Source organism: Gardnerella phocaeensis (assembly GCF_048545075.1).
GTDB classification, from domain to species: domain Bacteria; phylum Actinomycetota; class Actinomycetes; order Actinomycetales; family Bifidobacteriaceae; genus Bifidobacterium; species Bifidobacterium vaginale_J.
This window is the reverse complement of sequence record NZ_JBKQXS010000003.1, coordinates 57672-115342: the sequence shown is the minus strand read 5'-3', so window position 1 is coordinate 115342 and position 57671 is coordinate 57672. Positions and strand designations below refer to the sequence as shown.

Genomic DNA, 57671 nt, shown 5'->3' with positions numbered 1-57671 from the left:
CATAATGTAGCTTGTTTTGTACCAGCTTGAAGAACGCAAGTGATTCTCTGCTTTTTGGGTTATAGTCCACGCTTGTGGCATATAAATCCAACACTTGACGATGCATGACTTTTTCTGAAGAACGAATATCGCGAATACGATCTAAGAGTTCATGCCAATAATTGCCACCTCCGAGCTGTTTTAAGCGTTCGTCGTCCATGGTAAAACCCTTGATCATGTACTCTTTCAGACGTTCACTTGCCCAACGGCGAAAATTCGTCGCGATTTTGGATTTAATACGGTATCCAAGGGAGATAATCATGTCGAGATTGTAGTAGGTAGTGAGATATTTTTTCCCGTCTGAGGCAGTTGTTCGGAATTTCCGAACAACTGAATTTTCCTCAAGTTCTTCCTCTTCAAAAATATGTTTAATGTGCTCACTGATGTTGGATTTACTTGTTTGATAAAGATCGCATAGTTGTTGTTGCGTCAGCCAAACAGTCTCATCCACGAAACGCACATCAATTTTTGTTTCACCATCATCGCTTTGATAAATAACAAGATTGCCTTGATTATCGGCACTAGATATTTTTTTGTCTTCAGGCATAATTACACCTCCTCTAGTATTTCATCTTCGCTATGTAACGTGTCATTGTCGTCCGCTTCATAGAGCGATTCTGCAACTTGTTCATAGTCTGGTATCTCAACATCTCGTACATCAATTTGTCCTGTAACCACGTCGGCAATAAGGCTTGATATCGTAGCAGGAGTAGGTGGCATCTTTAATTTTGTCTGCAACAGGAATAAAGATTAGGTCTCTGCTAAAGTCAATCAAAATCATATTTTAGATAATTTAATTAACGAAACGGAGAGCCACCTTCGTGCATAAAGCGTGTCTTTATTTTACATGAATTGCTCTTAAAAGAGAATCTTTCGTTTCGTAAAAAGATGAAATAGAAAGCTAGGTGATGAAAATGTATAAGAACAGTAAGCAGACCTCATTCAACAATTAGGAAGCGTGTATGTGAGATTTAAACGCTGTTCATTAAAGGTGTAAATATGCTTGTTAAAGATAAACAAGAAATCATCGCAACGCATAAAGAGATGGTAAAAACTGTTTTTGATACTTCAAGTCTTGAAAATGAACAACTGAAACTTGAAGAAGAACTCAACATCGTAGCTGACAAGGTTAACAACTGCATCAATGAAAATGCACGGAAATTGCAGGACCAGGATGAGTATGAGAAAAAATATACGAGTTTACTTTCCTTGATGGGAGTGTAATGAAAATAGACGAGTAAGTAACGGATATACAATATATAAAGGCTAGTCAATATTGCAGTGCCTTTATCAATTATTTTTTCGCGTTCTTACTGTAACGCTTCTCTAAGCTCATCTTCTATTTCAACGTGATTATTTGGACGCTTTTGTGCATCAAGTTGGCTTCGATCAATATTCCAGTTTTTCTCAATGATTCCGTCTTTAATCATAAGAATTCTGTCAGAAAGTCTTACTGCTTCAGAAATATCATGCGTGACCATTATCGTGGTCCAGCCATGTTTCTGTCTTAGATTATCAAGCAAATCTTGCATGTCTAAACGAGTTAAAGCGTCTAATGCTCCGAAAGGCTCGTCTAAAAGTAGTAATTCAGGATTATGAACTAAAGCTCTAGCTAATGAGACTCGTTGTGCTTGACCACCTGAAAGTTCTGATGGCCATTTCGAACCGCAATTATTAAGTTGCATATCATTAAGAGCTTTTTCTGCAATAGATTTTAGTTCTGATTTGTTTCCTTGTATGCCGAAAACTACGTTCTTACTTACTGTTAGCCATGGTATTAATCTTGCATCTTGGAAACCTATTGCTTGATGTTGTGTGACGTTTATTGTTCCAGAATCAGGTTTGATTAATCCTGAAATAACTTTAAGAAGAGTAGTTTTTCCGCATCCTGAGCGTCCTATTAAAGATACGAATTCGCCTTTTTTAATATTTAGATTTATATCTCGCAATATTTTAGCGTTATTTTTAAAAGTCACGCCAATATGTTCTAGAGTAACGCAGTAAGAGTTATCTTTAGTCTCATAGTTTTCTTCTATTTGAGTGTCCATATTTACTCCTACTGCGTTGCTCTAAATCATGTTTATATAATCTTGTTATATAACTTTGTTTTAATTTTGATTAATTAGTTATATATTATTTTATTTTGATATTTAATTTTTGTTTTTATGAATATGTGTTTTATAGATATATGGATTAATTTACTTCGTGCAATCCATTACAGAATCTTTCAAATTCTTTGGAGCTTGCTTAATTAAACCATATTTCACGTATTCTTTAGCTTGAGTTTCCATCATTTTCAAACCTTTTTCATCGATTGGACGAATAGTTGGATTGTCAAACTTTTCAATTTGCTTAATAATAGTTTCGCTTGCTCCGAGCTGCTTGTAAGCGTTTCCAATAACATTGTTTTCTTTATGAGACTTTTTTGCTTCGCGAACAAGAGCCTTGTACATCTTCTTAACAAGATCTGGATGCTTTTTGGCAAAGCTCTTAGAAACAATGTGAATAGTAACGTTCATATTGCCGTACTTTTTAGCATTTACAAGCAATTTTGCGCCTGGAGTTGTCATTGCTGCAGCAAGATTCTGATCGAATGAGGAAATTGCGTCAATCTGTCCAGAAGTAAATGCTGCCTGGAAGTTCTTAGGACTCATCTCAACTTTGTTAACTTTAGAAACGTCTAAACCGCTTTTATCAAATGCGCGGTGAAGCATGTAATCGCCAGTGTCACCGTTGTGAATAATAGCAACTTTCTTACCATATAAGTCTTTTAGCGTTTTTACGCCGCTTTTTGCGGATGCAACGATTCCTTGAGAATCACCATTGTAATATTCGAGCGCAAAAGCTACCCATGGTTGTCCTTCAGCAATCAAATCAATGAAGCGTCCAGTTCCAGTAGTTGTAGCATCTGCATTTCCGCTCATAACAGCAGTAAGACCATCAACTGGAGTGTAAGGACCAGTGTAAACTACCTTAGATTTGCCAAATTCGTCTTGAAGGAATTTCTCATTTTTCAAAGTAGTTAAATAATTTGCTGTAGAAAGATAAGCAACTCTCATAGTTCCAGCATCTTCTTTTGAAGAAGCGGTTGATGATTTTTGTGAGCTTGAGCAAGCTGCAAGAGATACAGTTGCACAAGCAGCGCAGATTAATGCAATAATGCTCTTTTTAGAAAATCGCATTTTTAAATTAGCCATGATATATAGTTCCTTTTGTTTGTTGTTTTATTTATCTGTTGTTTGTTTGGTTGTTATTATTTGGTTGTTGATTCTAAATATTGACTAATTCTTAAAAAGCAATTTAATGCATTTTAAAAAGTAGTTAACTTTAGAAAAATGTTGATATTACTAGATTATTGGCGTGATTTTCTATCTAATCTGCGTTCAGGTATAAGAAGATATTCTAATATGTTTGCAGTAAGCTCAGATCCAAGACCTGCAATTGCGTACATAATAACGCATGCCATCATTTGATCAGGCCTAAAGAATTCTTGCGCTCTTGAAAGAATGTATCCAATTCCAATAGAAGAATTGACTGTTTCGCAAGTCACTAATGCAACCCATGCTACAGATATTGCAAATCGCAAACCTGTCATAAAACTTGGAAGTGTACCGCGAAGCAAAATAGATATAAAAATAGTAGATTTTTTAACGTGATAAACCTGCGCTAATTCAAGAAGTTTTGGATCAATATTACGCACTCCGTCGCGAATATTAACGTACATAGGTCCAAAAACGCCAACAGCTATAAGCGCTATTTTCATCGTTTCATCTATTCCGAGGAAAATTATTAATATTGGAGCTAAAGCCGGGAATGGAATTGATCTCAACATGTGGCTTGGTTTATCAACTACAATATTGCCAAGCTTACTGCCTCCTGCAAGTATGCCTGCAGGAACAGCAAAAATAATTCCTAACAAAAGCCCTAAAAGAACTCGTAAAATACTTATTCCTAAGGATTTTAATAATATGCCTTCGCTGTTTAAATCAATAAAAGCTTGTATTACTTCATATGGGGATGGCAAAGAACGGTCTTCGACTGGAGAAAGAGTTGTGAAAAACCACAAAACCAAAATGAGTATAGTTGAAATCCACACTTTACACGAAGATACCGCTTTAAACGCAATCTTCAATATGTTCTTCGCTTTATTAGGCGAACTGTAAGCCATGTGACAATCCCTTCGATAGTTTTAGCTATATCAGGTTCAACGAGTGTATTCTCAGCGCAACACTGTATGTATTGTTGTTTGGCACGATGTAGTTGCGCACCCCGTGTCTGAGGTCATTATCACTTAAGGGTATGGACAACTGTATTTTAAATCGATATTTATAAACGATATTGCTTAAAAATATACAATTGTCTCATATGACTCGAGTTAAATCAAAATATTGTGAACGTTCACGGCATAAATACGCTGATACTCAATATAACGTCCATAAAACGCACTAGTCTTGGAAGAGTCATCACAACCCATAGGTATAAAGGAGTAGTTGTGGCAGCTATTGAAAGCGTATATGCACGCGAAATTTTGGATTCTCGTGGAAATCCTACTGTTCAGGTTTATTTGGAGACCGAAGATGGCGCTCAGGGTATTGGTTTAGTGCCTTCTGGTGCTTCTACTGGTGAAGCTGAAGCTTGGGAACGTCGCGATGGCGACAAATCCCGTTATCAGGGCAAGGGCACGTTGGAAGCTGTTAAGGCTGTCAACGAGGTAATCGCACCTAAGGTTATTGGCATGGATGCCACCGATCAGCGCGCTCTTGATGAGACGATGATTGAGCTTGATGGCACGCCAAACAAGGGCAAGCTTGGTGCTAACGCAATTCTCGGCGTTTCCCTCGCTGCTCTCTACGCTGCTGCCGAGTCTGCTCAGCTTCCGTTGTACCGCTACATTGGCGGCACCAATGGTCACATTCTTCCAGTTCCAAACATGAACATCATGAACGGTGGCGCTCACGCTGATTTCGCAACCGATATTCAGGAGTACATGATTTCTCCTTACGGTTTCGCAACCTACAGCGATGCTTTGCGCGCTGGTGTTGAGGTTTATCACACCTTGAAGAATGTTTTGAAGAAGGAAGGCTTGGCTACTGGTCTTGGTGACGAAGGTGGCTTCGCTCCAAAGATGAAGTCCAATGAGGATTCCTTGAAGTACATCATGGATGCAATCGCAGCCGCTGGCTACGAGCCAGGCAAGCAGATTGGTATTTCTCTTGACGTTGCTTCTTCTGAGTTCTACAACAAGGAAACTGGTAAGTATCGTTTCGATGGAGAAGAGCGCGAATCTGCTTACATGCTCGATTACTACGAGAAGCTCATCAACGAGTATCCAATCGTTTCCATCGAAGATCCATTCCAGGAAGAAGGCTGGGATGATTGGGCAGAAATCACCAAGCGTCTTGGTGATCGCTTGCAGTTCGTTGGCGATGACTTGCTCGTCACCAATCCAAAGCGTTTGGCTAAGGGTATTGAGCTTGGTGCAGCTAACTCCTTGCTCGTGAAGTTGAACCAGATTGGTTCCGTTACCGAAACCCTCGACGCTATTGAGCTTGCAACTAAGAACGGCTTCACTTCTATGGTTTCCCATCGTTCTGGTGAAACCCCAGATACCACCATTTCTGATCTTGCTGTTGCTAAGAACACCGGCCAAATCAAGACTGGTGCTCCTGCTCGTGGCGAGCGTATTGCTAAGTACAACCGCTTGCTTGAGATTGAGGAAGAGCTTGGTTCTACCGCTCAGTATGCTGGTTACAGCGCATTCAAGGCTTGCAAGAAGTATATGAAGTAACTTTTAGTTTTAAAGTAACTTATTGACTTCTTAAGTCTTTGAGTTTTAACGGTCAGTCGTGTTTACGGCTGACCGTTTTTTATTAAATATTTTTGAAAAAATCAAAACGCGCAAAAAATTTTCTTAAATTTACTTTCATTCTCATCATAATAGTGATATTTTTGTGAGAAAATCGAAACAGAAGGAGATGTTTCATTATGCGAAAAGTAGCAGTTATCGGTATGGGAAATGTTGGCGCAGCTGTTGCTCACCAGCTTGTTGTTGGTGGTTACGCCGACGAGTTATACCTGTATGACAAGAATGAAGCTAAGGTTAAGGCTGATGCATTGGATTTTGAGGATTCAATGGATAATTTGCCTTTTAATGTAAACATTACTGTCAATGATTACGATGCTTTGAAAGATGTTGAAGTTATCGTAAGCGCTATGGGCAATATTAAGCTTTTAGACGTCCCAAATCCTGATCGTTTCGCAGAACTTAAACATAATCGTGTTCAAGTTGAAGAAGTTGGTGCAAAGATTAAAGCTTCTGGCTTCCATGGTGTTTTAGTTGATATTACTAATCCTTGCGACGCTATTTGCCAGCTTTATAAAGAAACAACTGGTCTTCCTTATGAAAAAGTTATTGGCACTGGAACTTTGCTTGATTCTGCACGTCTTCATCGCGCTGTTGGCAAATTCTTCGGAGTTCATCCAAAAGCTGTGAAGGGCTATAGCTTGGGTGAACATGGCGATTCACAGTTCGTTGCATGGTCCACAGTTAAGGTTCTTGAACAGCCGATTGTTGATCTTGCAAAAGAAAAGAACATTGATTTAGATGCTGTTGATGAAGAAACTCGTCAAGGCGGCTTCACTGTGTTCTACGGAAAGAAGTATACAAATTATGGTATTGCTGCTGCTGCAGTTCGCCTGGTTCATGCTGTTCTTTCGGATTCAAAGGAGCAAATGCCTGTTTCGAACTATCGCGAGGAATATCATTCTTATCTTTCTTACCCAGCAATCGTTGGTCGCGAAGGTATTGTGAAGCAGTGCCAACTTGACTTGACTGAAGAAGAGTTGCAAAAGTTGCAGCATTCTGCAGATACAATTTTGAGCAAGGCTCAAGCAAAATAGATAAGTCAAAAATAAAATAACTAAAAATAGTACTTTTGAATCTAAAATATTTTTTACAGATTTTAGATAAAAGCGTATTGAAAAATGTCGTTGTAGGTTTAATTGCTCTTCAAGAGTGTTGAATTTACAGCGACATTTTTGTTATAAAAATTTTTGATATTAGATTATTTATTAATTGAATTCATAAAGCTGGTTAGTCCTAATTGTTTATGATATATACTTTTAACTATAAATGACATTATTTTTTGGGGGAAATATGATTTCTAGTGCATACATAAGTGTTGGAAGCAATATAGGTGATAGATTACTTAATTTGCGTCAAGCTGTTTCGCTATTGAAGCAAAATTCACATATAAGCAATATTATCGTTTCTTCAGTGTATGAAACCGAACCAGTTGGTGACGTAGTGCAAGACAGTTTTTATAACATTGCTTTACGCTTGGACACTGATTTAACAGCTTTTGAATTGCTTGATTTTATTCATGATATTGAACAGCGTCTTCACAGAAAGCGCATAGTTCGTTGGGGCCCTCGAACAATCGATTTAGATATTATTGATTTTGGTGGTCAAACTATAAAAAGTGAAAATCTTACGATTCCGCACAAAGAAAGAGATAATCGCAGATTCGTATTAGTTCCTTTGCTTGAAATAAGCGCAGACGATGCTAATTATCATGAGCTCATCCAAGATAAGCTTAATAAAACTAGCGACACTAATTGGATTAATATTATTGAAAGTAGCGAAGTTTTTAATTAGTTTGGAATATAAATTTAGTTTTAAATATGAGGCTTTAGAAAGAAAGAATACAAATGCGAATTATTGAAAGCAATTTGGAGAATGTATCTTCTAAAAATATTGCAGATATAGCGTTACTGCAGGATCTTTGCGTAAATCAAAAAATTTTATGCACGTGGGAAAATATTAGCGAAAACGATTTAAACAAAGTAGCTGATTTTCTCGATCATTTTGATACAGCTATCAAAGTATCCGAGTCTTCTATTGACTTCATTTTGCCGCTTATTGCTCTTAAACCTTTTATGCAAGAGTGCGAAAAAGCATGGTACGAAGATCAAGAATTACTTGCAAGTTTGCGCTCGCTATTAAAGCAAAAAGCAATTGTGTGGAATGCAGGGCGATTCTGCTTTGATACACTTGACAAGCCTATAGTTTACGCGATTTTGAATATTACTCCTGACTCATTCTATGATGGTGGCAAGTACCAAAGTGAAGACGAGGTAAATAGCCATATTAAAGAAATAGTTGAAGCTGGTGCTGATGTTATAGAAGTAGGCGGTCAAACTACAAAACCTGGCGGTTATTTAGAAATTACTCCAGAAGAGGAAATAAGGCGCGTTATACCTGCTATTAAGTATATTCACAAAAATTATCCTCAAATTGCTGTAGCAGTAGATACTTACAAGTTACCTGTAATGGAAGCTGCAATTGAAGCTGGCGTAGATATTATAAATGATGTTCGCGCGTTTGATTCTCCAGAAAAAGTAAAGCTTATGGCAGATTCTAACGTTGGATTAGTGACAATGCATAGCAATAGAGATACAGAATATGACAATTTAACAAAGGTTATGTGTCAATTCTTTAGCGATAATTTAAAAATGCTTGTTGATGGAGGAGTTGACTTAAATAGGATTATTCTTGATCAAGGAATTGGCTATGCAAAGGTTGCTGATGGTGAACAAGATTATGCAATGATGCGAAATATTAATCAATTGCATCGTTTTGGTCGACCAATATTGGTTGCGATTTCTAGAAAAGGCTTTGGTAAGAAGCTTTTTAATTTAGATAAAGAAGATCGTTTGCCTGTCACTTTAGTTGCAGAAACAGCGATGTTTATGGCTGGTGGGCGTGTAATACGTGCTCATGATATTGCAGAAACAAAGCAATTAGTCGAAATGATTGATGTTATTAATAGAAATTACTGGTTTAAGTAGAAAAATTTAAATAATTTTTTTGCAGTTTTGTTCGTCAGTTTTTTTAATTTTAATAACGAATAAATGTAGTGTGACTGTAAATGCAGTGTTACTGTAAATGTGACACAACAGCATTTTGCATCTAAAAGCGCGTAAGATACTAGCGGAATGCATGATGTTTTCACGTCGAATACATCAAGTAATTTAGAAAGTATGGTTATGAAAAAGCGTCGTAAAACAGCATTAGGTGAAGATGTAGCACCATTGCAACAGCGTCGACTACTTTCAGGACCACTTGTGTTTTTATTTATGGTTTTTGTAGTTACTGTTGGTTCAATTGAGTGCATTTCAACAGTTAGAAATTATGCGTTAAGCTTATCTGAGCTTCATGCACTTCAGCGTGAAGAAAGTGATTTACGTGAACAAAAGCGTACGTTGAATAATAATATTGACCGATGGAAAGACAAAGCATACGTTACTGCTCAAGCTAGAGATCGTCTCGGCTTTATTTTTCCCGGTGAACAGGCTGTTCGCGTAGAGCATCCTGAAGCAGTAACTGGAAAAGTTCCGAATGAATTTGCTCAAGAAAATAGCGAAACTAAGACTCATTCAGTCTTGCCTTGGTATAGTGACTTAATGTATGCAATACATAAAGCAGACAAACCAGATACTGTGCCATCCTTATAACATATAAACTGATAAAATATATAAACTGATAAAGTAAAAAATTATTTATTTGTAAAACAGCTTTAACAGGAGTAGAAACGCATGGCTAACAGCCAAGAAAGTTCAGATAAAATGCAGAACAGTAATAAGAATTATATTCCAAAAGAAGCTGTAAAACGTTTATTTACTACACCTGCGAGTGATGCCGAGCGTGCAATTGTTGAAAAGCAACTTGGAAGATTCCCTAGAGGAATGGTAGCTGTTGGTGCTCGTTGCGTTTGTGGTAGACCTCTTGCTGTTATTACTAGACCGTGCTTAGAAGATGGCACTCCATTCCCAACTACATGCTACCTTACCAGTCCTGAAGCTGTAAAAGCGGTGTCTCGCGTCGAAGCAGACGGTATTATGCGAGAATATAACGAGCTATTGCAATCGGACGAAGATCTGAAAAAACAATATGAGCGTGCGCATAAGTATTATTTGGAATTCCGTCATGAATTAGCTGTGTCTTTGGGAGATAGTGAAGAGCATATTAGTCAGATGAGCGCTGGTGGAATGCCAGTTCGTGTCAAATGCTTGCATGCTTTGCTTGCGCAAACATTGGTAATGGGCAAAGGTGTAAATCCGATTGGTGATATGGTGTTAGAGCGCATTAAAGATGAGTTTGATCCTAGCGTGTGCCGCTGTACTACTCCGTGGAGCGATGATGCATATGCTGCTGAAACGGAAGTTGTTGTGGAAGACGAAACGGATGCAAAAGATAAAAATGCAAAGTGTGAAGCTGTGAAAAGTGACACGACTACTTGTGCAGAAAAAACAGTACAGGTTGCCGCAATTGACTGCGGTACGAATTCTATTCGACTAAAAATTGCGCAAGTTTCTGAGCATGGAATGAAAGATATTGTGCCTCGTATGCTTCGCGTCGTTAGACTAGGTCAGGGAATTGACGAAACTCATCGTTTCGCAGATGACGCTTTGGAGCGAGTGAGGGATGCTGCGCACGAATTTGCGCAAGTTTTGAAAGAACATCCAGTTGATGCGATTCGTTTTGTTGCAACTTCAGCTACACGAGATGCTGAAAATCGTGAGATTTTTGAACAAATGATGATTGATGAGCTTGGTGTTCGTCCTGAAGTTATTAGTGGTACTGAAGAGGCAGCTCTTAGCTTCCTTGGGGCAACAAGCGTTGTGTCTCGCGATGAGTTGCAGCCACCGTATCTCGTAGTTGATTTAGGTGGAGGCTCTACTGAGTTAGTGCTTGGAGGGGATGGTGACTGCTTGCCAGCGCACAAGGTTTCTGCAGCATACTCCATGAATGTTGGTTCCGTTAGAATGACTGAAAGGCATTTGCATACTGATCCTCCTACGGAAGAGGAAATTCAAGCTGCTATTGAAGATATTGACAAGCATATTGATGATGCTTTCAAAGTTGTCCCTGCAGGGCGAGCTCGTACTATTATTGGCGTTTCTGGAACTGTGACAACTATGGCTGCTTTGACCATGGGATTGCAGCATTATGATCATACTGCTGTCGATGGTGTGCGTATTGGATTAGAGCAGGCTTATGCTGTTAATAATCGATTTTTGCGTATGCCTAGGGACTGCAGGCGCACGTATGCGACGATTCACCCAGGGCGTGTGGATGTTGTTGGCGGTGGAGCAGTGATTTGGAGCCGCGTGTTGGAGAGATTAGCAAAAGCTGCGTATGAGGATCACGGAGGTGTTTTGGATACCTTTGTCGCAAGTGAGCATGGTTTGCTTGACGGAATTACGCTTGATTTGGGAAGAAAGTTACTCGCCACACGCTGAGCTTGTTCTTTGCTTAGATGTATGGCATAATAAGTGATTGCGCCTCTGTGGCGGAATTGGCATACGCATCAGACTTAAAATCTGACGCCCTTACGGGCTTGTGGGTCCGAGTCCCACCGGAGGCACAAACAAAGCGCTGCACAGTTTTTAGCTGTGTGGCGCTTTTTGCTTTTCTGTTGGTTTTTGATCTATAACCCATAATGCATGCATGTTGACGGCGTGTGATTACATAGTAATAGACAAAGTAATTGATAATAGTGAACACCGGCTTAGGCTGGGGTTCATTGCGTATAAGGCAAAATGCGAATGATATTGAGAAACGATATCGTCCAAATATTTTAATATTTTAGGAGGCTGGAAAGTGCATAATCATAACGATGTAATTCGAACTAACAGCACTGATTCACGCTCAAGCAGTGCGAACGAAAATGCCAACTCTTTCGATACTGATTACAATAACGCCAACGCAGCTTCCCAAGCAGCCGCAATTCACGCAAGTCACGCACATCAGCATCGTTTGCTTCTTACGCTTTCTCTTACCGCAACTGTATTTTTTGCTGAGGTGATTGGTTCTTTTATAACTAATTCTTTGTCGCTGCTTATAGACGCAGGTCATATGCTTACAGACATTTCAGTTCTTGCAGCTTCAACAGTTACTGCAATTCTTATGCGTCGTCGTCCGAATAGTAAGCGTACGTGGGGCTGGGCGCGTCTTGAGGTTATCACAGCTGCTGCGGGAGCTCTTATTTTACTGCTTGTAGGAGTGTATGCTCTTGTTGAAGCTGGAATGCGTCTTTTTGGTAGTGGTCATCAAGGCATTCACGATGTAAATCAGCTGCTATTCTTTGGTATTCTTGGCTTAGCTGCGAATTTAGGCTCTCTTGTAATTCTTATGTCTCAATCTCAAGACAACATGAATATGCGTGCTGCTTTTCTTGAGGTTATGAACGATGCTCTTGGATCTGTTGCAGTCGTAGTTTCAGCTATTGTAATGATGAGTACAGGCTGGGCAGGTTTTGATGCTGTAGCTGGTGGTGTTATTGCGCTTCTTATGATTCCACGTGCGCTAAAGCTTCTTAAGAATGCTGTTAAGGTTCTTCTTGAGCAGACTCCTGAAGGTCTTGATTTAAATAAAGTTCGAGAACATCTAGAGCATGTTCCTCATGTACTTGCAGTTCACGATTTGCACGCTAGTACTGTCTCTACTGGTATGCCGATTTTTATGGCACATGTCGTTGTGGATCCTAATATGACAATGTCTCAATGCTCTCAGGTGCTTTCTCAGCTTCAGGACTGCTTACGCGAGCATTTTCCTGTTTCTGTGTCCCACACTACTTTCCAACTTGAGCCTAAAGGCTATACAACTTCCAGCGCTTCAGAGCATCATGAATAGAGTTTATAAGGTTTTGCTTATAAGTCTTGTTGCAAAGAATGTAACAAGTTTGCATAAATACGTGAACGCTTATTTCCTGTGTCGTAATCGTTTTTGAAGTAAAGTTATATTTATGCCGTTAAAAGAACTAATTGATAATACTCACAGTGAGCGCGTGCGCAGACTCGTTTCTTTAGGTCGCGCAAAGTCGCATGATTTGCAGCGTTTTTTAGTTGAAGGTCCGCAAAGTGTGCGCGAAGCTGTACGTTATGCCACAGATTCGTTATGTGATATTTATGTTACTAAAGATGCTTGTGAAGGTAATGAAAAGGAAAGTTCCCAATTTTCTTCTTTGCGGGAAATAGTTAAAGAAGCTTTATCCCGATCTTGTTATGTTCATCCTGTTGAATCGAGTATTATGCAAAAAATTAGTGCTGATTCACAGGGAATTGTTGCGGTTGCTAATTCGAAATCTTTAGATGATATCTATTTTAGTGAGTTTAAAAATTTGCAACAATCAGCACAAATAAAATCAAAAAACGATTTTAAACCTCTTCGTATTGCAGCTTGCTGGCAGGTAAGAGATCCTGGCAATGCTGGTGCTATTATTCGCGTTGCAGATGTTGCTGGATGCGATGCTGTTGTTTTTGTTGATGATTGCGTAAGTCGTTGGAATTCTAAGCTTGTGCGTTCGACTGCTGGTTCACTATTTCATCTTCCTGTAGTGCAATTAAGCGTTCAAGACTGGTTTGAATGCGCTGCAAAATCAAATATTCGAGTTATTGCAGCTGATATTTACGGAACTGACAAGATTAAACCTGTGCCATTCCCAAAAATTTTAGTCAATTCCGAGGTTATTAGCAGTTCTTTGGCTATTTTATTTGGCAATGAAGCTAGAGGCTTACCTAAAGAAGTATTGCAGCAGGTTGACGATATTTCAATAATTCCAATATATGGAAAAGCGGAATCAATGAACCTTGCAACAAGTGCAGCAGTAATGCTTATGGGCTTGGCTATGTCGAGTCATGAGCGAAAAATATAACTTTGGGCAATATTTTGCAATATCGTATATAAACAATGAATATACGTATAACACAGATAGGAAGGGTGCTGTGACCGATAATAAGCCATTCGATATTAAAGCTGTAACTAAAGCAGTAAAAGAAGGTATTGCTAGCGTTACAGCTGCTCAAACTATGGAAGAGCTGAAGGCTGTTAAAACTAAGTATGCTGGCGCACAGTCAGTGATGACTGTTGCAAGCAAAGCAATTGGTTCTTTGCTTGCAGATCAAAAGAAGGAAGTTGGCAAGGTAATGTCAACTTTGCGAGCTGATTTTGGTCGAGCTTTTGCAGAAGCTACAGAGCGAATTAAAGCCATTGAAGAAGCTCGTATGCTTTCTGCTGAGACTGTAGATATGACTCTTCCGATTAATCGTAAGCCTCTAGGTGCTCGTCATCCTATTGCTCGTATTATTGAAGATTTTGAAGACTTCTTTGTGTCTATGGGTTGGCAGATTTCTGCGGGTCCAGAAGTTGAAACTGAATGGTTTGATTTCGATGCATTGAACTTTGGGCCGGATCATCCTGCGCGTCAAATGCAGGATACTTTCTACGTTCAAGGCAATCAAGCTAAGGATGCCGCAGGCTTTGTTGGTTCAAATATGGTTTTGCGCACGCAAACTTCTTCTGATCAAGTACGTGCGTTAATTGAGCGTGGAGTTCCTCTGTATATTGCTTCTCCTGGTAGAGTGTTCCGCACTGATGAACTGGATGCAACACATACTCCAGTTTTCCATCAATGTGAAGCTTTGGCTGTGGATAAGCATTTAACAATGGCTGATTTAAAGGGTGTTCTAGATCGTTTAGCTGTTGCAATGTTTGGTCCAGATGCAAAGAGCCGCTTGCGACCAAGCTACTTCCCATTTACTGAGCCTAGTGCTGAGCTGGATCTTTGGTTCCCGGATAAAAAGGGCGGTCCAGGCTGGATTGAATGGGGCGGTTGCGGAATGGTTAACCCTAATGTGTTGAAGTCTGCAGGTTTAGATCCACAAGTGTATACCGGTTTTGCTTTTGGTGTCGGCTTGGAGAGGACTCTGCTTCTTCGCCACGATATTAACGATATGCATGATTTGGTTGAAGGCGATAAGCGCTTCAGTGAACAGTTTGTAATGGGGGAGTAAAACTCATGCCAATGGTAGATATTGACTGGCTTAAAGATCATGTTGAAGTGCCAGAAGGTTTAACTTACGAACAGCTTGCTAAAGATTTAGTTCGTGTTGGTTTAGAGGAAGAAGAAATTCATACTTCTCAAGTTACCGGTCCAATTGTTGTCGGTTACGTAGTTGACGCTACTCCTGAACCGCAGAAAAATGGCAAAACTATTAATTGGTGCCATGTTGATGTTGGAGATAAATACAACGATGTTGACGAGAACGGCAAGAAAGTTCCTCGTGGCATTGTTTGCGGTGCTCCTAATATGGCTGCCGGTGAAAAGGTTGTTGTAACTCTTCCTGGTGCTGTTCTGCCTGGAGATTTTAAGATTGAGCCGCGTAAGACTTACGGTCATATTTCTGACGGTATGTGTGCTTCAGAGCGCGAGCTTGGTTTGGGAGATAGCCACAATGGCATTATTTTGTTGCGTGAATATGGCTTCTCTAAAGCTGAATATGATGAGTTGAAGCCTGGCGACGATGTAATGGAGTTGTTGCATCTTAATAAGCCGATTTTGGAGATTAACATAACGCCTGATCGTGGATATGCTTTCTCTTATCGTGGTGTTGCTCGCGAATATCATCATTCAACTGGTGCTGTTTATACGGATCCTGTTTCAAAGTTGAATGAGCAGGTATCGCAAATTGATGATGAAGGTCACAAGACTTCAGATGTTGACGTGAGTATTGAAGACACTAATCCAATTCATGGTGTACCTGGTTGTGATCGATATTATGCGCGTGCTGTACACGGTTTTGACTCCACTTGTGCAAGCCCACGTTGGATGCAGCGTCGTTTAACGCGTGCAGGTATGCGCAGTATCTCTCTTGCTGTTGATATCACTAATTATGTCATGCTTGATTTGGGTCAACCTCTTCATGCTTATGATTTAGACAAAATTGAAGGTCCAATTGTAGTTCGTCGTGCACATGAGGGCGAACATCTTACGACTTTGGATGGCAAAGATCATGAATTGCATGTTGAGGATTTAGTTATTTGCGATTCTCCTCGTGGAAACCATGGTTCACGCGTGCTTGGCTTAGCAGGTGTTATGGGCGGCATGTATGGCGAAGTTACGAGTGAAACGAAAAATATTTTGATTGAGGCAGCTCACTTTGATCCCGTTTCAATTGCTCGTACTGCTCGTCGTCATAAGATTCCTTCTGAGGCTTCTCGTCGTTTTGAGCGTGGCGTTGATACTCAATTGCAGCCAGCAGCTGCACAAATGGCTGCAAATCTTTTGGAACAGTTTGGTGGAGCTAAGCCATCTACGTCGCCGTGTGATGTCAATAATACTCAGTCGCGAAATGTGATTGTGTTCAAAGCTAATGAAGTGCAGCGAGTTGCCGGTTTGGATGTTGATTTGAATCGCATTAGCGATATTCTTACCGATATCGGTTGTTCTGTTGCTGGTGGTGGCAATGGATCCTTCTCCGTTCTTCCTCCAACTTGGCGTCCTGATTTGAATGAGCCTTGCGATCTAGTAGAAGAAATTGCTCGACTTATTGGATACGATGAGATTCCTGTTAAGGTTCCTGCTGTTCCTGTTACTGGTCGAACTGGCTTAACTGCGCAACAGCAAACTAGACGAGCTATTGCTTATGAGTTAGCGGAAACTGGTTTTGTTGAATCTTTAAGCTATCCATTTGTTGGTGAGGAAGATATTAAAGCTTTCCGTCAAAATGTGGACGAAGTTGCTGAAGTAAGTGTTCGTATTGCCAATCCTTTAGCTGGAGACAGGCCTTGGCTTCGTCGTTCTGTTTTGATGACTTTGGCTGGTACTGTTCGACGCAATCTTCATCGTGGTTTAACAGATATTTCCATGTATGAGCTTGGTCATGTGTACTTTAGCGATCCAAATGCTCCTGCAATTCCTGCATTACCTGGTTCTGTTAGACCTTCTAATGCTGAGCTTGCTGCGTTGGATGCTGGATTACCGGAACAACCTTTGCATGTTGCTGCTTTGCTAACTGGTCATGCTGAAGAAACTGGTTGGCTTGGTACTCATAGAGATGTTGATTGGAGCGATGCTGTTGAAGCACTCCAGCGAGTTGGTAAGAGAATTGGTGTTAAGTTCATTCTCGAACAGTTTAAAGCTCAAGATGCTCCATCTTCTTGGCATCCTGGTCGTAGTGCTCAAGTTTGTGTTCTTGCTGAAGATGGTTCAAGCGTCAATCTCGGTGTTGTTGGCGAGTTACATCCGCATGTTTGTGAAGCATTAGATTTACCTAAGCATTCTGCAGCATTCGAGCTTGATTTAACTGAATTGTTTAAGAATATGCTTATGAAGCCTGTTCAAGCTAAACCAATTTCGACTTTCCCTCCTGTAAAGCAAGATTTTGCTTTCACTGCACCAATTGAGTTGAAAGCGAATGAATTGCAGTCTGCTATTGAAAAGTCTGCTGGAGATTTGCTTGAATCTGTTGAGTTGTTCGACGTGTATGAGGGTGAGCAGCTTGGAGAAGGCTTACGTTCTCTTGCTTATTCCGTAACGTTCCGAGCAAATGATAGAACACTTTCTGGCGAAGAGATGGAAGAAGTTCGTAAGAAGATTACGGATGCTGCTGAAGTCTTGCACGCAACTTTGCGAGTGTAAAATATAATATATTTTAGTTAATGCGATTGTGCATACGCTCTAATAATAGTATGCATAATCGCATTTATTGTATTATTGACTCTTTTTCTTTTTTATGTAAAGTAACATCTATTTTTTAAATAAAATATAGCGTTTTCATGCATAATAGATATGTGTGAGGAAGAACACATAAATAATTTTTTTATGCATGTAGATATGTATACACATATTCGTATATATTTAATTGGAAATATGTTTATGAAAGGTTTTGATAAAACTATGATGAATCCAGAAACGGATGCAGAATCAAATAACGAAGTGTCAATAAAACAGCAACGTCCTGCAACAAAAGCAGCTCGTTTAAATGCTATTGAACAAGCGTTACTGGCAGAAGTGATTACTTCTCAATCTCAACTAGCTAAAGTGTTGGCGCGTCATGGTTTTAATGTTACTCAAGCTACTTTGAGCCGAGATTTAGATGAGTTAAATGCAGTTAAAATTCGATTGACGGATGGTAGGATTGCGTATGTGCTTGGCGATGGTACTGGCAATCGTCATGCTATGGATACTGTGCGAATTGATCAGCAAGTTGCTCGCACTTTAGCAGGTCTTGTCACTGAAGTTGGACATGCAAATAATATTGTTGTTATTCACACTCCATCAGGTGCTGCACAATACGTTGCAAGTGTTATAGATCGTCAACCTTTGAAAGGTATTTTAGGATCAGTTGCTGGAGATGATACAGTTATTATGGTTTGCGTTTCAAATGAAGAAGCTGAAAATCGAGCAAATTGGATGCTTTCAGTAGCTTCTCGTTAAATAATCTATTAAGAAGTATTGTGTTTATTTAAATAAGAGTTGTATTAAAAAATAATTTTGCAGTAGAAGAGAAGATTTATACGCGTGCAGTGCATTGTTGAGCTGCACGCGTTTTTATATGCATAACTATAATCGATATATTTTTTGTATTTTGTAATAATTCTCCGAAGATTATAAAAATATAATAATTTTTTGGCGCGTCTGTTGATTTTATTTTATATGTATAATATGCTCTTTATTGTTTATTTATTCAATATATGACCTGGGAGGTCACAATGACTAATAAAAAACGTATTGTCTTGGCGTATTCAGGTGGCCTCGATACTTCGGTAGCAATTCCATACCTTAAAGAGCAAACAGGTCAAGACGTTGTAGCTGTGTCGCTAAATGTTGGTCAAGGCGGTGAAGCGCTTGAAGTAATTAAAAATCGTGCTTTGGCTTGTGGTGCAGTTGAAGCATATGTTGTCGATGCTCGCGAAGAATTCGCAGATAATTATTGCATGCTTGCATTAAAAGCTAACGCAATGTATGAAGACGTGTATCCATTGGTTTCTGCTCTTTCTAGGCCTTTGATTACTCGCCACTTAGTTAATGCAGCTCATCAATTTGATGCAGACACAATTGCTCATGGTTGCACTGGCAAAGGAAACGATCAAGTTCGTTTTGAAGTTGCAATCCAATCTTTGGATCCAGAATTAAAAGCTATTAGCCCAATTCGAGACTTGTCACTTACTCGTGATGTTGAAATAGAGTTCGCTAACGAGCACAAGCTTCCAATTGAACAAAGCAAGAAAAGCCCATATTCGATTGACCAAAACGTGTGGGGTCGTGCAATTGAAACCGGTTTCCTAGAAGATCCATGGAATGCTCCGACTGAAGAGTGCTATTCTTATACGCAAAATCCTCTTGAATCTCAAGAACCGGATGAAGTTACAATTACTTTTGAAAAAGGTGTTCCAGTCGCAATTGACGGTCATAGTGTAACGCCTTTGCAAGCAATTGAAGAAATGAATGCAAGAGCTGGAGCGCAAGGAATTGGACGAATCGATATTATTGAAGATCGTCTTGTAGGAATTAAATCTCGTGAATTGTACGAAGTTCCAGGTGCTCAAGCTTTAATTGTTGCACACCAAGAGCTTGAAAATTGCTGCCTGGAGCGTGAACAGCACAGGTTAAAGCGTGCTCTTGATAAAAAGTGGGCTGAATTTGTCTATGACGGTCAGTGGTTCTCTCCAGTTGTGCGTTCTCTTAACGCATTTATTAATGAAACTCAAGAGCATGTTTCTGGAGAAATTCGAATGACTATGTATGCTGGCAAAGCTGTAGTTACTGGACGCCGTTCTGAGGAATCATTGTATGACTTTAATTTAGCGACGTATGATTCTTCGGATACATTTGATCAGCGTGCTTCCAATGGATTCATTGAAATCTACGGATTGTCTAGCAAGGTTGCAGCAGCAAGAGATATGCGCGTTGCAAACAACAACTAATACGATATATTAAAAAAGATATAAAGGTAATAAACTATGCACGATGCAACAAAAGCAGCAGCCGCAGAACTAGAAAATAATGAAACTAATAATACTAATCACCCTATTGCATTGTGGGGTGGACGATTTAGTTCAGGCCCTTCAGCAGAGCTAGCGAAACTAAGCAAGTCCACACAATTTGATTGGAGATTAGCGGATGATGATATTGCTGGTTCTAGAGCTCATGCGCATGCGTTGCATCGTGCAGGTCTTCTTAACGAAAAAGAGTATGCTGATTTATCTTGTGCATTAGATGAATTGCAAAAGCGTGTAGATGACGGAACTTTCGCACCCATTGAGGAAGATGAAGATGAAGCTACAGCATTAGAGCGCGGTTTACTTGAAATTGCTGGAAATGAGCTTGGTGGAAAGCTTCGTGCAGGTCGATCTAGGAATGATCAAATTGCAGCTTTAATACGTATGTTTTTGCGTAGGCATGCGCGCGTTATTGCATCATTATTGTTGTCAGTTTGCCAAGCGTTGCTGAATCAATCAAAAAATGCAAAAGACGCAGTGATGCCGGGTCGCACTCACATGCAACACGCTCAACCAATTTTGCTTGCACATCAGTTAATGGCACATGTTTGGCCGCTTTTACGAGATGTAAATCGCTTCATAGAATGGGATTTGCGTGCAGATGAAAGCCCTTATGGAGCAGGAGCTTTGGCAGGCAATACTCTTGGTCTTAATCCAGAAGAAGTAGCTAAAGAGCTTGGTTTTTCTAAAGTTTGCGCTAATTCTATAGACGCAACTGCAAGTAGAGACTTAGTTGCAGAATTTTCATTCATCGCAGCAATGGTTGGCGTTGATATATCACGATTAAGTGAAGAAATTATTATTTGGAATACTCAAGAATTTGCATTTGTTCGTTTAGATGATGCTTATTCAACTGGTTCATCGATTATGCCTCAAAAAAAGAATCCAGATATTGCGGAACTTGCTCGCGGTAAAGCTGGTAGATTAATAGGCGATTTAACTGGTTTAATGGCAACTCTTAAAGGTCTTCCTACTGCTTATGCTCGCGATTTGCAAGAAGATAAAGAAGCTGTTTTTGATCAAATTGACACTTTAGAAGTGCTTCTTCCAGCTTTTGCTGGAATGGTAGAAACTATGAAATTTGATTTAAATAGACTTTATGAACAGTCTTCTACTGGTTTCGCTCTTGCTACAGATATTGCAGAATGGCTTGTAAAAAAGGGTGTTCCATTCCGTAATGCTCATACTTTGTCTGGTTTGTGTGTAAAGCGAGCTGAGGGAATTGGGGGAGATCTTGCTGATTTAAGCGATGATGATTTTTCAAATATTCTAAACGGTTTTGTTGATAGCGCAGAAATTGCGAATATTAGAACAATATTGACTAGTGCTGGATCTGTGTCTGCCAGATGCGGTCGTGGCGGTACGGCCTTCGTGCGAGTTAAAGAGCAAATTGTAGAGGCTGAAAACGCAATGGATAATTATTATAAATTTGCAAATTCAAAAAGCGATGGTTCTGCTTATATCTCGCCTATAAAATAATTTTAAAAATTAGATTATTAGCTGTCACGTTATAGTGCCAAGTATCGTACTTTATGATATTTGGCACTTTTATTATGCGTGTCGTCATGTGCTGCAAAAATTAAAAGGCTTGTGGACGCGCAAAGCGCCCGATATTTATCGGTATTCTGTATTAAGGAGATACGAATGGCTCAGGTCAGGAACTACAAGGAAGCAGGTTTTGCTTCTTTGTTTGAAGAGCTTAAGTGGCGTGGATTAATTTCACAATCTACTGATGAGCAGCAACTTGCTCAAGCGCTTGACGGAGAACCATTAACGTATTATTGCGGTTACGATCCTACTGCTGCTTCATTGCATATTGGTAATCTTGTGCAGCTTATTAATATGCGTCACTTGCAGGCTGCAGGTCATCATCCTATTGCTTTAGTGGGTGGTGCCACTGGTTTGATTGGTGATCCTCGTCAAAGCGGAGAACGCACTCTTAATTCTAAGGATATTGTGGCTGGCTGGGCTGAACGCTTGCGTAAGCAGATTGGCAGAATTTTGCCTCTTGATGGTGAAAATCCTGTTCGTTTTGTCAGCAATTACGACTGGGTTTCTAAGATGTCTGCTATAGACTTCTTGCGTGATGTTGGTAAGAATTTCCGTGTTGGCACAATGCTTTCTAAGGATATTGTGGCTCGCCGCTTAAATTCTGATGAAGGTATTTCTTTTGCTGAGTTTAGTTATCAAGTTTTGCAAGGCAATGACTTCTTGTACTTGTTTGATAATTACAACGTAACTTTGCAACTTGGCGGTTCGGATCAGTGGGGTAATCTCACTTCCGGCATGGATTTGATTCGTAAGGTTCGCGGCGCATCAGTAAACGTGTTTACTAGCCCAATTATTACAGATAATCAAGGTCGTAAGTTTGGCAAGTCAGAAGGTAATGCCATGTGGCTTGATCCTTCTATGCTTAGCCCTTATCGCTTCTACCAGTTCTGGTTCAATCAGCCTGATGATGAAGTTGTTAAGTTGCTTAAGGTGTTCACTTTCTTGCCAAAAGATGAAATTGAGCGTTTAGCTCAGCAAATTCAGGATGATCCTGGAAGTCGTGAAGCTCAGCGCGTACTTGCGTGGGAAGTTACAAGTTTCGTTCACGGTGAAGATTTAACGAATCAGGCTATTGAAGCTTCTTCCGCTTTGTTCGGACGTGGTGATCTTTGCAATATTGATGAGCAGACTCTTGAAGCTGCTTTAGATGGCGTTAAGGTTAAGGCTGAAGACGGTAGTTTAGATTTCGCTAAGGCTAAAGTTGCAGATCGTGTTGTTGAGGCTGCAGTTGCCGCTGGTCTGTTCCGCACTGTTTCCGAAGCTCGTCGTGCTATTGAAGCAGGCGGTTTGTATCTAAATAATGAACGTGTAAGTGGTGTCGACGATGTGTTAAGTGAGGGCTCTTTCTTGCACGGTCGTTTCGCTTTGCTTCGCCGCGGCAAGAAAGCTATCGGTGCCGTAGAGCGCGCTTAATAAATGTTTGTGATTTATTAAAAAATACATCTGTTGTAAGCTTGCTGCTTGATGTATGCTATAGCTTGCTTACAGCAGATGTTTAGTTATTTTATGAATATAATTAAAATGTGATTTTGTAATAAAATTGCACATAGATGAGAGGTATGCCAGAATGGGCGAAGAACGCGAACACTCGCGGAGTGGTAAGAAATCTTTTGGTGAACGTGGTGGATTTGGTCATCGCAATGGTGGTAAAAGTAGCGAGCGTCGCGGTGGTTTCCATAAGGATGGTTTCCATAAAGGCGGTTTTAAGAAGGGTGGTTTCCGCCGTAATGATGATGATCGTGAAGAGAGCTTCCACTCTGGCGTAAAGCGTGATGGTGATCGTCGTTTCAACCGTCATGACGATCGTAAAGATGACCGTCGCGGTGGTTTTAAGAAGAATGGTTTTAAGAAGGACGGATTCCGCTCAGAGAATCGCGATAATGATCGTCGTTTTGATCGTAACCGTCATTTTGATCGTGTAGATGATCGTCGCGATGACCGCCGCTCTAGAGATTTTGGACATTCTGGTGACGAAGGTGGCAACCCACGCTACAAGAAGTTTGATGGTGATCGTCGTTTTAACCATCGTGACGATCGCAGGGATAATCGTCGTGAGAACCATCGCAATGGCGATTTCCATAAAGATTTCCATAAAGGCTCTAAGGGTGGCTTCCGTGATGACCGCAGAGACGATCGTCGCGATGAGCGCAGAGATAATGAGCGTCGTTTTGATCGTCGTGACGATCGCAGAGATGATCGTCGCGCAAATTCGCGCAGTAACTTCCGCTTTGAAGATGGTCCACGCCGCAATTCTGACGGAACTGTTTCTTATCCATCTCAAAATCCTTATACAGCACGTCGCCCTGGTGAGCCTAAGATGCCAAAAGGTTTGGAATGGGCAATGCTTTCTAAAGAAGATCGCGAGCGTTTGCGCGGTCTTTCAAAGGAGCATGCTGAAAATATTGGTCTTCATATTCTTGCAGCTTATACTTTGCAAGAAGAAAATCCTGAACTTGCATTAGAACATGCAAAGTGGGCTGCTAAACAAGCTTCTCGTATTGATTTTGCTCGCGAAACTTTAGCTTTTGTGGCCTATCGTCAGGGAGATTACAAACTTGCTTCTAAGGAATTCCGCACTGCAATGCGAATGAATGGCTACCTTGATTATTTGCCATTTATTGCCGATTGCGAGCGCGGTATGGGCAATCTAGACAAGGCTTTAGAAATTTGCATGTCAGATGAAGCGAAAACCTTAAGAGGAGAAGTAAAAGCCGAAATGTTCCTCGTTTATGCAGGCGTTTTGGCTGATACTGGTCATGCTGATAAGGCTATTGAATTGGTTCATGCAATGGGTCGTTCAAAGGGTCTTCCTGGGGAGTATCGTATGCGTGCAGTTCAAGCAGAACAATACTTCTTGGAAGAAGCCGGTCGTAGTGACGAAGCAATTGAATTAGAGTCTTTGCTTGATAAGCTTGAGCAACAGTATGCTGATGTTGATGACGAAGATATAAATCCTGATGATATTGTTATCGACTATGATTTAGAGCATTTGAATGATGACATGATGGATGAAATTGGCATGAGTGAAGATGATGCTCAATTTGCTCCTGATGAAGATACTGATGAAGAATCTGATGAGGAATCTGAAGCAACTGAAGATTCTGAAGATTTAGAAGATTCTGAAGAGTCAGAAGAAACAAGTAACTCTGAGAATGCGGATAATACGGATACTATCGAGATGAGTGCTGTTCACGCTGACGAAGAGTAGTTCGTAACATTTGAATATTTGCGCCCGGCTGCTTTTAAGTAAGCCGGGCACTTGCTGCTTTAAGAGTTGATATTTATAAAATAGGCTTAATAAGATTTGAATCTAAATTAAGTGCAGTGTTTAGCAAACTTAAATGAGGTATAGTATGCAAGTTGAAACGAAAAAGAATTTTTCTTCATGTAATCGTCCGTTAAGCGATGCATTTCGTTTAGCACTGCTTGATTTAGATGGTGTTGTATATCGTGGTGGAAATGCTGTTGAATATGCGTCTGATTCCATTTTGTTTGCGCAAAAAAATGGAATGGCAATTGAATACACAACTAATAATTCTTCGCGTTTCCAGTCTGTTGTTGCAAAACAACTGGAAAGTTTTGGCTTAAAAGTAGAACCATGGCAGATTATAACGTCTTCTGTTGTTGCAGCAAGAATGGTAGCTCGCAATGTTGAGAAAGGATCTAAAGTTCTTGTTCTCGGCGCTGAACATTTGCGTCAAGAAGTGCAACGCGTAGGATTACAACTCGTAGATTCGTGCGAAGATAATCCTAAAGCTGTTATTCAAGGATGGTATCCTCAAATGACTTGGCAAGAAATGGCGGAAGTTTCTTTTGCTGTTGAACACGGCGCAAAATATTTTGTTACCAACCGCGACTTAACTATTCCAAGAGAGCATGGTATTGCTCCTGGATGCGGTTCCATGATTCAAGCTGTTATTAATGCTACGGGTGTGGAGCCTATTTCGTCTGCTGGAAAGCCAGAATCTGCAATGTATGATGAAGCAAGGTTTTTGGTTGCTGCTAATGCTAAGCATGATGATTCTGAATGTGAAGAATATACTGAAAAAGACGAGTATGGCAATCCTGTAATTAGTATTGAGCATTCATTAGCAGTTGGAGATCGTTTAGATACTGATATTGAGGCTGGAACAAGAGGAGGCTATGCTTCATTACTTGTTCTTACTGGAGTTACAGATCCTCGCATGCTTATGCTTGCGCCAAAACATTTGCGTCCAAGTTTTGTTTCTAAAGACTTGCGAGGATTAAACGAATCTCACAACGCTCCTGAACGAGTTAACGGTAGTACTTTTACTTGTGAAGATGCTATAGCAAGAATTGTGAATAATAATATTATTGAAGTTAATAACACTAACGATTGCAATGCTTTAAGAGCTGCTTGCGCGCTGGCATGGAGCTTGCAAGATTGCGGTGAAAATATGGAAAATTATACTCTTCCGGAGTTTTCCTTATGACTGTGAATGAGGATTTAAGTAAACTTTCAAATAGCAATATTTCACAACGCTTAGATTGCGCTTTGGTTAGTCGTGGTTTAGCAGAAAGTAGGACAACTGCTCAGCGTTTAATTCGTGCTGGCGTAGTGAATGTTGACAATCGAAATATTACGAAATCCTCATTTTTAGTAAACGATTCACATACAATAACAATCGACGAATCAAAAAATACGCAATCTTGTATTAGATACGTTTCTCGTGGAGCACTTAAGTTAGAAGGTGCTTTCGAAGCGTTTTCTAAAAATGGTTTAACTACTTCCAAATCAACTAAAGCTCTAGATATAGGTGCATCAACGGGCGGTTTTTGCGACGTTCTTTTGCAAAGAGGTGTTAATTCTGTAATAGCTTTAGATGTTGGTCATGGTCAATTGCATCCAAAAATAGCTAACAATTCACATGTAATTGAAATGAGCGGTGTGAATATTCGAGATGTGTACGAAGAGAACTTGCCATATAAACCAAATCTTATAGTTTCGGACGTTTCTTTTATTTCTCTAACGCTTGTTATTCCAGTAATTTCTAGAATAGCTCAATTGCATGCAGATATTGTGCTTTTAGTTAAGCCGCAATTTGAAGTAGGAAAAGGAAACCTTGGAAAAGGTGGAATAGTAACTGACGAAACTTTAAGAATTAAAGCTTTAGAAACAATAAAAAGTTGTGCAAACCAAAACGGTCTAAAGGTTATCTCCTCTTGCGAATCTCCTATTGAAGGAACGCATGGCAATACGGAGTATCTTCTTTATGCGCGTTACGAGAAATAAATTAATCATTGAATGTTTAGCATTTTTCAATATGTATCCTAACAATTACAATAGTAGTAGTTGTGTTTAAACAGTACGAAGGGGCTGTATATGCAGGAACATTTCGATACTAATTCCGCTTCGTCGGCTCGTCGTGCTCTTGTAGTTACTCACGCTAGAATCGATGTTCATAGTGATGTGGTAAATCAAGTCAAGACTCAACTTATTAAAGCTGGATTCGTTGTTGACGTATTCAACAGTGCTTCTGTGTCTGATTTTGCTAAAAAAACTACTCGTATAGTTGACGAAAATACGGAAATAGTTGTGGTGCTTGGGGGAGATGGCACCATGCTTCAGGCTGCTGAGTTAGTGCATTGTACTACTGTTCCAATTATCGGCATAAATCTTGGTCATGTTGGTTTTTTGGCAGAATTTGAAAGTTTTCAAATTAATGATGCTATTCGTAGGATTGCAAACAAGGATTACACTATTGACAGGAGAATGGAAGCTCATGTAGATGTGTGGCTTCCTGGCGAAAGTGAGCCTTTAAGTGATTGGGCGTTGAACGATATAACTCTTGATCGCGAAGATAGAGGTCGAATGGTAGAACTTTCAATACGAGTAGACGATGTTGAAATGTCATCTTTTGGTTGCGATGGTGTAATAGTTTCAACTCCTACTGGTTCCACAGCTTACGCATTTTCAGCAGGTGGATCAATCATGTGGCCAAATGTAGAAGCATTGCAATTAGTGCCGTTAGCTGCTCATGCTCTTTTTGCGCGTCCTCTAATTATTGGTGCCGGTTCTACTTTTACTATTGACATTCTTAATGAATCTTCTTCCGGAGGTTGGATTTGTTGCGACGGTAGAAGACAGCGCGCTCTTCCTCAAGGATCAAGGATTCAAGTTCGTCAATCAAAAGATGAGCTATTATTAGCTAGACTTTCTGGCGCTCCTTTTACGAAGCGTTTAGTTACAAAATTTGATTTGCCAATAGTTGGATGGCGTGAGCACAATAATAATTCTTTAAAATGAATTATTTAAGTAGAAAATAATATTAAATATAGCATTTATAAAACGAGGTACAGCGTGCTTGAAGAGTTAGAAATACGTAATCTTGGGCCAATTTCACATGCGCTTATTACTCCTTCGTCTCACATGACAGCTATTACGGGCGAAACAGGCGCTGGAAAGTCAATGCTTTTAAGCGCTATCAAGCTTATTTCTGGATCCAAAGCAGAAGTTGCAAGGATTTCTCCAAATGCTAAAGAAGCATGGGTTCAAGGCATATTTAGTATTCCTAAAACAAGTGAATTAGTAGATGCTGTTGGAAAATCCGGTATTGAATTAGAGCCTTCAGAAAATGACGAAAATAAATCAGATATGTATGTTTCTAGAACAGTACCACAAGAAGGTCGTTCAAGAGCAACAATTTCTGGTTTCGCAGTACCAAAAACAGTTCTTGAACAAGTATGCTCTCGATTGATAGTTATTCATGGACAAAGTGACCAATTACGCATAGCAAAAAATTCAAAACAACGCGAATTGCTTGATACTGTATCTAAAAATAGTGAATTACTTAAGCAATACGCATGTGCGTATCAAGCGTGGAAAGATGCTAAAGATACATGTAATCGACTAGAAAATCAAGCGTCTTCTTCACGGCAACGTGCAGATTACCTTAGAGAATCGTTAGCGAGAATACGAGATGTGAATCCTCTGCCTAATGAAGATAAGGAATTGCGTGCAAAAAGAGAAAGAATTGAGCATTCTGCTCAAATTGTCAAAGCAGTGAGCATTGCGCTCGCATCCCTTGATTCAAGCCAAATAGATTATGGTGCTTCAGAATCATCCGAAGATGCTTGTTTTCTTGTAGATAAAGCTTCTCAAGCATTACGAAATATTCGTGTAGATGATTCTTTCAATTCTATTGCAAATCAACTTGACGATATTCATGCTCAACTTGACGATATTGTAATGCAGCTTGCTCAACAGTTGGATATCGATGTAAGTGAAAAAGATTTAGATGATTTAAATTCTCGTATTCATGATCTTACTGATTTAACTCGTAGGTGGGGGCCAACATTAGATGATGTACTTGATTGGTCCGAAAAAGCTCAGTTTGAGCTTGAAGATTTAGATGATTCTCCTGAAGCTATTGCTAAAGCGCACACTAAATGCTCTCAACGATATGATGATGCTCTTAAACTTGCTGAAGAATTATATAAAACTCGTTTAAATGCAGCTCATGATTTTGGCACTTTAGTTAGCGAAGAATTAAACTCTTTGGCTATGCCAGGTGCTCAATTAATTATCAGTGTAAATAAGCGTTGCGAAGATTTATCTGGTTCTATTCCGCTTGATACTAACGGATGTGATGATGTAGAGTTTTTGTTCCGACCATTTCCTGCTTCTTCAGATTTGCCGATGAGCAAAAGTGCTTCTGGTGGTGAATTAAGTAGGCTTATGCTTGCAATTGAGCTTGTTGTTGCGAAGTTGACAGATTGCGACGAAGAAAATATGACATTTATTTTCGACGAAGTAGATTCTGGTGTTGGTGGTGTTGCGGCAGTAGAGCTAGGTAAGCGTTTGGCTCAACTTTCTAAACATGCTCAAGTTATTGTTGTTACTCATTTAGCTCAGGTTGCTTCTTTTGCAGATTCACAATTTGCAGTACAAAAAAATCTTGTTGAAAATAGCGATAATAGCGCGAATAGCGAGAATAGTTCTTTTACTAAAGTTGCAAATACTTCTGTTATTGAGCTTAATGATTTGATGCGTGAACAAGAGATTGCTAGGATGCTTGATGGAAGTGAATCAAAAACTTCATTAGAACATGCTCGTGAACTATTGAGTGCAAGTAGGAAGATCATTGATGGATTTACAAAATAATTCGTCTATTGTTGCAGCGATTTTTGATTTTGACGGCACGTTACTTGATTCTTTAAGCGTTTGGGATGATATTGATCGAGTAAGTTTTGCGAAACGTGGTATGAGCGTTCCTTCAATCTTTGCGAATACTACTGCAACAATGAATCCTAGACAAATTGCGGAATATGTTATTAAAAATTACGGGTTCACTGATTCTCCTGAAGATTTGATGAAGGAGTGGTCAGATATGGCTTTTGACGCTTATGCTAATCATCTTCCGCTAAGAAAAGGCGCGTATGAATATGTGCATTATTTGCATTCTAATGGTGTAAAGCTTTTTCTTGTTACAACTCTTTCTAAACGCTTGTGTATTCCAGCTTTAAAAAGAGTTGGTATTTTTGATTGTTTTGATTTTCTTCATTTTGGAGAAGATTTATCTGAAAAAGGTAAGCAAAGCTCTAAAACTTATATCGATATTGCTAATCAACTTAAAGCAGATCCAGCTAAATGCGTAGTTTTTGAAGATTCTGCTACAGCTTTATGTTCAGCTCAGCAAGCTGGTATGCAAACATGCGGGATAGTTGATAATTCAAACGTAAAAATTGATTTAGATTCGTCGTTTAATAAGTGCTTAGCAGTATTTTCTGATTTTTCTTTCGCTCCAAAAATCAGCGATATAAGTTGAAAATATGCTATTTGGTTGAGTTGATGAGGTTTCACATACCCCGGGTTTTGTCGCATACACAAGTGCATGCGGATGGCCATCCATCTCGATTTGACGTTACCGCCAAACTCTAGCAGTCTACCCGAAGACTTGAGCGAGCAGCTCTAAAGCGTCTTCTGCTTGACCTTGCTCCCAATGAGGCTTGCCATGCGGCTTACTGTTACCAGAAGCCCGGTGGTCTCTTACACCGCCGTTTCACCCTTACCCGAACGAAACGCTCAGGCGGTCTATTCTCTGTTGCGCTATCTCTCAGGTCGCCCTGGGCGGACGTTATCCGCCATTGTGCTCTGTGGAGCCCGGAAGTTCCTCAGCCACTCCGAATGAACATTGTGACCGCGGCCATCGTGAAACCTCAACCTTCCCAATTGTAGCAGATAATATTAATATCGTAAAAAATTCATTATTTTATAAGAAATTCCGTAATAAACGTTAATTTTTTTATTTTAATTTAATAAATTGCTAGGTTTGTATGGATTTAGCAGATATAATAGAAGAACCGACGGCATCGTGGCAGTCGGGTTGTACAAATCGAACTTAAGGTTCGAGTCTATATGGGGAGGTTTCGCATGGAAATCGTCATTACTGGTCGTCATACGCAGATTAATCAAAGGTTCCGTGACGTTGTAGAAAGTAAGATGAATCGTGTGACCGCCATTGCGCCTGATGCGCAGCGCGTGCAAATCGTGCTGACTCATGAAGGCAATCCAAGGCAGGCTGACACAGCAAAGCGAGTTGAAATTACTGTTGTTGCAGGAAGCACGGTAATTCGCGCAGAAGCTTCTAGCACTGATCAATTTAGTGCATTAGATATGGCACTTGATAAGTTGACGCTTCGTTTGCGCCGTACTCGCGATCGTCGTAAGGATCATCGCCGTGGATATACGGAAATGACTCCTGTAGATATGGGTGCTGTAGAGCCTGAGATTGAGACTACTGTTGAAGAGCCAGAAGAAAATGAGGTTAATAGCGCAGATGCTGCTGTTGCTTCTGATTTAGGTCCTGGTGAATCTGTGGAAGTAAGTGTTGGTGACACTCCTATTGTGATTCGTCGTAAGCTACATATTGCAGAGCCTATGAGCATAGATGAGGCTTTGTATGAGATGGAGCTTATTGGACATGATTTCTTCCTGTTTGTAAACAAAGAAACTATGAGACCATCTGTAGTATATCGCAGACATGGTTGGAGCTATGGCGTGTTTGAAATTGATACACCTGAAAATGTTGCTAAGCAAAAGTAATGGTTAAAAACACGTCTAAAATGCGCGAATAAGTGCGCGTGCCCGTCTAGCACAATGTTGGGCGGGCATTTTTATGTAATAATCAGACTCGCTAAACGTATAAAAATCGTAGCCGTCGCGTAATATAGGCACAGTTTACGTCTATGTTGGCTAGGCCGTCGTCATAGACATGACCTAAGGGAGCAAAACGTGGTAGATATCGTCGATAAAGCCTTGCGTATGGGTGAAGGCCGTCAATTGAAGCGCCTTGAGAACGTAGCAAAGGCTGTGAATGCGTTGGAAGATGAAATTTCCGCGCTTTCCGATGAAGAATTGAAGGGTCAAACTGCTAAATTCAAGCAGCGTTTAGACAATGGTGCAAAGCTTGATGATTTGATGCCTGAAGCCTTCGCTACTGTGCGAGAGGTTTCAAAGCGTACGCTTGGCCAGCGTCATTTCGATGTGCAGCTTATGGGTGGCGCTGCATTGCATTGGGGCAATATTGCAGAAATGAAAACTGGTGAAGGTAAAACATTGGTTGCTACTTTGCCAAGCTATCTGAATGCTTTGGAAGGCAAAGGCGTGCACGTTGTCACAGTCAACGATTACCTTGCTAGCTACCAGAGCGAGCTTATGGGTCGTATTTATAGATTCCTTGGCATGAGCGTTGGATGCATTATTACAGACCAGCAGCCGCCAGAGCGTCGTAAGCAGTACAATGCTGATATTACTTACGGTACAAATAATGAGTTTGGCTTCGATTACTTGCGCGATAACATGGCGTGGGAAAAGAGCGAGCTTGTGCAGCGCGGTCATCACTATGCAATTGTCGATGAGGTCGATTCCATTCTTATCGATGAGGCTCGTACGCCACTTATTATTTCAGGTCCTGCTGAAGGTGATGTAACTCATTGGTATCGTGAATTTGCAAAGCTTGTTTTGAAGCTTACTCGCGATGTTGATTACGAGATTGATGAAAAGAAGAAAACCGCAGGTATTCTCGATCCTGGCATTGCAAAAATTGAGGATTACTTGGGCATCGATAACCTTTATGAGCCAAGCAATACAGCTCTTATTGGTTATTTGAATAACGCTTTGAAAGCTAAGGAGCTTTTCCTTCTAGATCGTGACTATGTTGTTACAAACGGCGAAGTTTTGATCGTCGATGAGCATACTGGTCGTGTTCTTCCAGGTCGTCGTTATAGCGAGGGCTTGCATCAAGCAATTGAAGCTAAGGAAAACGTGGAAGTTAAGGCAGAAAATCAGACTTTTGCTACTATTACTTTGCAAAACTACTTCCGCATGTACGACAAGCTTGCTGGTATGACTGGTACTGCTGAGACTGAAGCTGCAGAGTTCATGGGAACTTACAAGCTTGGTGTTCTTCCAATTCCTTCCAACCGTCCAGTAATTCGTAAAGATAAGGACGATTTGATCTTCCGTACAAAGAAAGAAAAGCTTACTGCTATTGTGCGCGATGTTGCTGAGCGTCATGCAAAGGGTCAGCCTGTGTTGCTTGGTACAGCTTCTGTTGAATCTTCTGAGATTCTTTCTTCACTTCTTGACGTTGCTCGCATTCCTCACCAGGTTTTGAATGCTAAGCAGAATGCTAAGGAAGCTGCTGTTGTTGCTGTTGCAGGTCGTAAGGGTGCTGTAACTGTTGCTACTAATATGGCAGGTCGTGGTACTGATATTATGCTTGGCGGCAATGTTGAGTTCCTTGCAGACGCTAAGTTGAAGGCTGAAGGATATTCTCCAGACGATACTCCTGAAGAGTATGAGAAGCGTTGGCCAGGCGTTTTAGCTGAAGTTAAAGAGCAAGTTAAGGACGAGCACGAAGAAGTTAAGAATCTTGGTGGCTTGTATGTGCTTGGTACTGAGCGTCACGAATCTCGCCGTATTGATAACCAGCTTCGAGGTCGTTCTGGCCGTCAGGGTGATCCTGGCGAATCCCGCTTCTACTTAAGCTTGGAAGATGATTTGATGCGCCTGTTCAACACTCAGCTTGTTGCTCGTGTTATGGCTAAGGGATTGCCAGAAGGCGAACCGATTGAGTCTAAGTACGTTTCTAACGGTGTGCGCACGGCACAGAAGACTGTTGAAGCTCGTAACTTTGAAATGCGTAAGAACGTTTTGAAGTATGACGATGTTATGAATAAGCAGCGTACTGTGATTTATGCAGAGCGTCAGATGGTTCTTAAGGGTGAAGATATTCACGAGGACATCTTGAAGTTCATCAGTGACACCGTAGAAAGCTATGTGCGCGGAGCGATGAAAGGTTCTGATAAGCCAAAGAATTGGGATTTGGATGGCTTAAAAGATGCTCTTAACTCTGTAATGCCTGTAGTTCTTGATTGGGATCAAGTACGTGAAACAATCGTTAAGCTTAAGGGCGAAAAAGCTGTTACTGCTTTGCACGATTTGATTGTCGACAGTGTAGTAAAAGTTTACTCTATTGTAGAAGATGGTCTTGGTGCTGATCCACTTCGTCAAATTGAACGTCGCGTTGTTCTTTCTGTTCTCGATCGCAAGTGGCGTGAACATCTTTATGAGATGGATTATTTGAAGGATGGTATTGGTCTGCGTGGTATGGGTCAGCGTGATCCTCTTGTTGAATACCAGCGTGAAGGCTACCAGATGTACAATTCAATGATTGAGGCAATTAAGGAAGAAAGCATTCAGCTTCTATTCCATATTGATATCAATCAGATTGCTTCTACTGAAGATATTTCTTCTGACGATGAGCTTGATGAAGATGTTGCACAAGCTTCATCTGAGGTAGATGCTGAAGATCAAGCTGCAGGTATTGTCGGTCCTGCACCTTTGAGCCATGCTGAGGGAGATGTTCCATTGAGCATGCGACCAAAGAATGAAGAATGGAAGACTCCATGGTCTGATGGACGTACGTTCCCAGGAACAAATAAGAATGACGAGTGCCCATGCGGTTCTGGTCGCAAGTACAAGCTTTGCCATGGTCAAAACGAAGCTGAAAATGAAGCTGAGTGACTTTAAGGCTTACTAAAGTAAAATAAAAAATAAATAAAAGGCGGTGTGATCAAAATCATGCCGCCTTTATTATATTCGATTGATTACTAGCTATACTCGAGCGCCATCTCCATAATCGCTGTAATCTTCCTTATAAGGATCAGGTTTTTTGCGATTCATAAGTAATCCTGCTCCACTAAGTAGCATTAATAAGCCGCATATAATGCCAGCAACGTTCGCTATAGCAGGAATAAAAGCACTTACAATAACACCGAATACACCTATAACAAATAGAATCCACAAAACTACATTAACTAAAGATACGTTATAAAATTGTGGATTTGGAGGCACAAAATCATCGCCATATGCTTCCATAGTATTATCTAAATCAAGCCAACTTGTGCGAGTATTATCACGAGGACCTTTAGCAGTTATGATTGTGTGAGAATCTTGCATTCTAGTAGGAATAATATAAGATTTATGGCTACTTAGATTTTTTAAGTTAAATTTATTTTTTATTACACTTTTTTGATTTTTAGAATTATTGTCGCTTGCTATAGTGTTGCGCTCTTTCTTTTTTTCTTCTTTCTGAGCGTGCTTTTCAAAACTTTTTGCGCTACGTGAATTAGCAATATCGTTCATGTCGTCAGAATGTTCTGCAACAAAAGATGACCATTCGTCATCAAAATCTCCGTTGTTTTGTTTTTGATTATTCTTTAACGATTCTGACATTAACTCGTCGTCACGGCGAGGGTCGTTGGTATTCTTAGAAGAAGTCATGAACTATACTGTAGCAAGTCTTCCTGATTCTATGCTTAAAATGTTCGAAATTGGACTTGCAAGAAAGGATATGGTATGTTGTACTGGTTCTTCGTGAAGGGACTTGGGGGTATTGCCCGCATGAGGATTCATCCATCAGCGCAAGGTGTTAAAAATGTTCCTAAAAAAGGTGGAGCTATTATTGCTGCAAATCATCTTGCTGTTATTGATGACGCGCTTCTGCCATTGACTTGTCCTCGTATGATTCACTTTATGGGTAAAGCAGAATATTTTGAAGGCAAAGGTTTAAAGGGTCGTTTAAAGAAGTGGTGGTTTACTTCTGTGGGCGTTTTCCCTGTAGATCGTTCTGGAGGTGCAAAATCGCTTGGTGCTTTGAATCATGCTCGTGAAATATTAGAAAAAGGTCAGCTTTTTGGCATTCATATTGAAGGCACAAGAAGCCCAGACGGTCGTTTATATCGTGGACATACTGGTGCTGCACGTCTTGCTCTTGAAACAGGTTGCCCGATTATACCTGTTGCAATTATTGGAACTAGAGAATTACAAGTGCATGGTCAAGTTATTCCAGCAAAAGGCAAGACTAAGGCGATTTATGGCGAGCCTATTCAAGTAGAGCGTGTTCGCAACGAAAGCGAGATTACTCACGAGCATTTACGCGAAATTACAGATAAAGTGACTAAGGCTATTCAGCAAATGAGTGGTCAAGAATACGTTGATGAATATGCTCAAACAGTAAAAGAACGTATGCGCCAAAAACGTGAAGAAAGTAACGAAAATAAATAATATAATGCTGATTCTAATGCTATTAGGTTAGCGTTATTAGATATTTAAATTTTATTTATATTCAAATATTTAAGCGGCGAAAGTTATTTAGCTTCCGCCGCTTTTATAATACTTAAAACACGCTTATATTACTGTAAGAGTAATAACAGAAGGATTTCCATTAGAATCCTTCAATGGCACTTCACTTCCAGCTCCAGGGGATTGGAAGCGCACTACGTGCATTAAATCACCAAGTGGAGCAGAAATACGAACTTTCAGACCTAGATTTTCAATAATCCTTCTAGCTTCATCACTGCTCTTTCCGCAAACGTTTGGCAATGTAACAGTTTTTGGACCTTTTGAAACAACAACATTAACACTATCGCCCCAATGTAAGTCAGAACCAGCTTCAACGGAAGCGCGGATAATCTTACCCTTTGCTACAGTATCGCTATTTTCTTCTTCGTACTTTACATCCAGCTTAGCGTCAGTTAAAGCTGAATCAGCTTCACTCTTTGTTTTCCCAACAATATCTGGCATTTGCACAGGCTTAGGTCCCTTAGAGAGTAAAACACTTACTTCTTCGTTATGGTTCATGCGTGTGCCAGGTTTAGGGTTAATATCAATTAAGCTGCCAGATGGTATATCTATAGAATACGTGTCTCCTGACTTATCGTGAACAATATTAGTAAAGCCTGCTTTACGCAATGTTTTCAAAGGATTTTTGCCATTGTAAGTTTTTGGATCTGTAATATCATCCGGGATTGTAGCCTTACGAATTCCACGCGAAATCACAACATTAAGAGTGCTATTATTGTGCTTTTGGATATGGCTGCCGACGACATCAGGATTTGTTGAAACTACTTTTCCTTCTGGCACATCGTCACTATAATCTTTTGAAACTTTGTAAGGAATTCCAGCAATTTTAAGCGTGTGCTCATATTGTTGCCAATTTACATCAGTTATTTTGCAAGATGCATAATTTTTGCATTGAAGATCGTCAGGCTTAGGCAGCGTCCAATAACTGCCAGGACCTAAGAAATACCAAAAACCACCAATAGCAGCAATTGCTAATACTCCAGCTGTGCTTAAACCTGCAATAAGGAAAACACGCTTTTTAGAAGAACGATTAGGCTTGTTTGCTAAGTTTTTTGTCTTATTTGACATGCCAAACGGTTTTGTTGCATTTAAGTTGTTGTTAAAATTGCGAGAGCTAATAGCAATTGTTGGCATATTGCTATCGTCAAATTCTTCTAAAGGATTATCTTGCGAATTGTATGACACATCTTCTGCATTAGTAGCATGCCATTGCATAGCTTGTGTTTTTTGAAGATTATTAGCATCGAAAGCACTGTCGGATTTCGCTAGTGAATTGTCTATTGCTACATTATTGACTTCAGAATTATTTAAATCATTATTCGTGCGTGAATCGAGTTCACTTACAGAATTATCTCTAGGTATTGCAACAGTTTCGTCTGCAGCATTTTGCAATAAAGAGTTGGAATTATCAGAAAAGTCAGAGCCTGAAGCATTTATTGCTTGCGTAGCATCTGAATTATTATTAGGATTCAATTTGTCCGAATAATTTGCGTCAGGTGCAACACGCAAATTGTTGATAGGAGAAAAGTCTGTTTCTTCTGAAAACTCTTGTGGTTCTTCTGCTTTGTATTGCCAATCTTCAGGTTTTAATTGTGTAGAAAGTGCGCGTAATTTTGCTAATGCATCGCTTGCATCTTTAGGCCGTTCGTTCATGTCGCGAGCAGTTAAGTTTGCTATGAATTGTGCAACTTTTTCGCTAATTCCAGGGCAAGCTGTAGCAATTGAAGGAGTGTTTTCATGCACATGCTTAAAAACAAGCGTAACAGGATTATCTGCAGTAAAAGGCACTCTTCCTGCAAGCATTTCCCAAGCCATCATGCCTGCTGAATACAAATCACCTTGAGGAGTTGCAAGATTATGCTCAATAAGTTCAGGAGCAAGATAAGCTGCTGTGCCAAGAAGCAATCCTGTAGAAGATAATGTTGCTTGCGAAATTGCTCTAGCTAAGCCGAAATCAGTAATCTGAACATGACCTCGATCGTTAATTAAAATATTTTCCGGCTTAATATCTCTATGCACAACTCCAGCGTTGTGTGCAGAAGCGAGACCATCCAAAGTTTCTGCAAGTAAACGCAGCGTATCTCGCACACTAAATGTGCCTTGCATATTCATTTCATAACGCAAATTAACGCCATGAACATATTCCATTACAAGATAATCAAGCCCGTCATATTCGCCTGTATCATAAACTTGTACAATATGTGGATTTGCAATTGCTGCAGCAGAAGTTGCTTCTCTGCGGAATCTAGCAATAAATTGCTGGCGATGCACACCTTGAGCAAGTTGAGTGTGCATGATTTTAATTGCTACAGGTCTATCAAGGCGTTCATCTTCTGCTTGATACACAGTAGCCATGCCACCCTGAGCTATTTTGCGCACAATGCGATAGCGATTTTCAATGCGCATACCTGGCTGCGCCTGCGTAGCTTCATCCATTGTCACAATCCTTATACGCGTAAAACCATTTTTACTACTTACGAGTGTACAAGCAAGATAGTAAAGAAGGCTAATTTCGAGCGTTATTTACTAAATATTATTGTACATTACGCCATGCTTCAGGTATAAATCGTTTGCTAATTTCATGCAAAATAGCTTTTCCACTATCGCTCAATGTACTCGATTCGATTGCTTGTTGTGAATCATTCCACAGATTCTCAATTCGCTTTTTTGATTTTTCAATAGCACCAGAATCATAGTAAATCTGTATTATTTTATTTACATCATCTTCACTTCGAGTACTACTCGTGTAAGCTTTTAATAGTATTTCTCTTTCACTATCGGTTCCGTATTGCAAAGCGTCTGCAAGAAGAACTGCACGCTTGCCTTCTCTAATATCACCGCCAATAGGTTTACCTGTAATCTTGCTATCTGAAACAATATCAAGCAAATCGTCAGCAATTTGGAAAGCAACACCTAACGAATCGCCAATAGAATTAGCAAGATTGTATGCTTCACTTGGTTGCATGTTTGCTGCAAGAAAGCCGAGAGTTAATGGAGCAACTGTAGTGTAACTGGCTGTTTTCCATCTAAAAACATTCAAAGATGATTCAGCAAGTTGCATTGGATTATCTAGTTGCATCATTTCTATTGACAAATCCAATACTTGACCAATACCAACATTTCTTTGCATAGACGCAAATGCTGCTAACAATTCCTCTCCATAAGTAAAATTCTTCGCACAATTTCTTGCAATATCGAAACTTTCTGTGGCAAGTAGATCTCCCAGCATTAAACCTAAGCCTGTGCCAATATGCTTATTATTGCAAGCTTTACTTAATGCACAATACGCACTAGGCTTTCCACGTCTCAAATAAGATTCGTCGATAATATCATCATGAACTAATGCAGCTGTTTGAAATACTTCTAGAGCACAAGCTATGTCAAATACAGACTGTTCATGGATTTTTTGAATATTGTTTTCTTTTGATGCAGCGTAAAATGCTGAAATCGTAAGAAGAGCTCTAAGACGTTTTCCGCCTTCGCTTGAAACAATAGCTTGCTTTATTACTTGCTGTAATGTTTGCGCACATGTGGATGAAAGATTATTTTCTAGTTCAGTATTAAATTGCTGAGAAATTAAAAAAGCAATTCTAGATTCAATATCGTTAAGACTGTAATTGTTGCCTATAAATGTGCTCATATTATGAAAGTTATCCACAGGGCTGAACATTACAAAACGCAGTTATTATTATGCTTTAATAAGCTTTTCACCGCAGAAATAATTTTTTATTGAATGCTGACTTATATCTTGAGAAACTTCAATATATCAAAAAATGCTATTGCATAGTTTGATTATCAAAATAAAAAATCATGTAAAAAATCATGTAAAAAATGAGGGGGAGTATGCATGGAAATTGTAGAGGATGATTTGAAAACGAAAATATCGCATAATTGTATGGATGACTTTGATATGCAAAGTCTTATGCAAATTTATGGTGAAAGTGCTAATTCTTTTAATGGTTGTTTAGATTTTGCAGGTTCAGAAGATTTTGATAGTTTTGCTGGAAGAGAAATTTCAGATATTAATGGGAATATATATCCTTCCAAAGAGTGCAGCTTTTTTATGACTTTTTCTAAGGAATATATTTACAACAACTGTAGTGATAGTGCGCAATGGATTAAAGGATTAGAATATTGGGTTCCTGCAGTTTCGGAAGCTTTTATAGAAAATGTTGATCGAAATGGCAAGCAATACGCTATTAGAGATATTGCAAGCAGAGCACTTATGCGATGGTACAACATGTTTGCTTACGATGAAAAAATTTTTGGATATGATCTAGTAAACCTGCCAATAGCAATGTTGCATAATATTAATGTTCGTGATGCAATGCTTATTTCTATTCTAGATGAAAATCAAGAATGGTATGACGAAAAAACTTTGTCGGAATTTGCTTGGTACCCTCACACTCCTGAAGTATCTCGTAATTTGCGGCATTGCTTAGAAGCAAAATTCACTCAAACAAATAATAAGCCTGATATAAAGAGAGCTATTTTCGCGTGCAAAATTTTAAAATCTATGGCTATTATTACTAGAAGCATTCCAAAATTATCTGTGCAAGTTTACGCTTTGTTAGCTTATATCAGTTGGTGGTTTAGGCTAGGAGAAGTAAAATATTATTGTGATTGTGCATTGCAAATTGATCCTGATTGTTCTATGGCAAAAATAGTATGTGGAGCATTCGAAAATGGTCTTGAGCCAGCATGGATTGAATAATTCGCCACGCCGCAAAAATTAGTTGGGGAATAATCGTCTTGCTTAAATGGTTTACTACTTAAGGTAAAACTTGCCCTTGCATGAACTATGCCTATATGCGTTACAAGGGGATAATACAGGAGGAACAGTTTGACGAGTGAAGTTGGATCAACGGTCGACAGCGACGAAATGCAAGATGATACTAAGCCTGTAAAAACTCGCAAGGCTAGCGCTGCGCGTAAAACCAGTACTCGAACTTCGTCAGCTGATAGCAAGACGCGCAGTTCTCGCTCAAAGAAAACTGAAGACAACAAGATTGATACTGAATCAGTATTGTCTGATGCTGAACATGACGAAACTGAGGATAGCGTAGACATTGAATCTCAAGATCAATTATCTATTGATGATCCTTTAGATGACGATCCACATCTTGATGTTGATGATGAACATTTGAATCTTGATGATTTAGACGATATTCAGCCAGAAGATATATCTGATGTTGACGATTTAAGCGATATTGACGTTACAGATGATCTTGATGATGAAGAGTCTGAAGATCTTGATGACATTGAGGATCACGACGAAATTAAGCATGATGCTCCGCAAGTGCCACAAGCAAAAGGCGCATTTGTTGTACGTGATGATGACGATGACGATAATCTAACTCCATCTGGTAATCCTAAACGTCGTGTAATTGCTACAGGCGCTACTGCAGATCCTGTTAAGGATTATTTAAAGCAGATTGGTCGCGTGAGCTTGCTTAATGCTGAGCAAGAAGTTGATTTGTCAGAGCGTATTGAAGCTGGATTGTATGCTCAGCATTTGCTTGATACGCAAATTGATCAAATGGAGTTTAAGCGTAAGCGTGAGCTTAAGTGGGCTGCAGCAGATGGTAAGAAAGCTAAAGATCATCTTCTTGAAGCAAACTTGCGTCTTGTTGTTTCTCTTGCAAAGCGTTATACCGGTCGAGGCATGCTTTTCCTTGATTTAATTCAGGAAGGTAATCTCGGTTTGATTCGTGCAGTTGAAAAGTTCGACTGGAAGAAGGGCTTTAAGTTCTCAACCTACGCAACTTGGTGGATTCGCCAGGCTATTACGCGTGCTATGGCAGATCAGGCTCGTACTATTCGAGTTCCAGTGCATATGGTTGAAGTTATTAATAAGCTTTCTAGGGTTCAGCGTCAAATGCTTCAAGATTTAGGTCGCGAACCTACGCCAGATGAGCTTGCTCGCGAGCTTGATATGCCTGTTGAGAAGGTGCAAGAAGTACAGAAGTATGGTCGTGAGCCAATTTCTTTGCACACTCCTTTGGGCGAGGATGGCGATTCTGAGTTCGGCGATTTGATTGAAGATACTGACGCAATCGCACCGTCTGATGCTGTTGCATTCTCACTCCTTCAAGAACAGTTTAGGCAAGTTTTGGAAACTTTGGCTCCTAGAGAGGCTGGAGTTATTAAGATGCGCTATGGCTTGGAAGATGGTCAGCCAAAGACTTTAGACGATATTGGTCGCGTTTACGGTGTTACTCGTGAACGTATTCGTCAAATTGAGTCTAAAACAATGTCTAAGCTGCGTCATCCTTCTAGATCGCAAACTTTGCGTGACTTCTTAGATCAGTGATTGTGTGAAGTTATATTCTAAAGTGTCGTATTGTTGCTTTTGTGATAATACGACACTTATTGCTTAAAATAATCGGTTGTACGTTTAATAAGTGCAAGGGGTAGAAGTGGTCTCTCATAAAGAGCAGTATGATGCTGATAGCTTGACTGTGCTTGAAGGCTTAGACGCAGTTCGTAAGCGTCCAGGCATGTATATTGGCACTACTGATAGTCAAGGTTTAATGCATTGCCTTTGGGAGATTATTGACAACGCAGTTGACGAAGCTTTAGCTGGAGCTTGCGACCATATTGTTGTTACTCTTCACGACGATGGATCTATTGAAGTTGCAGATAACGGTCGTGGTATTCCAGTAGACGTTGAGCCAAAAACAAAGCTCACTGGTGTTGAAGTTGTTTTAACTAAGCTTCATGCTGGAGCAAAGTTTGGTAACGCTTCTTATAATGCTGCAGGCGGTTTACATGGCGTTGGCTCTTCTGTTGTAAACGCTTTAAGCTTGCGTTTAGATGTTGAAGTTGATAGAGATGGCAAAACGCATCATATGGCGTTCCATCAGGGACATCCTGGTGTTTATTCTGATGCAGATCCAGAGCATCCATCTCCTGCTTCTCCGTTTAAGCGCACGCGCAAAAATAAGCCTACTGAGCTTGAAATTATTGGCACTGTTTCGCCAAAAACTACCGGAACTCGTGTACGCTACTGGGCGGATCCAGAAATTTTTAACTCAACTGCACATTTCAGCTATGAGCAGCTTATTGCTCGCGTGCGTCAAACAAGTTTCCTGGTTCCAGGTTTAAAAATTACTGTTATTGACGAGCATGTTCCTGAAGGTGAATCTGCAAATATTGAAGAAATTGATTCTCCAGAAGACAATGTTGTAGACGATAATGTTGCAGAAGATAATCTTCTTGAAAACAAGTCTGATAATAGCGATAACTCTGCGGCTGATTTTGAAGAATTAGAATCTGAAACAACATTAGAAGATGAAGATGATTCTGAAGATAAGACTGAAAATATCGCGAATGAAGATGAGACTGAAGATGATACTGAAGATGCTGAATCTGAAGAATCAGTTGCACAATCTGTTGCAAATGCTCAGTCTGCTAACTCAATGCAAAATAAGCATCATCCTCGAGTAGTTGAATTTTTGCATAATGGTGGCGTTAAAGATTTCGTTGATTTTCTTTCAAAAGGTGAAGCAGTATCGGATATTTGGCGTATTTCTGGCGAAGATACGTATGTAGAAGAAACGCAAGCTGTTGATTCTGCAGGAGATTTACACGCGCAGCAAGTAACTCGAAAATGCGGCGTTGACATTGCAATGCGTTGGGTAAACGGCTACGATTCAACGATTATTAGTTTCGTAAACGTTGTTGAAACTCCTGGCGGAGGTATGCACGTTGACGGATTCTTGCAAGGATTGACTAAGCAAATTCGTAAAGCTGTTGAAGACAACGCGCGCAAACTAAAAGTAAATCTTAAAGATTCGAATACGAAAATTGAGCGCGATGATATTACAGCAGGATTGGTAGCAGTCGTAACTGTTCGCATTGCTGAGCCTCAATTCCAAGGTCAAACTAAGGATGTTCTTGGAACCGCTCAAGTTAAGCCAATCGTTACTAAAATGACTGATGCTCAATTCGGTGAGATGATTACCGGTTCTAAGAGAGGATTCAAAGAGCAGTCTGCTAGGGTTTTGGAAAAAATCGTTTCCGAAATGCATGCGCGTATTCAGGCGCGTAAAACTAAGGAAGTTACGCGCAGAAAGAATGCCCTTGAGTCTGCTTCAATGCCGCCGAAACTTTCTGACTGCCAGCCTGGAAACGACGATGTTGCAGAACTTTTCATCGTCGAGGGTGATTCTGCACTTGGTACTGCAAAAGCTGCTCGAAATTCTGCTTTCCAAGCGCTTCTTCCAATTCGCGGTAAGATTTTGAACGTGCAAAAAGCAAGTCTTGCACAAATGCTTTCCAACAAAGAGTGCGCTGCAATTATTCAAGTTGTTGGAGCAGGATCGGGCGCAAGTTTTGATATTTCACAAGCACGTTATAACAAGATTGTTATGATGACAGATGCTGATGTTGACGGCGCGCATATTCGTATTTTGCTTCTAACGCTGTTCTACCGTTATATGCGTCCGCTTATTGAGCACGGCCATGTTTATGCTGCAGTGCCGCCTCTTCACAGGATTGCGCTCGCTGGAAAGCACAAGGGCGAGTATATTTATACTTACTCAGACGACGAATTGGCTGGAAAGCTCAACGATTTGCAAGCTAAAGGCATTGATTTTAACAGCGATATTCAGCGTTATAAGGGCTTGGGTGAGATGGATGCGGATCAGCTTGCAGACACAACCATGGATCCTAGAACCCGTATGCTTAGAAGGATTCGCATGGAAGATGCTCAGCAGGCGAGTGAGGTATTCGATTTGCTGATGGGCGATGATGTTCCTCCGCGCAAGCAGTTCATTGTTGATAACGCAGACGACTTCGATCGTTCCAAAATCGATACCTGATATCGGCATGTTGTTTGCATCGCTTTATGAGGGCGTGTTTGCATTAGAAATATGAAGTACTGAGGTTAGGGAATTTTTATGATTAACCTTCTTCTTGCTGTTATTTATCTTGCTTTTATAAGCTTGGGTTTGCCGGATGCTCTTCTTGGAGCTGCGTGGCCTACGATGAGTCATGATGTTGGTGCGCAAATTTCTTGGGCTGGCGGAATATCAATGGTTATTTCTGCAGGAACAATTGTTTCTGCGCTGCTATCTAATAGGCTTACGCATAAGTTTGGTCCGGGTAAGGTTACGCTTATTTCAGTTGCTTTAACAGCTTTAGCGTTACTAGGTTTTTCTTTTGCTCCGAATTATCTTGTGCTTATTTTTCTAGCTATACCATACGGTTTGGGTGCTGGAGGAGTGGACGCAGCTCTTAATAATTACGTTGCAGTGCATTATGAAAGCTGGCATATGAGCTGGCTTCATTGCATGTGGGGAATTGGGGCTTCAGCAGGCCCTTACGTTATGGGTTTCGCACTTTCTCACGGTCAACGTTGGCCTGCAGGCTACCAGTATATTGCTGTTATACAAATTGCTTTAACACTTGTGCTGCTTATGAGTTTGCCGCTGTGGAAAAATAATAATAAAAAGGCAGGGCCGCATAATCTTACTGAGGTGAAGAAACAATCTTCTGGGATGCTATCTTATAAGGAAGTTTTGCGGATTCCAGGAGCGAAAAATATTCTTATTATGTTCTTTTGCTATTGCGCTTTGGAACAAACTGCAGGGTTATGGGCTAGTAGTTACATGGTTTTGCATGGAGGAGTTAGCCGCATTGTTGCAGCCGGCTGGGCAAGCTTGTTTTATGTTGGTATTACGGTTGGCCGTTTTGTAAGCGGATTTCTTACTATGCGTTTTAACGATGCAACCATGATTCGTATTGGTCAGTGCGTGATGCTTGTTGGCATTTTAGTATTGTTGCTGCCTTTGCCGAATCATATTGAGCTTATTGCAGGATTTGTAATTATTGGACTAGGATGCGCTCCAGTTTACCCATGTATTATTCATTCAACTCCGCATTATTTTGGTGCTGATAAGTCTCAAGCGATTGTTGGAATGCAAATGGCAAGTGCATATATTGGATCTATGGTAATGCCTGCTATTTTTGGAATAATTGCGCAGAATGTTTCCATGATCCTGCTTCCAGCTTATTTGATTATTCTTCTCGCTGTAATGACTTTTATGCATGTGCGTTTGCTTCGAACTTGCGCAACTTGTGTGTGAAAGCATTTGCGTGCGAGATTAAGTGTAAGCTTTCATAATTTTGTATATACATTATATTGAATTATGGTATACTGGTTAATGAGGTTGCATTCTTAGGATGAGATTGCAGCTGTGTGATTTTATAAGTTTTTTTAAATTTGTTTATTTTATAAGAGGGAAAAATGAATAAGAGAACTGTGCTTGTATTGTCGACGACGATGATGAGTATTGCTACAGCTGCTTGCGCTTTTTGCGTTGCACAGAGTGCGAGTGCTGCTGAAAACACTACTTCTAATGTTGCTAGTGTTTCCGCTGCAAAAGTCACTACCCCCCCCCAATTGAAAATATTTCTTCTCAAGAAACCAATTCTTCTGAGACAAATGGCATAAAGTCTTCTGATTCTTCTGATAAAGATAATATAAAACCTGAAACGAATTCGAAACCAAATTCTAATACAAAAACTGAATCCAAGCTTGAAGCTAAGAGCGATGTAAAGTCTGATGCAAAGCTTGATGTCAAGTCTGATTCAAAGCTTGATACAAAGACTAATGTAAACACTGTCGTTAAGACTACTGCTAAATCTAATGTAGATTCTGCTGTAAATACTGATACAAAAGATGAATCAAATATTGATTCAAAGTCTAAAGTTAGTGAAAACTCAGTTTCACCAACGATTTTTAATCAAGCGCTTTTTGCTAGTGGTAAGCCAGAGCCTAATCACCAACAACAGCAAGAAAAAACCGAGCTTAAAGTAAGTCTTTGCTGGGAAACTATGAACAGCGATAATAACAAAGCATTTATTAATAGCGATAGCGATTTTGGTCAATTGAATTTTGTGAGTTGGGATTTTGGTTCCACGCTGGACTCTTCTAGGCAAGACGTAAAGAATGAGTTTGCTAAAATCAAATTTAAGATAATAGATAAAACTGATAACAACAAGGTAGTAGCAGAAACAACTGGCACTTATAATCCTGATACTGCTACGAGCGCAACAAAAAGCTTGGGTAGTTATGATTCAAGCCATACATACATAGTGTCAGTGGTAAACAGCACAGTTCCAAGCCCGTATTACGTGACGTACAATAATGTTTCTACTAATGAAGGCGAAGCTTTTGATCCCGACGCCACATACTTTACTTGGACCCCATCTAAAGGGTCTGATAAAAAGTCTCAAAACAAGTATTTTCGTCTAAATGTATTGGAAATTGTTTATGCCAAAGATGAGAATGTAGCTAGTAAGTGTTTCTCGTATTCACAGCCTCAAAACGCTAATAAAGAGTATCAATCTGATGGCGATTGGCAGTTCAAATATAACAGTGACAATATTTTTGAGCGTATTCGAGTAAAAGATAATGCTATTCAATTCCCGACAACTAATCCTACAAAAGTGGGTTACAAGTTTGCTGGCTGGCAGTTCTATGTTGCTAGAAAAGCAACAAATAAACGCCCATATACATCATATGACCGTATGTTTGATGACGATAAAAAGATAATAGATAACACAACTGTTGACTATGTACCATTTAACGAACAAACTACTAACTACCCATATTTATTTGCTGTGATTAGAGATAGCAAGGGTGTAAATACGTTTGGAAGTAAACTAGGTACACAATATTGCACTACAAACCACACATTCGTTGTGTTCCCAAAGTGGATAAAAGAAGCTGATCATACAGTTACTTTTATGAATGAGGGCAGTGAGTATGCGAAAGTAAAAGTGCAAGCTGGTGAGTCTATTAGTGCTCAGTCTATGCCTACTAAACCTTCGAAGTATGGGTATTCTTTCATAGAGTGGAATGCCGATTCTACAGGTAAAGATAAAACTAAAGTATTTACCGCTAGCACTAAAATAGATAACGATATGACGGTGTATGCGATTTATAAGAATTATTCGCCAACACTTACTTTACAAGATAAAACAATTACTGAAGGCGAATCGTTGGATTTGAATAGTCTTATCGTGTCTGCTAAAGATACGGAAGATGGGGATATAACAAGTAAAGTAAAGCTAACAGATAACGGTGGTTTTGATAATACTAAAGTTGGCTCCTATAAGATTACGTTTAGTGTAACGGATAATGGTAGCGCTACTGCAACAGCATCTGCCACAGTAACTGTTACTAAGAAGCCAACGCAGCCAACTCCTGAACCTGAGCCTGAACCAACTCCAACTCCAAGTCCTGAACCTGAACCAGAACTTGAGCCAGCACCGGCTCCAGCTCCTTCGCAACCAGAGCAACCGGAAGCTGAGCGAGTTGTTAAACGTCTTCCACAAACTGGCTCAACCACAACACCAGTTCTCGCTTCCGCAATTGCATCGCTTTTCGCAGGGCTCGCTGGCTTTGCTAAATCATTTGCTGCAACGCGCAAGCGCAGAAACTAGACTTTGTGCTGTGAATGTTTTGCACAATTGTTAGTAATTTTCCCCTGTTGTGTTCATATCAGCAGGGGAAAATTCTTATTTATAGTGTTACTTGCTTGAAAACATGTATTGTGCGTACTGGCTAATGTCGTTGGGATTTATCATGTTAAATTTTGTTTTTATTTCGCTAAAATAATCACCAATAATGTTTTTTCTGATTATTTTATTTGATGATTCGTTTTCGTTAAGATTTCCTCGTGCTAGAACCCATGGTTTTTCAGTGTGTGTGAATCGTTCAAGTTCTTTACCGCTGTAGCAGCAAAGATTTTCAATCACACTATCGCATACTGCTTTTTCAGTAGCAGATAGTGTAGTTGTTAGTTCTGCTGTAAGTCTCGTGATGTCGCTTTTTTGAGCGTATTTGTAATCAGCTAATTTTCCTGATGATTTAATTCCTGATATTTCTGTTGTTGGCGAATCGATTGGTGTAAAAGTGTAGTCTTTATAGCGCAAATAGACGTCTTTATACACGGGTCCATGAACCCATGCTTGACAATCATCGGTAAATAGGAACGATTTATAGAATGCAAAGTAAAAACCTTGTATGTAGTACAATGATTTTTGCAAAGCAAGGGGAGTAATGTCCTCGCATTTTACGAGCAAGTATTGTATTACATCGTTTATTTTGTTGCTTGAATCTGTGTTAATAGAGTCGTTATTGCTTGAAGAATTGTTGGACTTAAGCAATAGTTTTTGAGTTGCCTTGTAGCTTTTTTCGTAGCTAAGTGAGGATTTCAGATTGTTCTTATTGCTGATTAACAAGTGCAAGTAATATTCCGGATCATTATAAATGTGTTGCAAAATGTCAGAATATTGTTTTGAAGGAATATCTCCGTCTGCAAACCTAGAAAATGTTTGCTCGCCCCAGCCAAGTAGCAGCGAAAGTGGACGTTTACCTATTGAGTATTTAGCAGGGATTTTCTTGATTTCGTCAAGTGGAATAATATTGTTTTCTTTACGATACACGTCATACAATGCTCGAAGATTCGCGTCAATAATTTCGGGTACATATACAGCAGAACCGCAATCTTTGCAGTGTGCTTCTGTGCCAGTGTAGGAATATTGTTTTCCTTTAATAGATGCAGTCATTGGAACGGATTTTGTTGAGTACTCAACTTCATCCCTGCACTCTTCGCAAAATGTTTTATTTGCACGCATTTATACTCATTTTTTAGGACTAATTAACATTTACATGAACTTAATTTATGATACAAAAAATAAAAGTTTTTATCAAGAAAAATGCATCTATTGATGCATAAATAATTGCACATGCATTTTAGAATAAAATTTATTAGCCATATAAATGTTCTTGACTTGTTTTTATGCTTAGACCATCTACAAGAGTCTTTGACAAAGATAAGCTTGATTTTGCAATATTTTGTATTGAAAATGTTGCTAAGAAGCTTAATCAAAACCCTCGCGATACGTATGATGCTTTGACTAAGAAAAGTAATATTCTTATGTATTATATTGTTCCGTCATATGATCTTTTGCACCCTTACAATACCGCCCTTTGCTAAAGCCTTAGAAATAGCATGGTCTTTCGGTATAGTAATGCCCGTTTTTGTTTTATCAGTGCGATTCTTATGTTCAATCGCCCTCTGAATAAGCTCCTGCTGATACGCGTTTGTAGCTTCTACGCTTGGGGCAGGGTTCTTAAACTTAGCATAATCGCCTATGCCTTGGCGCAGCTTGTTCATCATTTCGCCAAACGGGGTTATTACCACGTCTTTCTCAATATGACCGTCGCTTGGCGCATCTTCAGCACTATACTGAATATTAAGCGGATAACCGTCAGTGCCTTTAGCGGAATTATCGAACATAGTCCATGACATTGGCATGTCTTTCTGAGCTACGTCACTACGAGATGCTCTATCATGCTTATATTCAGGATTATCAAGGAAATATTGTCTTGGCATAGTTTCTGGTGGCTCATGCTTGCATTCGTCTGGCTTGCATTTAGGCTCGCATTTGTCGCATATGAGCTTGCAAAATGCCTCTAAACCAGAGATATTTTTGCCAGATACGCCTTGACTTGGGTCTATGTCGTTAAGTGACGACAATTCTGCCTTAAGTGCTCCCGGAGCAATGCCGGTTGTAATCATTTGGTTATTTACGTATTCTTGTTGGGCTTTTACATATTCCATATACGCGTCAGGGACTTTACTGCCTTGCCAGTTATCTGGGTTAGTAGGGTCTATTTTCGTAGGTTCAGAGTTTTTACTGATAGCGGTATAATACCCGTCTGGGGTTTTTATAGCCCAGATAGGCGCGCTAGTATCGCAATGAACACCGTCGCTTTGATTGAGTTTTCCTAATATTTGATTGTATAATGCGGAGTTACTTGGTTCAACTTTCACATATTGAAGGCCAGTTTTGGTTTGGCCGGGATTGCCGGTGTATTCGCCAGGGTTCTTAAAGTGATTAACTTTGTTGCTGAGGCAATTTAAGTCATCGGCAAATGCGGTGTTAGTAATCAGTAAGCTAGCAGCCATAAAGGTTGCGGTTATCATTGGTATTATTTTTCGTTTTTTCATAAAAAAGCCAGCCTTTTGATAGATACGAATAGTATTCTCAACTAATATCTATCGCGGGCTGGCTTAAAAAAACGCTATTTTTGAATATTTTTTTTATTTAATTTGTTGTGGCATAACCAACAATTAGAATACGACGATTGCTTACTGATTGGTCATGGTTTACTCTATAGTGAAGTCTTAGATTAAAGTCATAAGTAGAATCCTTATGTTTCTTATCTTTCGTGGCGGCAATATGATGTATAGGAGCTTCGCATGTAATGCTATCATTGTCAGTGTTTTGAATATTATATTTGCACTTAATCTGACCGGTTATTTGACGGACAGGAATCCTTCGATACCAATGCACGTATTTTGTTAATCCTTCATCGACAAACTTTTTAGCATCTTTTTTAGTAGCCGCTTCGTCTGTTGCACGACTACTAAAAGTATCTAGTATTTCGGCTATATGATAGTCGTCTTTAAGCCAGTTATCGAATATTTCGTTTAGGCCGCTTTTATTAAAGATATTATTCATATCTTTATGATTAAGAGCGTCTTTCTTATAAAAATCATCCCAGCCGCCGTAAATAGGATTCAAAATACGCTGATAATCGTCATAAATCGTGCCAGCCACGTATTCTTTGGTCAAATACGTGTATTTCACGTTCATAGAACCGTCCTTATTGTAGGCTTTAGAAATATCGTCCGTCAGATTAGGGTCAGCGGTTTTACTAGGGAACATAACGTCCAAGCCTTCGTCGAATGCTATCATTGCTCGCTTTAGAGCATCAGCCTTATTATCAGCGGTCATTTCGTTATGCGAATTAAAATAGTATGGTTGAATATCAAGTTTGCCGTGGATACGGTAAAAGTCGGCTAATTCGCGAGCTTTATTGCTTTTCTCGTCAGCTTTCGTATTCGACAAGTTTTGCGTAGACGCGTAGCGTTGAGCATTGCTAAATTGCGGCTTATTAGAGGCTTGATACCACCAAATCAGACCGCCCAGCAAGGCTAACAGAATCACGCCAATAATGCCGCCCGCAATAATGCGAGTATTGCGTGTTTTAGCGGATTTATCCGCGCCTTCTACGATTTGCGTAGTATCGTAGTCTGCACTTTCTTCAGTAGTGCCAGCAAGCATTTTATCCAAATCTTCCGCCTGCTTATTGTTAGGTAGGTTGTTATTTTCCATGTTTGTGTCCTTCTGCTCAAATTAACGCGATGTTCTAGTTATATGTCACGTGTATTGTCTCTCGCATATAAACGATTCAATAATATTGGGGGGGGGGGGTATTATTTGAGCGCTTTTATCATCTGGTATTTGTAAATGCGCTTTTTGTAGCCGCTTACCCTATAAATGGTTGGCAGTGATTAGTAAGAATCATAAGATGAAATATTTGGGGTTATAAGTCTTACAACTTATAACCCCATAAAAGAAAAAAGAAGAACCCGACGCATCAGATTCTTCCAGGTTTAGTCCGAAGACGTCCACCGCAATTCAATTACAATGCTATCATACAAGTAAAATTGTGCAACGAATTTTACTATTTTTTCATAAAACACTTAAGTAATTTCATATTAGACTTATGCTGAGTTCCAAGTATCTTACTACATATGTTCACAGGCAGCTTTTTTCTCAAACGTTCTGTTTCGCTATCATACTGTTCAACAAAATCCTTACGCATTTTCTCAGGTGCGCCCATTTTACTAAGAAAATAAGTAATAATAGTAACATAAGCATCCATGTATTTAAAATCAATATTATCAATTTTCATTTCAGTTTTAAGAAGTATTGATAACCTATTATCTACTTTTCCAGTTTTAAATCGAGTATCAAAAATAACATTATTATGAGCTATAGCATTCCTCAAATCCTTAATAGCATAAATAAGAAATCTCGTAATCATGCCATCTGAATCTAAATTAGTCGGCAAACTCATAATAGTTGAAACACATTTTTTAACCTTAATGTTCGCACACTCATACAACATTCCAAATTCGCCTAAAGTTAAAGTCTCAAATATTGCCCACACCGGTATAGATTTATCATTATCAAAAAAATGTGCAACAACGCTTCTTTTACTGTAATCTCTTATTAGTGCTGAATTTATTCTGCCCTTAAGATTCATTCTTCTAATATAAGCATTTTTATATGCGCTAGAACCTGATTTATGCGATTTGTAAGCCGTTAACGACTTATTGTAAATATCATCGAAATTTTCAGACTTACAATCATTTAATAACGCTTCTATCACGTAGCTTTTCAACGCATTTTCAATGAACATAACAGCAGGATATAAAATCGTTTTTAATCTCATGTCAAAATCATTTAATGCAACGACCTCATCGAAAGAAGAGAACCTGATACGATTAGCATCTTCGCGCACAAACCTATACCCCTTGAAGCCATGATAATAACCAATATTGCGCAAAGATTGCAATTGTGATTTTGGATCAATATCAATGTGATGCGTATTCTTTAAGTATTCCATCAACTCATAAATTGTTAGCATAAATCCCCTCCTTCTAACACTACTAGAAATCATACATCAAGAGACTGGTATTACGGTTGGTCGTTTTGTAAGCAGATTTCTTACTATGTGTTTTGATTACTTTTATGCATGTGCGTTTGCTTCGAACTTGCGAAAGTTGAGCGTGAAAGTATTTGCGTGCGCGATTAAGTGTAAGTTTTCATAATTTTGTATATACATTATATTGAATTATGGTATATTAGTTTGTGTGGTTGCATTCTTAGGATGAGATTGCAGCTGTGTGGTTTTTATTTTGTAAGTTTTTTTAAATTTGTTTATTTTACGAGGGAAAAATGAATAAGAGAACTGTGCTTGTATTGTCGACGACGATGATGAGTATTGCTACAGCTGCTTGCGCTTTTTGTGTTACACAGAGTGCGAATGCTGCTGAGAGTGTTACAACTGCGGCTGATGCTGTTGTGAATGCTAATTCTAAAGTTGTGAATCCGGGATTTTCTGACGGGGGGGGGGTATCCTTTCGCTAAAAATCCTGATAAAGCAAAGGATGATGCTAACTTTCAGAATGTTGATACTTCGAAAAATAATATAAATTCTAATAATGCTAATATTCATAAGAATGATGCTGTAAATAATAATGTCAAAGATAATAGTTCTGCAAACGATTCGGCTGATGTAAAGAAAAGCAAAGTAGCTGTATACAAGTCAGCTAAATCTACAAAAGAAGTATCAGAAGATAAAAAAGCAAACGGCGATGAAGAAGACAAAGATGTCAAAGGTGCAACTGGTTCTGTAAACGAAAATCCTGCAGCAAAAGATGATAAAGCGGCAGCAGACTCTACAAATAATGACGATAAGAAAAGCGAAGTTAAGCCTAATAAAGAAGGCATATACGATTTTAGTAATGATAAGGATGTAACAAATCCGTTCCCTAATGTAATTACACCGGCTGAAGTAAAAGAGCTGCAGGATAAAACGAAATCTGTTAGACCTCTGTCTTTTATTCAAAAGATTTTTTATACGGCTTATGGAAAGAAGTTTTCTGTAGAGAATGGTCAAGCATCTGGTGATACTAAAAGTATTGATGGATTTATTAATACGTATAGTGGCAGGCTTGGAAGAATTGATATTTTCATATTTTTACCGCGTGTTGATAAAGAAAGTGTATATACCGGTGATGGTCAATTTTATTCATATAGATCATCCCGTGAGCTAAAAAATCCAGATGGATCAGTAAATCTTGACCTTAATAAAGCTCCTGACGGTAAGATTCCATACAAGCTTGAGGTAAATGGGAAGCTTGTTGGATCCAATTTGGCTGATAAGACGAATATTAAAGTTTATATGAGAAAAAACCAAACGTTTATCCATGTTGTTATGGAGGGCAACAACGCTAATGAAGCTATTTTGGGTTATGAAGGATTTAATCATGAAGACTCATCTGGAGCTTTCGGATATATTGCTTTTATACCAGAATGTGGCGCGCAATTCCATTTTGTTGATGATTTGCAATATCGCAAAGTAGCAAACATTGAAGGGAATGGTGAACTTTCTCAACGCAGTTCTGGTGAAACTGATAGGTTCTCTACTAAACCGTTTACCAAGTTGGATTTATCTGACTTGTCTGAGATTAAAAATATTGCCGGAGTGAGGTTTGGTAATAATCAGGTTGTCAGAAATATGTATACGCCTCTCCTAAGCTACGAAGGAGAACCCAAGAAAGATTCTATTAAGCGCCCAACTATGGAAGAGCTTAAAAATACTAATATCCCTGGTTATATTTATTACAGTAACGATATTGATACTCCTAAAGGGGGAGAATTTACTGCGGATAATACAGGTGATTTTGGCAACTACGATTACGGTATTGTTCGAGATACGGATGATAATCAAGTAACAACAAAGCATTATTATGTGACATTTAGGGCAATTCCTACGCAGCTGGTCGTGAAATATAAGAAAATTGATGGAACGTTTGAGTCAGGTGCAACGTATGGGCTTTTAAATTCTAAGAATGCTCAAATTGGTGATCAATTTGCTGCCGCAAGTGGTGATATTGTTGCAAGTAGTAAAGATGATTTAGTTGCAATGATGAAGTCTCAAGATACTCATTTCATACAGAGCTCTACTGGTTCTTTGCCTACTGGTTATTTATCTAAGGGTGTCGTGTATTTGCTGCCAGGACATTATACTGTAAAACCAAATGTTAAAGCGCCAGATGGGTATGAGTGGGTTGTTGAATCAACAGATCAGTCTTCTAAGAGCAGTGCAGATATTAATATTGGACTTCAAACTGGTGATGTTGCGGTTCAAGAATCTGTTACTTTTGTGTTGAAAAAGAAACCAACGCCGCCAACTCCTAAGCCTGAACCTGAACCAATGCCAACTCCAATGCCTGAGACTGAGCCTGAACCAGAAGCAGAGCCAGAACCTGAGTTTGCTCCAGCTCCTGCTCAACCAGAGCAGCCAGAGCAACCGGAAGCTAAGCGTGTTGTTGAGCGTCTTCCACAAACTGGCTCAACCACAACCTCAATTTTCGCTTCCGCAATTGCCTCGCTTTTCACAGGTCTCGCCGGACTTGCTGAATCATTTGCTGCAACGCGCAAGCGCAGAAACTAGTTATAAATGGTTGGAAACAATCGGTAAGAACCATAAGATGAAAAAATATTTGGGGTTATAAGTCTTATAACTCATAACCCCATAAAAGAAAAAGAAGAATCCGACGCATCAGATTCTTCTAGGTTTAGTCCGAAGACGTCCACCGCAATTCAAATACAATGCTATCATACTGTTCAACAAAATCCTTACTTATCTTCTCAGGTGCGCTCATTCTACTAAGAAAATAAGTAATTGTCGAATAATTTAAGTTTTGCTGAGTTTGTTGAAACTTTATGTTTAATACACTAAGCAGAAGCCTTACTTATATTTTTTGATGTAGACTTGTGTTAGGTGTGTTAGGACTTGTTGTATACGCATTATCTAGTAGATGTATTTCTAATAATGTTTTTACAAAAGGAGGGGTTGTGATTGATAATAAACAAGCGAGCTTTGACAAAGATAAGCTTGATTTTGCAATATTTTGTATTGAAAATGTTGCTAAGAAGCTTAATCAAAACCCTCGTGATACGTATGATGCTTTGACTAAGAAAAGTAATATTCTTATGTCTTATATTGTTCCGTCATATGATGTTTTGCATACTCAAGGAAAAGAGTATATTACAAACGATATTATTTCTTTCATGCGAGAAAAAGGTGTGGAAGTATGATTGTTTATCATGGTTCTTTTATGCCTGTTGAATTTCCGGACATATTGCATTCGCGTAAAGATGTTGATTTCGGTGCAGGTTTTTACACTACTTCAATACGCAGTCAGGCTGATAATTGGGCGAAGAAATTTATTCGCAAGGGCAAAGATGCTTTTGTTTCTTCTTATGATTTTTATGAGGATGCGCTTAATAAATTATCTGTGCTTAAGTTTGATTCATATTCTGAAGAATGGCTTAATTTCATACTTAATGCTCGTTCCGGGAATGACTCAAGTAGTTTTGACGTGGTAATTGGCGGTGTTGCGAACGATAAAGTTTATAACACTCTTGAATTGTTCTTTGATAATCTTATTACTAAAGCTGAAGCTTTGGGTAGGCTAAAGTATGAAAAGCCTAATAACCAAATTTGTTTTAGAAGTCAAAAAGCTATTGATTTGTGTCTTACATACATAAAAAGCGAGTGTGTAAGTGGCAGGTTTTTAGGGGAGTGATGGATTTTGAAGGCGAATCCTGTTTTGTTGCAAAAGAAGTATGCGAGGGTTGTAAGTCTTTTAGCTGAGCGTGCTGGGTTGAGTTACGAGCAGGCGCTTGACGTGTTTTATCATTCAGTTACTTACGATTTAATGCGCAACGGTATTTCGGATATGCATTGCATGAGTGACGGATATTTGGTGCAAGATTTGCTTGATGAGATACATGAATCTAAAGATTATGATAATTCATGTCCTGAAGTAATTTCGGATGCGAGCTTGAAAAGCGTTCAATAATTGTTGATAACGCTGACGACTTCGATTGTTC

At 39.5% G+C, this 57671-nt stretch carries 46 protein-coding genes, 1 tRNA gene, 1 other RNA gene, 2 pseudogenes and 1 riboswitch (1 of these 51 only partly in view); of the genes and pseudogenes, 36 read left to right on the top strand and 14 right to left on the bottom strand.

From position 1 onward, the window contains the following. Positions 1–586: the 5' portion of a virulence RhuM family protein gene (locus tag ACJV2T_RS04820; protein ID WP_419399313.1), read on the bottom strand. It extends 443 nt beyond the left edge of the window; only the first 586 of its 1029 coding nucleotides appear in the window; its start codon is at positions 584–586; its stop codon lies beyond the left edge, outside the window. A gap of 452 nt (positions 587–1038) precedes the next feature. On the opposite strand from ACJV2T_RS04820, the gene ACJV2T_RS04815 reads away from it, so the two are divergent. Next, positions 1039–1263, top strand: a complete 225-nt coding sequence (locus tag ACJV2T_RS04815) for a hypothetical protein (RefSeq protein ID WP_419399312.1) — start codon at positions 1039–1041, stop codon at positions 1261–1263. 86 nt (positions 1264–1349) lie between these two features. Here ACJV2T_RS04815 and ACJV2T_RS04810 read toward each other — a convergent pair whose 3' ends face one another. The 3 genes from ACJV2T_RS04810 to ACJV2T_RS04800 all read right to left on the bottom strand — a co-directional run bounded on the left by ACJV2T_RS04810 (position 1350) and on the right by ACJV2T_RS04800 (position 4207). Continuing rightward, entirely contained in the window at positions 1350–2087 is a 738-nt protein-coding gene (locus tag ACJV2T_RS04810) for an ABC transporter ATP-binding protein (RefSeq protein ID WP_419399311.1), read from the bottom strand. A 150-nt stretch (positions 2088–2237) separates the two neighbouring features. Beyond that, the gene (locus ACJV2T_RS04805) at positions 2238–3236 is read right to left on the bottom strand and encodes an ABC transporter substrate-binding protein (RefSeq protein ID WP_419399310.1); all 999 of its coding nucleotides are present in this window, start codon (positions 3234–3236) and stop codon (positions 2238–2240) included. Between the two features lie 155 nt (positions 3237–3391). Continuing rightward, on the bottom strand, positions 3392–4207 hold the full coding sequence (locus ACJV2T_RS04800; RefSeq protein ID WP_419399309.1) for an ABC transporter permease: 816 nt from the start codon (positions 4205–4207) through the stop codon (positions 3392–3394). After that, positions 4197–4321: riboswitch (TPP riboswitch) on the bottom strand. (Overlaps the previous gene by 11 nt.) 210 nt (positions 4322–4531) lie before the next feature. Here ACJV2T_RS04800 and eno point away from each other — a divergent pair. The 21 genes from eno (at position 4532) to ACJV2T_RS04695 (ending at position 30225) form a co-directional block, all read left to right on the top strand. Continuing rightward, a complete protein-coding gene (eno, locus tag ACJV2T_RS04795) occupies positions 4532–5827 on the top strand; it encodes a phosphopyruvate hydratase (RefSeq protein ID WP_004111411.1) in 1296 nt (431 codons plus the stop codon). A 197-nt stretch (positions 5828–6024) separates the two neighbouring features. Continuing rightward, positions 6025–6939 carry an L-lactate dehydrogenase gene (locus ACJV2T_RS04790; protein ID WP_415686905.1) on the top strand — a complete coding sequence of 305 codons (915 nt, stop codon included), beginning with the start codon at positions 6025–6027 and terminating at the stop codon, positions 6937–6939. 256 nt (positions 6940–7195) lie between these two features. Next, a complete protein-coding gene (gene folK / locus ACJV2T_RS04785) occupies positions 7196–7696 on the top strand; it encodes a 2-amino-4-hydroxy-6-hydroxymethyldihydropteridine diphosphokinase (RefSeq protein ID WP_004119382.1) in 501 nt (166 codons plus the stop codon). Positions 7697–7749: 53 nt separating this feature from the next. Then, a complete protein-coding gene (folP, locus tag ACJV2T_RS04780) occupies positions 7750–8889 on the top strand; it encodes a dihydropteroate synthase (protein WP_419399308.1) in 1140 nt (379 codons plus the stop codon). Between the two features lie 192 nt (positions 8890–9081). After that, a complete protein-coding gene (locus ACJV2T_RS04775) occupies positions 9082–9555 on the top strand; it encodes an FtsB family cell division protein (protein WP_116431745.1) in 474 nt (157 codons plus the stop codon). Positions 9556–9666: 111 nt separating this feature from the next. Continuing rightward, positions 9667–11343 (top strand): DUF501 domain-containing protein, encoded by a 1677-nt coding sequence (locus ACJV2T_RS04770; RefSeq protein WP_419399321.1) that lies wholly within the window; start codon positions 9667–9669, stop codon positions 11341–11343. A gap of 41 nt (positions 11344–11384) precedes the next feature. Next, positions 11385–11468 (top strand) — tRNA-Leu (locus ACJV2T_RS04765). 236 nt (positions 11469–11704) lie between these two features. Continuing rightward, positions 11705–12736, top strand: coding sequence for a cation diffusion facilitator family transporter (locus ACJV2T_RS04760; protein WP_419399307.1), 1032 nt, complete (start codon positions 11705–11707; stop codon positions 12734–12736). Positions 12737–12848: 112 nt separating this feature from the next. Beyond that, complete coding sequence (locus ACJV2T_RS04755) at positions 12849–13757, top strand: TrmH family RNA methyltransferase (protein WP_391495717.1); 909 nt, start codon at positions 12849–12851, stop codon at positions 13755–13757. A gap of 70 nt (positions 13758–13827) precedes the next feature. Further along, the gene (gene pheS, locus ACJV2T_RS04750) at positions 13828–14895 is read left to right on the top strand and encodes a phenylalanine--tRNA ligase subunit alpha (RefSeq protein WP_419399306.1); all 1068 of its coding nucleotides are present in this window, start codon (positions 13828–13830) and stop codon (positions 14893–14895) included. Between the two features lie 5 nt (positions 14896–14900). After that, positions 14901–17522 carry a phenylalanine--tRNA ligase subunit beta gene (gene pheT / locus ACJV2T_RS04745; protein WP_419399305.1) on the top strand — a complete coding sequence of 874 codons (2622 nt, stop codon included), beginning with the start codon at positions 14901–14903 and terminating at the stop codon, positions 17520–17522. A 258-nt stretch (positions 17523–17780) separates the two neighbouring features. Continuing rightward, complete coding sequence (locus ACJV2T_RS04740; protein ID WP_032842537.1) at positions 17781–18320, top strand: arginine repressor; 540 nt, start codon at positions 17781–17783, stop codon at positions 18318–18320. 275 nt (positions 18321–18595) lie between these two features. Then, on the top strand, positions 18596–19810 hold the full coding sequence (locus tag ACJV2T_RS04735; RefSeq protein WP_076002803.1) for an argininosuccinate synthase: 1215 nt from the start codon (positions 18596–18598) through the stop codon (positions 19808–19810). Between the two features lie 36 nt (positions 19811–19846). Further along, positions 19847–21364, top strand: coding sequence for an argininosuccinate lyase (gene argH / locus ACJV2T_RS04730; protein ID WP_419399304.1), 1518 nt, complete (start codon positions 19847–19849; stop codon positions 21362–21364). A 165-nt stretch (positions 21365–21529) separates the two neighbouring features. Continuing rightward, positions 21530–22849 (top strand): tyrosine--tRNA ligase, encoded by a 1320-nt coding sequence (gene tyrS, locus ACJV2T_RS04725; RefSeq protein ID WP_004119411.1) that lies wholly within the window; start codon positions 21530–21532, stop codon positions 22847–22849. A gap of 154 nt (positions 22850–23003) precedes the next feature. Next, positions 23004–24644, top strand: coding sequence for a tetratricopeptide repeat protein (locus ACJV2T_RS04720; protein WP_419399303.1), 1641 nt, complete (start codon positions 23004–23006; stop codon positions 24642–24644). A gap of 145 nt (positions 24645–24789) precedes the next feature. Then, positions 24790–25890, top strand: coding sequence for an HAD-IIA family hydrolase (locus ACJV2T_RS04715; protein ID WP_419399302.1), 1101 nt, complete (start codon positions 24790–24792; stop codon positions 25888–25890). Then, positions 25887–26690 carry a TlyA family RNA methyltransferase gene (locus ACJV2T_RS04710; protein WP_415686896.1) on the top strand — a complete coding sequence of 268 codons (804 nt, stop codon included), beginning with the start codon at positions 25887–25889 and terminating at the stop codon, positions 26688–26690. Before ACJV2T_RS04715 ends, ACJV2T_RS04710 begins: the two co-directional genes overlap by 4 nt. A gap of 90 nt (positions 26691–26780) precedes the next feature. Further along, positions 26781–27704: an NAD kinase gene (locus ACJV2T_RS04705; RefSeq protein WP_419399301.1), complete on the top strand. Its 924-nt coding sequence runs from the start codon at positions 26781–26783 to the stop codon at positions 27702–27704. A gap of 54 nt (positions 27705–27758) precedes the next feature. After that, positions 27759–29561 carry a DNA repair protein RecN gene (gene recN, locus ACJV2T_RS04700; RefSeq protein ID WP_419399300.1) on the top strand — a complete coding sequence of 601 codons (1803 nt, stop codon included), beginning with the start codon at positions 27759–27761 and terminating at the stop codon, positions 29559–29561. Continuing rightward, positions 29545–30225 (top strand): HAD family hydrolase, encoded by a 681-nt coding sequence (locus ACJV2T_RS04695; protein ID WP_419399299.1) that lies wholly within the window; start codon positions 29545–29547, stop codon positions 30223–30225. The genes recN and ACJV2T_RS04695 overlap by 17 nt, the downstream gene beginning before the upstream one ends. Positions 30226–30245: 20 nt before the next feature. Here the strand turns inward: ACJV2T_RS04695 and rnpB are convergent. Next, an RNA gene (gene rnpB, locus ACJV2T_RS04690) (RNase P RNA component class A) lies at positions 30246–30619 on the bottom strand. Between the two features lie 211 nt (positions 30620–30830). Here rnpB and hpf point away from each other — a divergent pair. Both hpf and secA read left to right on the top strand, forming a co-directional pair. After that, the gene (gene hpf, locus ACJV2T_RS04685) at positions 30831–31502 is read left to right on the top strand and encodes a ribosome hibernation-promoting factor, HPF/YfiA family (protein ID WP_004106803.1); all 672 of its coding nucleotides are present in this window, start codon (positions 30831–30833) and stop codon (positions 31500–31502) included. Between the two features lie 189 nt (positions 31503–31691). Beyond that, on the top strand, positions 31692–34487 hold the full coding sequence (gene secA, locus ACJV2T_RS04680) for a preprotein translocase subunit SecA (protein WP_415686894.1): 2796 nt from the start codon (positions 31692–31694) through the stop codon (positions 34485–34487). Between the two features lie 90 nt (positions 34488–34577). On the opposite strand, the gene ACJV2T_RS04675 is transcribed toward secA, so the two are convergent. Continuing rightward, positions 34578–35246 carry a hypothetical protein gene (locus ACJV2T_RS04675; protein WP_415683882.1) on the bottom strand — a complete coding sequence of 223 codons (669 nt, stop codon included), beginning with the start codon at positions 35244–35246 and terminating at the stop codon, positions 34578–34580. A 75-nt stretch (positions 35247–35321) separates the two neighbouring features. Here ACJV2T_RS04675 and ACJV2T_RS04670 point away from each other — a divergent pair, with 75 nt between their 5' ends. Next, the gene (locus ACJV2T_RS04670) at positions 35322–36029 is read left to right on the top strand and encodes a lysophospholipid acyltransferase family protein (RefSeq protein WP_419399298.1); all 708 of its coding nucleotides are present in this window, start codon (positions 35322–35324) and stop codon (positions 36027–36029) included. A gap of 123 nt (positions 36030–36152) precedes the next feature. Here the strand turns inward: ACJV2T_RS04670 and ACJV2T_RS04665 are convergent, their stop codons facing one another. Both ACJV2T_RS04665 and ACJV2T_RS04660 read right to left on the bottom strand, forming a co-directional pair. Beyond that, positions 36153–38543, bottom strand: a complete 2391-nt coding sequence (locus ACJV2T_RS04665; protein ID WP_415683884.1) for a Stk1 family PASTA domain-containing Ser/Thr kinase — start codon at positions 38541–38543, stop codon at positions 36153–36155. 97 nt (positions 38544–38640) lie between these two features. Continuing rightward, positions 38641–39747, bottom strand: a complete 1107-nt coding sequence (locus ACJV2T_RS04660; protein ID WP_415686892.1) for a polyprenyl synthetase family protein — start codon at positions 39745–39747, stop codon at positions 38641–38643. Between the two features lie 207 nt (positions 39748–39954). Between ACJV2T_RS04660 and ACJV2T_RS04655 the strand changes: the two genes are divergently transcribed. From ACJV2T_RS04655 to ACJV2T_RS04640, 4 genes are all read left to right on the top strand, one after another. Next, positions 39955–40821 carry a hypothetical protein gene (locus ACJV2T_RS04655; RefSeq protein WP_419399297.1) on the top strand — a complete coding sequence of 289 codons (867 nt, stop codon included), beginning with the start codon at positions 39955–39957 and terminating at the stop codon, positions 40819–40821. Positions 40822–40950: 129 nt separating this feature from the next. Further along, positions 40951–42420: an RNA polymerase sigma factor gene (locus ACJV2T_RS04650; RefSeq protein ID WP_415686890.1), complete on the top strand. Its 1470-nt coding sequence runs from the start codon at positions 40951–40953 to the stop codon at positions 42418–42420. A gap of 106 nt (positions 42421–42526) precedes the next feature. After that, positions 42527–44932 carry a DNA gyrase/topoisomerase IV subunit B gene (locus ACJV2T_RS04645; RefSeq protein WP_419399296.1) on the top strand — a complete coding sequence of 802 codons (2406 nt, stop codon included), beginning with the start codon at positions 42527–42529 and terminating at the stop codon, positions 44930–44932. Between the two features lie 78 nt (positions 44933–45010). Further along, entirely contained in the window at positions 45011–46198 is a 1188-nt protein-coding gene (locus ACJV2T_RS04640; RefSeq protein ID WP_419399295.1) for an MFS transporter, read from the top strand. A 61-nt stretch (positions 46199–46259) separates the two neighbouring features. On the opposite strand, the gene ACJV2T_RS04635 is transcribed toward ACJV2T_RS04640, so the two are convergent. Next, complete coding sequence (locus tag ACJV2T_RS04635) at positions 46260–46502, bottom strand: hypothetical protein (RefSeq protein ID WP_419399322.1); 243 nt, start codon at positions 46500–46502, stop codon at positions 46260–46262. On the opposite strand from ACJV2T_RS04635, the pseudogene ACJV2T_RS04630 reads away from it, so the two are divergent. Beyond that, positions 46396–48563: pseudogene (locus ACJV2T_RS04630) on the top strand (InlB B-repeat-containing protein). The gene ACJV2T_RS04635 and the pseudogene ACJV2T_RS04630 sit on opposite strands and share 107 nt — an antisense overlap. A gap of 87 nt (positions 48564–48650) precedes the next feature. Here the strand turns inward: ACJV2T_RS04630 and ACJV2T_RS04625 are convergent. Further along, positions 48651–49760: a type II TA system antitoxin MqsA family protein gene (locus ACJV2T_RS04625; protein ID WP_419399294.1), complete on the bottom strand. Its 1110-nt coding sequence runs from the start codon at positions 49758–49760 to the stop codon at positions 48651–48653. 164 nt (positions 49761–49924) lie between these two features. Here ACJV2T_RS04625 and ACJV2T_RS04620 point away from each other — a divergent pair. Then, positions 49925–50098, top strand: a pseudogene (locus tag ACJV2T_RS04620) (DUF3791 domain-containing protein); the annotation flags it as partial. Here ACJV2T_RS04620 and ACJV2T_RS04615 read toward each other — a convergent pair. The 3 genes from ACJV2T_RS04615 to ACJV2T_RS04605 all read right to left on the bottom strand — a co-directional run bounded on the left by ACJV2T_RS04615 (position 50081) and on the right by ACJV2T_RS04605 (position 53631). After that, entirely contained in the window at positions 50081–51139 is a 1059-nt protein-coding gene (locus ACJV2T_RS04615; protein WP_419399293.1) for a hypothetical protein, read from the bottom strand. The pseudogene ACJV2T_RS04620 and the gene ACJV2T_RS04615 overlap by 18 nt on opposite strands. Positions 51140–51236: 97 nt before the next feature. Continuing rightward, the gene (locus ACJV2T_RS04610) at positions 51237–52310 is read right to left on the bottom strand and encodes a hypothetical protein (protein ID WP_419399292.1); all 1074 of its coding nucleotides are present in this window, start codon (positions 52308–52310) and stop codon (positions 51237–51239) included. Between the two features lie 352 nt (positions 52311–52662). Further along, on the bottom strand, positions 52663–53631 hold the full coding sequence (locus ACJV2T_RS04605; protein ID WP_415683003.1) for an Abi family protein: 969 nt from the start codon (positions 53629–53631) through the stop codon (positions 52663–52665). Between the two features lie 311 nt (positions 53632–53942). Here ACJV2T_RS04605 and ACJV2T_RS04600 point away from each other — a divergent pair, with 311 nt between their 5' ends. Beyond that, entirely contained in the window at positions 53943–54134 is a 192-nt protein-coding gene (locus ACJV2T_RS04600; RefSeq protein WP_415686884.1) for a primosome assembly protein PriA, read from the top strand. 84 nt (positions 54135–54218) lie between these two features. Here the strand turns inward: ACJV2T_RS04600 and ACJV2T_RS04595 are convergent, their stop codons facing one another. After that, positions 54219–54497: a hypothetical protein gene (locus ACJV2T_RS04595; RefSeq protein WP_415686883.1), complete on the bottom strand. Its 279-nt coding sequence runs from the start codon at positions 54495–54497 to the stop codon at positions 54219–54221. Here ACJV2T_RS04595 and ACJV2T_RS04590 point away from each other — a divergent pair. The 4 genes from ACJV2T_RS04590 (at position 54496) to ACJV2T_RS04575 (ending at position 57640) form a co-directional block, all read left to right on the top strand. After that, positions 54496–56226, top strand: a complete 1731-nt coding sequence (locus ACJV2T_RS04590) for a hypothetical protein (protein ID WP_472850117.1) — start codon at positions 54496–54498, stop codon at positions 56224–56226. The two genes, ACJV2T_RS04595 and ACJV2T_RS04590, sit on opposite strands and share 2 nt — an antisense overlap. Before the next feature lie 404 nt (positions 56227–56630). Next, positions 56631–56873, top strand: a complete 243-nt coding sequence (locus ACJV2T_RS04585; protein ID WP_419399290.1) for a DUF3791 domain-containing protein — start codon at positions 56631–56633, stop codon at positions 56871–56873. Next, entirely contained in the window at positions 56870–57364 is a 495-nt protein-coding gene (locus ACJV2T_RS04580) for a DUF3990 domain-containing protein (protein WP_419399289.1), read from the top strand. The genes ACJV2T_RS04585 and ACJV2T_RS04580 overlap by 4 nt, the downstream gene beginning before the upstream one ends. A gap of 6 nt (positions 57365–57370) precedes the next feature. After that, complete coding sequence (locus tag ACJV2T_RS04575) at positions 57371–57640, top strand: DUF3791 domain-containing protein (RefSeq protein ID WP_415683001.1); 270 nt, start codon at positions 57371–57373, stop codon at positions 57638–57640. The last annotated feature ends 31 nt before the right edge of the window (positions 57641–57671 follow it).

Coding starts and splice junctions, on each gene's coding strand:
- ACJV2T_RS04815 (WP_419399312.1), top strand. CDS start 1,039: ATGCTTGTTAAAGATAAACAAGAAATCATCGCAACGCATAAAGAGATG.
- ACJV2T_RS04810 (WP_419399311.1), bottom strand. CDS start 2,087: ATGGACACTCAAATAGAAGAAAACTATGAGACTAAAGATAACTCTTAC.
- ACJV2T_RS04805 (WP_419399310.1), bottom strand. CDS start 3,236: ATGGCTAATTTAAAAATGCGATTTTCTAAAAAGAGCATTATTGCATTA.
- ACJV2T_RS04800 (WP_419399309.1), bottom strand. CDS start 4,207: ATGGCTTACAGTTCGCCTAATAAAGCGAAGAACATATTGAAGATTGCG.
- ACJV2T_RS04790 (WP_415686905.1), top strand. CDS start 6,025: ATGCGAAAAGTAGCAGTTATCGGTATGGGAAATGTTGGCGCAGCTGTT.
- folK (WP_004119382.1), top strand. CDS start 7,196: ATGATTTCTAGTGCATACATAAGTGTTGGAAGCAATATAGGTGATAGA.
- folP (WP_419399308.1), top strand. CDS start 7,750: ATGCGAATTATTGAAAGCAATTTGGAGAATGTATCTTCTAAAAATATT.
- ACJV2T_RS04775 (WP_116431745.1), top strand. CDS start 9,082: ATGGTTATGAAAAAGCGTCGTAAAACAGCATTAGGTGAAGATGTAGCA.
- ACJV2T_RS04770 (WP_419399321.1), top strand. CDS start 9,667: ATGCAGAACAGTAATAAGAATTATATTCCAAAAGAAGCTGTAAAACGT.
- ACJV2T_RS04755 (WP_391495717.1), top strand. CDS start 12,849: ATGCCGTTAAAAGAACTAATTGATAATACTCACAGTGAGCGCGTGCGC.
- pheT (WP_419399305.1), top strand. CDS start 14,901: ATGCCAATGGTAGATATTGACTGGCTTAAAGATCATGTTGAAGTGCCA.
- ACJV2T_RS04740 (WP_032842537.1), top strand. CDS start 17,781: ATGATGAATCCAGAAACGGATGCAGAATCAAATAACGAAGTGTCAATA.
- ACJV2T_RS04735 (WP_076002803.1), top strand. CDS start 18,596: ATGACTAATAAAAAACGTATTGTCTTGGCGTATTCAGGTGGCCTCGAT.
- argH (WP_419399304.1), top strand. CDS start 19,847: ATGCACGATGCAACAAAAGCAGCAGCCGCAGAACTAGAAAATAATGAA.
- tyrS (WP_004119411.1), top strand. CDS start 21,530: ATGGCTCAGGTCAGGAACTACAAGGAAGCAGGTTTTGCTTCTTTGTTT.
- ACJV2T_RS04720 (WP_419399303.1), top strand. CDS start 23,004: ATGGGCGAAGAACGCGAACACTCGCGGAGTGGTAAGAAATCTTTTGGT.
- ACJV2T_RS04715 (WP_419399302.1), top strand. CDS start 24,790: ATGCAAGTTGAAACGAAAAAGAATTTTTCTTCATGTAATCGTCCGTTA.
- ACJV2T_RS04710 (WP_415686896.1), top strand. CDS start 25,887: ATGACTGTGAATGAGGATTTAAGTAAACTTTCAAATAGCAATATTTCA.
- ACJV2T_RS04705 (WP_419399301.1), top strand. CDS start 26,781: ATGCAGGAACATTTCGATACTAATTCCGCTTCGTCGGCTCGTCGTGCT.
- ACJV2T_RS04695 (WP_419399299.1), top strand. CDS start 29,545: ATGGATTTACAAAATAATTCGTCTATTGTTGCAGCGATTTTTGATTTT.
- hpf (WP_004106803.1), top strand. CDS start 30,831: ATGGAAATCGTCATTACTGGTCGTCATACGCAGATTAATCAAAGGTTC.
- ACJV2T_RS04675 (WP_415683882.1), bottom strand. CDS start 35,246: ATGACTTCTTCTAAGAATACCAACGACCCTCGCCGTGACGACGAGTTA.
- ACJV2T_RS04670 (WP_419399298.1), top strand. CDS start 35,322: ATGTTGTACTGGTTCTTCGTGAAGGGACTTGGGGGTATTGCCCGCATG.
- ACJV2T_RS04665 (WP_415683884.1), bottom strand. CDS start 38,543: ATGGATGAAGCTACGCAGGCGCAGCCAGGTATGCGCATTGAAAATCGC.
- ACJV2T_RS04660 (WP_415686892.1), bottom strand. CDS start 39,747: ATGAGCACATTTATAGGCAACAATTACAGTCTTAACGATATTGAATCT.
- ACJV2T_RS04655 (WP_419399297.1), top strand. CDS start 39,955: ATGGAAATTGTAGAGGATGATTTGAAAACGAAAATATCGCATAATTGT.
- ACJV2T_RS04640 (WP_419399295.1), top strand. CDS start 45,011: ATGATTAACCTTCTTCTTGCTGTTATTTATCTTGCTTTTATAAGCTTG.
- ACJV2T_RS04625 (WP_419399294.1), bottom strand. CDS start 49,760: ATGCGTGCAAATAAAACATTTTGCGAAGAGTGCAGGGATGAAGTTGAG.
- ACJV2T_RS04615 (WP_419399293.1), bottom strand. CDS start 51,139: ATGAAAAAACGAAAAATAATACCAATGATAACCGCAACCTTTATGGCT.
- ACJV2T_RS04610 (WP_419399292.1), bottom strand. CDS start 52,310: ATGGAAAATAACAACCTACCTAACAATAAGCAGGCGGAAGATTTGGAT.
- ACJV2T_RS04605 (WP_415683003.1), bottom strand. CDS start 53,631: ATGCTAACAATTTATGAGTTGATGGAATACTTAAAGAATACGCATCAC.
- ACJV2T_RS04600 (WP_415686884.1), top strand. CDS start 53,943: ATGAATAAGAGAACTGTGCTTGTATTGTCGACGACGATGATGAGTATT.
- ACJV2T_RS04595 (WP_415686883.1), bottom strand. CDS start 54,497: ATGCCTTCTTTATTAGGCTTAACTTCGCTTTTCTTATCGTCATTATTT.
- ACJV2T_RS04580 (WP_419399289.1), top strand. CDS start 56,870: ATGATTGTTTATCATGGTTCTTTTATGCCTGTTGAATTTCCGGACATA.